Genomic DNA, 45747 nt, shown 5'->3' on the forward strand with positions numbered 1-45747 from the left:
GCAATGTCTTTGGTAAAGGGTAAACCCGTGGCTGTGCTGCCACGAAATACCCGCTGTGCTAACGTATAACTTTCATCTTGCGATAACCCTTGTGCTACATAATCGCGATAAATATCAACAAATTCAGCGCCATCAATCACTTTAGTGACCGCTTGAATACGATTCACTAGTTTCGACAAACGCCGTGGCGTTGATTTTAGCGTAATGATCTCAGTGAGCACCGCCAGCCCTTCTTGTGTCACCGTTGAACTGGGGGTGCCTTTACTCAAGCAGGTTAAATACGGCTGCGCTAAGCCATTTTGGGTTGTGCCTACGTGGATCCACCCTTCGTGTACTTCTAAAATATCCAGTTCCCGCTGTGAAAACTTCACATCTTGGTTAAGCTTAATATTATTGGCTCCCGCCGCCGCATCACTAACAATGCCATCACTGAGCATCACTTCAACATTGATGCCAGGCATACTAGCGTTCACTTGCTCTGATAAGATACGCACCGCATCGACGGCGGCGATATTTTTCGGATCGCTGGGTAAAATATTTGCATCGAGTAAATTTTTTAATGGCAATTCTAACATATTGGCCAGTTCTGCAAGCGAAGGTTCACCGGCATGAAACAAGTCTTTAGGGTGACCAAACAATTCCACCGACAAGTCGTGAAACTCCGGCGTGCCACGGTATTCAAGCATGCTTAGCACAGTTTTATACTCGCTACACATTTTCCCCATATACTGAGCAATTGGATTCAACTGACCTAATTGGTTAATAATATTGCGGTGCAAAGTAGAAAATGCTTGGCGTAACTCACTCGGATCAAAGCCTAAATTACGCTGTTGGTAATAGGCACTATCAACCGTTGGGTTGTGTTGACACTTTTGTCTAAAAAACTCCTCTTTCACTTGTTTATCCCAATTAATTGCATCCAAAATTCTTATTGGCGCTTGCAACGCAATTAATTGATCTGATAACTCACGTGTTTTAACGAGTAATGCCTTGTCTATCATGGTCTAAGCTCAGCTATAAATGAACCGTGAGCATAGAACAAAAAAGCCAAACTACAAAGAAAATTTAAAACTTGAATTTAACCTGATCGTTACGCATATTTAATGAGTAACATATTTAAAAACTTAAGGTTACATGATGAAAAACGAACTCGACAACAAACAAATTTTAGCAGCCTATGAACGCATCATTCAACGGGGTGAGCAAACCGATGAAGGTAAATTTTATCAAGGTATTACCGCTCTTTCTGACGTTGATGGCTACACGATATACCTTGAAGGCAGTGGCGCCACGCTTCGCTTTGGCTTTCACAATACTTACCATCTCGATTATGAACATGAAAAGCTCAGAGATGACTTTTTGAAAAAACTGCAGAACATTGCCAATGAAAGTTAATGTTTACACCCAAACCACGAAAACGCCGCACTAACCATTACGATAGCCACTTTATAGCTGCTGTGATTGCTGAACTTAAAGCACAGCCACACAAGGTAGCCATTATTCGCGCTAACTTGGCCTATTACCGCACACAAAACCATCTTAAACGCGGCTTTTTACTTGCTATTGAACGATTCGATTGGGTTTTTGCAGCCTGTCATGATGTTGATGAAATGTGTGCGCAAATTATGGCTGATGATTATATTGGTCAGCGGTTGCGCCGCTACCCTTTGTTGTATAAAGGGGTGCTAGCCGACAACTAACTACCAGCGAATAACCATTGAGTAAACGCCATTGCGCCACCTTGCTTTGCTTGATTTATAACCAAACCAACTAACACCATTAATTTCCTGCTTCGGTTACCTTTTGCACAATAAGTAACCAAACAGGCCTACTGAAAATACTATTAGAGCTCTAATAGTTACCACTCTAAACAATTAATTTGATTAAAATGAGCAGTAAATTGTCGACATAATTTTCACGTCATCATATAAACCAAGAAACCCACATAAGAAATTGATTTTAAATAGCTTTACCTCATATTTTAATTTATTTCTTACCACTACTGAAACGCAAGTTTTATTAATAATTCATCTACAGTTTGACATCTTAACATTTACTTAACTGTTGAATTGTTAGAGCTATTACCTTAAGCTTATGTTTATTGAACGGTCAATTAAGAATAAATATGCCTAAAGTTGGAATGGAACCTGTCAGGCGTCAACAGCTAATTGATGCCACTATTGAGTCGGTAGCAGAGCGCGGTTTGCAAGCTACAACAATTAGCAGTATCAGTAAAAATGCGGGGTTGTCGTCGGGGATTATCAGCCATTATTTCGGCGGTAAGCAGGGACTAATAGAAGCCACTGTAAGGTATTTATTGACCAACTTAAAAAAAGAGCTCATTCGCAAAGTAACGCCAAACACAAATGCCAATAATCGTCTAATGTTTATTATTGAAGCAAACTTTGCCTTGGTGCAACAACGCCATGATACAACGCGAACTTGGTTAAGCTTTTGGGCGCAATCAATGCATGACGCCGAATTACACCGATTACAAAATGTAAACAGTAAGCGCTTGCAAAGTAACTTAGCATTTTCTTTTAAGCAATTAATGCCTACTGAACAAGCAAAGCAAGCTGCCGAATTAAGTGCAGCGATGATTGACGGCCTGTGGTTACGAGCAGTGCTAAGTCAATCAGATGAAAATCAGTTTAAACACAGTGAAAAGCTAGCAAAAAGTTATGTTCATTCACTCATCAAGCAATTTGGAGCCTAGCGTGACAACACCTGTCTATCAAAATTTTATTAATGGCCAATTCCTAGCAAATAAATCTGGCCAAACTTTTGCTGTAAAAAACCCTGCAACCGACGAAGTGATTTACTCGGTAGAAGTAGCCGATGAATTTATTCAAAATGCCGCAATTGAAAGTGCAAAACAGGGGTTTGCCGTTTGGTCAGCAATGTCGCCCATCGAGCGCAGCCGTATTTTACTTAAAGCCGTAGCCCTATTACGTGAGCGTAACGATGAGCTGGCATTAGTTGAAGTGCTTGATACGGGTAAACCAATGCAAGAGGCTAATTGTGTTGATATTGAAACCGGTGCCGATGTGATTGAATTTTTTGCCGGGTTAGCCCCCGCGCAGGTAGGTCAACAACAAATGGTAGGCAGCGATTTTTACTATACCCGTAAAGAGCCTTTAGGCATTTGTGCCGGTATTGGCGCATGGAATTACCCACTGCAAATTGCTTGTTGGAAATCAGGCCCGGCGCTGGCTGCTGGTAACGCCTTTATTTTCAAACCCTCTGAAGAAACGCCGCTGGGCGCAATTAAGCTTGCTGAAATTCTAGCCGAGGCCGGAGTACCTGCCGGTGTGTTTAATGTAGTGCAAGGTGCAGGCGATGTAGGTCAATGGTTAACCCAACATGCAGAAATCGATAAGGTGTCGTTTACCGGCGAAGTCGGAACCGGTAAAAAAGTAGTTGCCAGTGCCGCGGGCACGTTAAAAGATGTCACTATGGAGCTTGGCGGTAAATCACCACTGATAGTGTTTGATGATGCCAACATTGAGCAAGCAGTTAGCGCTGCCATGTTAGGAAACTTTTACACCCAAGGCGAAATTTGCACTAACTGCACCCGTATTTACGTACATAAAAATGTGTATCAGCAGTTTATTGAGCAACTTAAAACGCGCACCGAGCAAAATATTATTGCCGGCGACCCACAAGACTTAAACGTTAATTTTGGTGCACTGATCTCTAAAAAGCATCAAGACTTAGTAATGAGCTATATCAATAAAGGCATTGCAGAAGGCGCCACGTTATTAACCGGCGGCAGCACACTGGCACCGGCATCGGCACCAAACGGCTACTTTGTTGCCCCCACAGTGTTTATTGATTGCAACGATGACATGACCATAGTCAAAGAAGAAATTTTTGGCCCGGTGATGAGCGTATTAGTGTTTGATGATGAAGACGATGTAATAGCTCGTGCCAATGGCACCGATTTAGGCTTAGCAGCGGGGGTATTCACCAGCGATATTAAACGTGCGCACCGTGTTATTCATCAGCTGCAAGCGGGAATTTGTTGGATCAATGCCTATGGTAACTCACCGGCAGAAATGCCTGTAGGCGGGTACAAGCAATCGGGTATTGGCCGCGAAAACGGCATCGAAACACTTGATACCTACACTCAAACTAAATCTGTTTATGTTGGTATGGCCGACATTGAAAGCCCATTTTAAGGAACCCTACCATGAGTAATAATTACGATTATATTATTGTTGGTGCGGGCTCTGCAGGCTGTGTACTGGCAAATCGGTTATCGGCCGATAGCAACAATAATGTGTTACTTTTAGAGACTGGCGGCAGCGATAAAAATATTTTTATTAAAATGCCGACTGCGCTATCAATCCCAATGAATACCGATAAGTTTGCTTGGCAGTTTCATACCCAGCCTGAGCCTTATTTAGACAATCGCGAAATGCATTGCCCGCGTGGCAAGGTATTAGGCGGCTCTTCGTCTATTAATGGCATGGTGTATGTACGTGGTCACGCCAAAGATTTCGACGAATGGCAACAACACGGCGCCAAAGGCTGGGATTACCAATCGTGCCTACCTTACTTTAAAAAAGCGGAGAGCTTCTATTTAGGTGGCAACAGCTATCGTGGCGATAACGGCCCCATAGGGGTCAACAACGGTAACGAAATGGCCAACCCGCTGTACGGCGCCTTTATAAAAGCCGGTGCCCAAGCAGGTTACGCCACCACCGATGATTACAATAGTGCACAGCAAGAAGGCTTTGGGCCAATGCATATGACCGTTAAAGACGGTGTACGCAGCTCAACTGCCCGTGAATACTTAGACCCGGTTAAGTCTCGCAGTAATTTAACGATTGTCACCAGTGCATTGGCGCAACGTGTGCTACTGGATGGCAAAACAGCCACCGGCGTCGAATACAAAGTCAATGGCACAGTTAAAACCGCGATGGCCGCCAAAGAAGTAATATTAAGCGCAGGCTCCATTGGTTCGCCACATTTATTACAACTGTCTGGCATTGGCGATAGCGATGTACTCACTAAAGCGGGTATCGAAGTCAAACATCACTTACCCGGAGTAGGACAAAACTTACAAGACCATCTGGAGTTTTATTTTCAGTATAAATGTAAGCAACCCATTACCCTGAACGGTAAGTTAGGCTTGATTTCAAAAGGCTTAATTGGGGCACGCTGGTTACTTACCCGTAAGGGGCTGGGCGCCACCAATCACTTTGAATCGTGTGCATTTATACGCTCTAAACCTGGCGTTGAATGGCCAGATTTACAGTATCACTTTTTACCTGCAGCAATGCGCTACGACGGCCGCAGTGCCTTTGCCGGCCATGGTTTTCAAGTTCACGTAGGCCACAATAAACCTAAAAGCCGTGGCAGTGTTACCGTTGCATCAGCGGACCCTGAGCAACCACCTAAAATTATTTTTAACTACTTACAGCATCAAGACGACATTGAAGGCTTTAGAGCATGTGTACGGCTCACCCGTGAAATTATCGAGCAAAGTGCCTTTGATGAATACCGCGGCGAAGAAATTCAGCCAGGTAAAGACATTCAAAGCGATGCCGAAATCGATGCCTTTGTGCGCCAAGCGGTTGAGAGTGCTTATCACCCATCGTGCTCGTGCAAAATGGGTGAAGATGACATGGCGGTGGTTAATTCTGACACTAAAGTGCACGGTATTGACGGGTTACGCGTGGTTGATTCGTCTATTTTCCCCACCATACCCAACGGTAATCTTAACAGCCCTACTATTATGGTGGCCGAAAAAGCCGCGGATATTATTTTAGCGAAGCCGCCATTAGCGCCGTTAGATGCCCCGGTTGCTATGACTGCTGAATGGCAAACCAGTCAACGTAATAGCAACATCTAAATTAAGCCCCTGCTCTTGGGATAGCCATTAACGGTTACCCAAGAGAAGACTTGCAGTGGCTCACAAGGTAAATAGGTTATCTTGTGTTAATGCAAGAAAAACAATAATCGGAGTATGTATGAATTATTTTTATTTATTTTGGGAGGGTGACAATGACTATTTGGCTTAGTGCTGGAATTATCTTTACCCTACTTGCTATCGCACTCATTTTATATAAATGGGGCACAGTGCGCGTTGTAGGCGTGACGCCGGTGCGCACTTTTACCTTTATTGCGATCTTATTTACCTCTGGCCTCGATGTTGGCCTCATTATGTTTCCGTTAACCGAATTTGCCGGTTATGCAGACATAAAAGCAAGCCCAGAATACGCATTTGCAAATCCACTGGCGATAGAGTTTGGCTATTGGGGATTTTTGATCTGGGGATTTTACTTTCTTACGTGCTTTTATTTCTGTGTAATAGAACCCAAAGTTAAATTTTTTGAAATTCCATGGGTTAAGTTCATCAATAACGTGGTGATCATCGGAACTTGTGCATTTACCGCTTATTTGTTACTGACAAATTTACCTTGGTATTTACCTGAGTTAGGCGATGGTGAAAGTGTTATCACTGAGTTTTACTTAATTGTTTTAGCCGCTATTTGTTTAGCCGTTTACTCAAGCACCGACATTAAATATGTACGTATCTTAAGTATTTCAACAACTTGGCTGTTTATCGCATTAATTGCCTTTATGTGGTTTGGTGCCTTTGCTGTGGGTGACAGTCAACTGTCTGCCTTTACGGATAACTTAACAGATATCGGTAGTTACTTTGCTAATATTCATCAGTTTGTACTACCACTTAATGATTATCACGAGTTTTATTTATTCTGGTGGTTTGCGTGGAGTATTATGATTGGTCAATTTACCTCGCGTTTTGTTGGTGGCTTGAGAACCTACCAAGTGCTTTGCGCTATGCTGGTGTTCCCGTCAATTCCAATCGCAATTTGGTTCAGTGTGCTTTATCAGTACCATGAAGCGGGGATCCCCACACAAGGGCTAAAAAACTTCGCGATGATATTTGTCGGCATTATATTTGTGATCAATTCACTGGACTCACTGATCCGCTTATACACAGATAACTTAAACTTAACCGTAAAGCGTTTCGGCAAAGCTAAATATATGACTATTAACATTGTCGCATTAGCGTTACTAACCCTATTGTTTAAGCTTGAATTTTTACAAATACAATGGGTCGGTGCATTAGTTATCGCCTTATTCTTTGTTTGCCTTGCTTATATTGGTTACAACAAATTAGGCACCGTGGGCGATATTGTCGGCTCACCAAAAGCAAACAAAATTGATTATAAAAAAATAGATACCGTACACTAGGAACAAACATGAATAACACACTTAAACAACTTGCAATCGCACTACCCTTGAGCTTTTTGTCAACCGCAACTATGGCAAATTGGTCGACCACTATCACTGCTGCTTCTGACTATACCTTTAATGGGGTAAGCCAAACAGATAATGATCCGGCGCTACAAGCTAGCCTTGATTACGCCTTTGATGATGGTGTTTACGCCGGTGTATGGGCATCTAACGTTGACTTTGGCGACGACACTGACTTTGAGCTAGATGCTTATGTAGGCCGCTACGTACAACTTAATGATCAGGTGAGCCTTGACTACGGTATTGCTTATTACACCTACCAAGGTAATAACAGCGACTTTAATTATGGCGAAGCGTATAGCAAATTTGGTTATGCCAGTGAGCTGGGGCAAACTGAGCTTAACTTTTGGTATAGCTGGGATTACTTTGGCACCGGTGCTGGGCATGTTATAACTGAAATTGCGCATACTTACACGTTAGCGCCGAACCATGCACTGCGTGCCAGTTTTGATATTTCAAACTCACTTGACGGTGACAAATGGGCGTGGGATAGCAACCAGAAAAAATCGTATCACCACTACCGTTTAGCGTATCAAACCAGTTATGCCGGATTTGGTATTGAAGTGGCCGCTGAAAACACCAGCCTAGACTACGACTACGCCGATGAGCGTATTGTACTGGCGGTTTCGCGCACCTTTAACTTGTAACTAGCGCATATAGTTACCGCTTAATTAAAGCCACCTTAAACCGGTGGCTTTTTATTGCTTAACAGACTACCCCGCCCACCCGATACGTTTAAAAATAATAGCAAACGCACTCAATCAGCAAACACTGATATCGCCACTAAAGCGCGCTAATCACATCACGTAAATAACAGGCTCTAGTTATGCTCTATGTGTTATTGCCACGTACTGAGTAGATTATTGAAACAGTTAAAATGAAGATGCTTTTATTGGCTAGCTATTATGGTTATTCAAAAACTATAATTATCAATATCACGCGTTATCGGCAATGCTTCAGCTACGCTCACAATAACTGCTGTTTATAATATTTTGCTTAACTAAATAGGCTAACAAAGGCGTTTAAACTACAAAAAAGCCACTTTAGCGAAACGGCCTTTGCATCATTTATGAACAACACAATGACTAATCGCCAATTTCCCACGCACTGGTGCCCGTTGACGATAAATGCCCCATGCTTTTATTCAGCACTTTATTACCCACATTAATGGACGTTTCTGGGCGGCTAACTAAATAGCCTTGTACTGAACTGACGCCAATGCGTTTTACCAGTTCAAATTGCGCCACTTCCTCAACCCCTTCGGCAACTATTTTAAGCCCTAACTTTTGCCCCAACTCACTTATTGAAAACAGAATGTCATTGTATTTTTGGCTTTTATGCGCTTGAGTAATAAACGAACGGTCTATCTTTATTACGTCGATTGGTAAATCTGCCAAGGTGCTTAATGAGCTAAAACCAGTACCAAAGTCATCAATCGCTATAGTGACCCCTTGCGCGCGTAGTTTTTCTAATTCTTTAATAATATTCGCGTTAGCCTTGATAAAAATCGACTCAGTGATCTCAAGCATTAACGAAGTTGGCGGTAAGCCAGTTTTTTTCAGACACTCCATCACCCAGTCGTAAATCGGCCGATGTTTTAACTGCACCCCAGATACATTGACCGATATTTTAACTTTACGCATACCAGCATTGTGCCATGCCGCCATTTGTCGACATGACTCCAGCATGATCCAATCACCCAACTCTAAAATTAAGTTCGATTCTTCAGCAATGGGAATAAATTCAATCGGTGATATCATCCCTTCCACGGGGTGCTCCCAACGTGCCAACGCTTCAAAATAGTCAATCATGCAATCTTCAACATGCACTATCGGCTGAAACGATAAGAAAATATCTTTATGAGCCACGGCTAACCTTAGCTCTTCGAGCAAGTAATGATAGCGGCGCATTTTCTTACCCATTTCAGGTGAGTACACTTTAAAGATACCTTTGCCATCATGTTTTGCTCTATACATAGCCACATCAGCAAGCTGTAATAATGCTTCTGGCGATGACGCACTTTCAGGGTAAGTGGCAATACCGATACTGGCACTGATTTTGATAATTTTATTACCTAGTATAAAGTCTTTTTCAAGCTCACTCAGTACATGGGTGGCAATATCGATCACTTGTTGCTCATCGCTCACGGTTTCGATAAAAATAGAAAATTCATCGCCCCCTAAACGCGATAAATTTTGCTCTAACTTATTCACAGCACTTATATTATTTAATTTATTATGGCGTAACACATTCGCTAAGCGCGTGGCTACTTGCACCAGTATTTCATCACCAAAACTGTGGCCAAAAGAGTCATTCACTTTTTTAAAGCCGTCTAAATCAATAAATAGCAAGGCACATTTTAAGTCTGCAGAGTTGACTAAATTTATTTGCCGGTCGATATGTTGAATAAATGCATGACGGTCTATCAGTAAAGTAAGTTTGTCTTGGCAAATACTAGTTTGCGTTTGCTTCACATAATTTTTCACATGGCTATTTAAAGTATTTATTGATTCACTCAAATTAGACAGGCTAGTGGGTTTATCTGTTTGTTTTTTTTCTAAGTTAAACGCTTCAAGCAGTGCATCAGTTTGTCGATTAAGCTGGGCAATTTTCACTGAAAAGTAATGCTTTTTACGCTCTCTTTTAATAAAAACCGTGGTGGCAAGTATAAGAATAATAAAGACAAATAAATTTCTTGGCGACGTGAGCGAGGTGAGCAGCAGCTCTTGAGCTTTAACAGTGATATATTCGCTTTGCGTGGTCTTAACTAATATATAACTAATATTTTGATGCTGTACAATATAATAACCGTTTAAAGCTAAATTGTACCAGGGCGCGATCGTAATCGAGGAGGTGTTTTTATCAAAACTATGTACGACGATATTTGGATTAAATAAATTTACACTATCTATTTGATTTTTAAGCCCAATATTAACACTAAAGCATAATGATATGACCATTAACACTATGATACTGATCGTTTTAAATTTATTCATTTAAGGTCCATTTTGCTGCTGTGTATCATAAAGCATAAATAAAATTAAGGTAATATTTTTGTTTTTAGTATCAAATGCTAATGTCGGTTAAAGAGCTTGAGTATAGCCGCCTAGTGTAAAATTCGCTAAAGCAAATTTTACACTAGTTTAACCTTTTAATACATTCCATCCACCAGCTCGATAATTTTCTCTTTTGCATCGATAAATTTATCGAGTCCACCACCGGTGCGATAGCTAGCTTGGGCTATTTTCTCATTTGTTTTAGCATCATTCACCCATATATTGGCATAAGCCATATATAGCGCCAAATCCCAGCGCCAATTAGCCACGTAATAGGCTATAGCCTGGCAATCTGTGGTATCAGCGCCGAGTAAATCCGTTTGGTATTCTTGATGCTTAACAACGTAATTGGCTGGAATAACCCGTGTTTGTACATTATGTTTAGCAAAACCGGTTTGCAGTGCCGTAATAACGCCTTCACGCACTTCTTTATGCTCTGCAATACAGACAATTTTAGGGGCACTGTTACCTTCAAAGCGGGTGATATCTTGTTTTGCCGCACACCCTGCAAGGGTTACTATTGCTGCCGCTGTTATAGTCAGCTTTAACGCTTTCATGATAAATCCTTTTAAGTTATTGGTTATGTTTATAGCTGCCACGCATAGCTTAGCTTAGTAAAAAAGGTACGTTGCTCACGCTCTAAGCTTCTTAAGCTATCGTCTTGATAGCCCTTATCAGAATAGCCTAAATAAAACAGTGTTTGCGCATTAATTTTATAAGAATAAACAAGTTGGCTACCATAGTCTTTATTTATTTGGCTCACTTGAAAATAATAAGCCGCTTCGTTACGGTCAATGTCTTCAAACTGCAAAATCAGCTTCAACATTGAACGCATATTAAATTTATAATAAAGCCTAAAATCAACTAAATTAGCGGTAAACACTCGCTCCCCTTGCGGGTTATCTAACTGACTATAGTTATGCGTAACATCCACTTGCCAGTGATCGTTAATATCCCACACCGCTTGGGTTTGTGTGTCAATCGCATCCCCTAATTGCTCATTGCTGTAGTCAATCCTTTTGGCGTACTCAATATAACTTGACAGCCTTAAATCTTTTGTCGGCTTAATAGCCGCAAATACAAAGCCGATATTTTGATTATAAAATTGACTATTATAATTTTCATAGCGATGCACTAAACCGACTTCTAATAAAGACTGTTTTTGGCCTTTAAAGCTTAAAAATCCTTGGTATTGTTGTTGCAGTAACTCCCCACTTTGTGCCCAGCTTTTATGCCAGTCAGCCTCGTATGACCACGAAGTAATTAAGTCAGCTTCATCACGGTACCAGGTTTGCCCGCCTCCCAAGCCCACTTTTTCATAATCGACTTTCGCTTGGTAGCCTAAGTCACTGCGATAATCTTCACCGATATTTTCATAGTCGGCAAAGAGTTTATAATCTCGCTTATCGCGGGTTAATTTAAGGGCATAGGCTTGTCCGGACTGGTTGGCGGCTAAGCCATAGTTTTCCATTAACAATGCAGAGTTTGCACTGTCGGCATGGGCCAATTGGTAACTGAGGGTGTCTGATTGATTGAACCAATAACTGCCATCTAGCGACAGCACAGAATTATGATAATCGTCACTTTCACGATGCGTCGTCGACACCCCTATTGTACCTTGCTGGCCGATATCATACTGATAGCGCCCTGCAGCCGCTTTGGTGGTTTGGTTTAAATTTGCAAAGCCAGAGCCCTGATTACTCGGCAGTAAAATGTTGCTATTGTCATCATCAGCTAACATTAAAGCGTAACTATGACTGCCCGTTTTGCCCGTTAGTTTAGCGCCTAGGGTCGGCTGTGCAATAGTGCGAGTATACAGCAATTCAAATAAGCTACTTTTAAAGTATGACGCGCCATCTAAAAAGAACGGGCGCTTTTCAGCGTAATAAATAGAGTAAGTGGTATTGACATCTAACGCTAATGAGTCGGTTTCCACCTGAGAAAAGTCGGGGTTGATGGTGGCATTGAGCACCATGTCTTTGCTGATTCCCCAGCGTAAATCCATGCCAAGCTCAGTGTCTACATCACCATTATGCCAATCACCCGGAAGCTGTGTTTTACTGTCGTTACGTAACGCAGTGAGCGTCGGCGTGAGTTGCAAGTTGTTGCTCGCGGCAATGTTTTCAAAGCCAACCAGTTTATCAAATTGGCATAAGCTGCATTTTATATCTCGGTCATAACCGGTACTCGACAACTGATATAACACATCGCGCTGGTAATTTCGCATCACCGAAAAGCCCCAGGTTAACTGCTGTTTATTTTGTGCAAAGCGCAGCGCCTTAAACGGAATGCGCATTTCTACCACATAGCCTTGTTCAGTAATTTGTCCGGCACTGTCCCAAATCGCGTTCCACGATAGATCTTGTTGCCAGCCATCGGTATCTGTCATGCGAATATCCCCCTGTGCACCCAGAGGGTTAACGTAAAACTCATAACCGCTGCGTTCATCGTTAAAGGTATCGATTATCAAGCCTACGCTATCATCTTGCCACAGCGTATCTCTGTCACGTAGTGCCGCACGAATTTGACTCGGATCGGGGTCGTAGGCAACAAATGCCACATATAAGTGAGTGCCATCTTCATAAATATAGGCATCGGTTTTTACCGGCGGCACGCCTTTTTCATTCGGTTCATCTTGATATTGCAATGCAATATAAGTGGCATCTTGCCAATGTGCTTCATCCATCACGCCATCAACGGTAATATTTTTATTAATGCGAGTTAATGAATAGTGCTGTTGCTCTGCGTAAGCATTGGAGTTAGTGACAAACACAAAAGTGAAACTTACCAGTGCCAAAAGCCAGTGTGTTGTTATTATTTTTAGGTACTGCATAAACATCCATATAGACTTATGTTACTCAAATTAGAGTAATTATTCCTTCAAGTGTAATTTATGTCAGTACGTTTGTTAATAGCTTGATAAGATATTTATGTAGTTAATTAACGAATGGCTGAACAATGTCAGGGGGGGATTGGGCTAGGTTTCTAAATATTTTAATTTATCAGCGACCCCATTCCACTGCGCAGCATCATCAGGAGCAGGCTTGACCTCGGTAATGCGCGGCCAAATAAGCGCAAGTTCGGCGTTAAGTTCTGTAAACTCTTGTTGTGATGCCGGGAGTTCATCTTCTTGAAAAATGGCATCAGCATCACATTCAGGGACACATAAACCGCAGTCAATGCAATCTATTGGGCTAATTGCTAAAAAATTCGGACCTTCAAAAAAAGCATCTGCTGGGCACACCGAGACACAATCGGTGAACTTACATTTAATACAATTTTCGGTGACAACAAAAGCCATAGTGGTTTAATACCTGAAGTTTTAATAATAACAGTCACGGATCATACCCATGCACAACGAAAACACAATATATAAGTGCCATAAGCATGCTATTTAACGTAATATAGCTGAGGTACACTTTACCCTATGCCACAACCCTTTTGTGAGCGGAACTAACTACCGCTAAGACACCTAAAAGAGATAAAATGATACGTTTAACCGAAATAAAGCTGCCGCTGGATCATCCCGATGGCGCCATTGAACATGCTATTCTCAATAAATTAAACATTAAGCCTGACCAACTTAATAGCTTTAATGTATTTAAACGCGGCTATGATGCGCGTAAAAAAAGCGCTATATTACTGATCTATACCTTAGATGTAGACGTGGCAAACGAAGCAGTTCTGCTGGCAAGCTTTGAAAAAGATCAGCATGTTAAGCTAGCGCCAGACACCGCTTATCAATTTGTGGCACAAGCACCCGCTAATTTGCAACAACGCCCCGTAGTGATTGGTTTTGGCCCATGTGGTTTATTTGCCGGCTTAGTGCTGGCGCAAATGGGCTTTAAACCGATTATTTTAGAGCGCGGCAAAGAAGTACGTGAACGCACTAAAGACACCTTTGGCTTTTGGCGTAAACGCACCCTTAATACGGAGTCAAACGTACAGTTTGGCGAAGGCGGTGCGGGCACCTTTTCAGACGGCAAACTCTATAGCCAAGTAAAAGATCCGAAACATTATGGCCGTAAAGTCATTACCGAGTTTGTGGCAGCCGGTGCTCCCGAAGAAATTTTATACGTGAGCAAACCACACATAGGCACCTTTAAACTGGTGACTATGGTGGAAAAAATGCGCGCTCGTATTATAGAGCTTGGCGGCGAAATTCGTTTTAGTACTCGCGTCGACGATATTCATTTACAAGACGGCCAAGTAACTGGCTTAACCCTCTCTAATGGCGAGCAGCTCAATACCCGTCATGTGGTGCTTGCTGTCGGTCACAGCGCCCGCGATACCTTTGATATGCTTTATAACAAAGGCATTTATATGGAAGCGAAACCCTTTTCAGTGGGCTTTAGAATCGAGCATAAGCAATCGATGATTGATGAATGCCGCTTTGGCGACAATGCCGGGAATCCAATTTTAGGCTCTGCCGACTATAAACTGGTTCACCATTGTGATAATGGCCGTACCGTGTACAGCTTTTGTATGTGTCCAGGTGGTACGGTAGTGGCGGCCACCTCTGAAGAAGGTCGAGTCGTTACCAATGGCATGAGCCAATATTCACGCAGCGAGCGCAATGCCAATAGCGCCATTGTAGTGGGTATTTCACCAGCCGAAGACTTTCCGGGTCACCCATTAGCGGGAATTGAGTTACAACGTCAGCTTGAAGAGCAAGCCTATACACTAGGTGGCAGTAATTATGATGCACCAGCACAGCTCATTGGCGACTTTTTAAAAGGTAAAACATCGGCCGCATTAGGTGATGTACAATCGTCATACACACCGGGTATTAAATTAACCGACTTAGCCAACGTACTGCCGAAGTATGCCATTGATGCAATTCGTGAGGCTATTCCAGCATTTAATAAACAAATTCGTGGTTTTTCGACTAACGATGGTTTACTCACTGGGGTAGAAACCCGTACCTCGTCGCCAGTCAGTATTAAACGCGATAAAACCCTACAAAGTATTAATACCAAAGGCCTTTACCCTGCTGGCGAAGGCGCAGGCTACGCCGGTGGTATTTTATCGGCCGGTATTGATGGCATTAAAGCTGCTGAAGCGGTGGCACTGTCAATGCTAGAAAACGCAAAGTAATAACTTGATTTCATCAAGTCATAAAAAAACCTGAGCAAGCTCAGGTTTTTTTATGGTTACCGAACGCTATCACGGTTATTTTTTCAGCGACAGTTTTGCGCCTTTTAAGCTTTTACGTATTTTTGCAATACGCGAACGGTTAACCGCTCTGGCTTCACCGGTTGCTTGGCCTGATGGCTTATTTGCACGAGTACGGCGTAAATGCGCCGGTTTTTTACCAATTTTATCAATCAATACTTCACGATTACTGACTTCGTAACCGGCTAAGTAAACACGCTTAATTTTTTGACCAATTAAGGTTTCAATTTCAAATAGCATGTTTTCTTCTTCGCGACTGACAAACGATATTGCTTGGCCTTCTTTACCGGCACGGCCAGTTCGGCCAATACGGTGTACATAATCTTCTGCAAGCCAAGGTAAGTCAATATTAATAACGCGGGGTAAACCGTCAATATCTATACCGCGCGCCGCCACTTCGGTAGCCACTAATACGCGCACTTTACCTTCTTTAAATTCACGTAAAGCACGACGACGATTACCTTGTGACTTATCGCCATGGCACACTGCAGCCGGAATACCATCTAGATTAAGTTCGGTGACTAGCTCATCGGCGGTTTCTTTCATGTTGACAAACACCAGCACTTGCTGCCAGTTTTTCTTACCAATCAGTTCCGATAGCAGCTCTTGTTTACGGCGCTCTTCTACTGGGTAAACCACATGCTGTACTGTGCTTGCGGTACTGTTAGTTTGATCAACACGAACAATTTCTGGCTGCTTTAATACTTTAGCAGCAAATTGTTTAATCGCCGGCGGGAATGTCGCCGAAAACAATAATATTTGACGCTCTTCAGCGCAGCTTTTTATGATGCTTTGCATTTCTTCAATAAAGCCCATATCAAGCATACGGTCAGCTTCATCAAGGACTAAATGCTTCACGCTGGCAAGGCTTAAATTACCTAAACGAATATGATCCAGTAAACGCCCTGGCGTTGCTACCACAACATCTACGCCTTCTTTAAGTGCATTAGCTTGCCCTGCGGTATTAACACCGCCAAATAAGCTCACTACTTTGAGCGGCGTATGCTTGGCAAAGTCTTTAAAATTATTAGCAATTTGCTCTGCAAGTTCACGCGTAGGCGCAAGCACTAAGGCATGCGGGGCATTAGTACTGCTAAGCGCTGCGTCAAATAATTTTTGAATGAGTGGTAAAGCAAACGCGGCGGTTTTGCCGGTACCAGTTTGGGCACTGGCTAAAACGTCTTTACCTTTACGAACAGCGGGTATTGCTGCGCGCTGAATGGGCGTAAGGGTGTGGTAATTAAGTTCGTCCAACGCCTGGATGATTTCAGGAGCGAAACTAAAAGATTTAAAATTCATGCTGTATAACCTGCGGCCACATTATCAAGGGTCGCAAATTATACAGCAAAATAGCTAAAACAGTTAGTTATAACTTAACATTTAAATAATGCGTTATTCTGCTTGGTAGCGTTTAAATATTAAAGAAGTATTAATACCGCCAAACGCAAAGTTATTACTCATCACATAATCGGTGCTCATTTCCCGTCCCTGTGCGGTAATGTAGTCAAGTTGGGCACATTCGGGGTCAAGCTCAGTGAGGTTTAGTGTCGGGGCAAACCAGTTATCGTTCATCATATTAATGCTCGCCCACGCTTCAATCGCGCCACACGCACCCAGCGTATGCCCCAAGTAACTCTTTAATGAACTAATGGGTTTCGCGCCTAATGCATTAAAGGTCGCATGCGACTCGGCTATATCACCGCGGTCGGTGGAAGTACCATGGGCATTAACGTAGCCAATCTGCTGCGCGCTTAAATTGGCATCTTGCAGTGCTTGCTCTATCGCTATTTGCATGGTTTTAGCGGTCGGTTGCGTTACATGCTCTCCATCACTATTACAGCCAAAGCCCACCACTTCAGCTAAAATGTGAGCACCGCGCGCTTTGGCATGTTCGTATTCTTCTAAGATCAGCGTGCCAGCCCCTTCGCCAATCACTAAGCCATCGCGGTTTTTATCAAACGGTTTGGGAGTCAGTTTGGGGCTGTCGTTTTTGGTGCTGGTAGCATATAAGGTATCAAACACCGCCGCTTCGGTAATACACAGCTCTTCTGCGCCCCCCGCGACCATCACTTTTTGTCGGCCAAATTTAATCGCTTCGTAGGCATAACCAATGCCTTGTGAACCCGAGGTACACGCCGAGCTAGTCGTAATCACCCGCCCTTTAATACCAAAAAACACCCCTACGTTCACCGGTGCGGTATGCGCCATCATTTGGATATAACTGGTTGCAGTCACCCCTGACATAGAGCCCGAGTCCATCATTTTCGCAAACGCCACCAGCGGCGGCGTCGAGCCAATCGATGAGCCATAAGACACCCCGGTTGAGCCATCGGTTAAGCTTGGATGATCCAGTAACGCAGCTTGCTGCAAGGCGCGCTCTGTGGCGCAGGTCGACATTAACGCCACCCGCCCCATTGAGCGTATTTGCTTGCGTTTATAATGACTTGGCCGCTGAAAATGAGTTACTGGCGCGGCTAAACGGGTATTAAGTTCTTGCGCTTTGTCCCATTCGGGCATGGTCGTAACTGCATTTTCGCCTTTAACTAACGCGTCTTTAAACTGCGTCCATTCATCGCCTAACGCGGTGATCACCGACATCCCTGTAACAACAACCCGTTTCATTACACCATACCGCCGTTTACTGAAATGACTTGGCGAGTAATGTACGCCGCGTCATCTGAAATTAAAAACGCCACTGTCCCTGCCACTTCGTTTACGCTGCCCATACGCTTTAGCGGGATCATTTTCAGCATCTCATCAACCGGTAACTCGTCGGTCATCGCGGTTTCAATTAACCCCGGTGCCACGCAGTTCACGGTGATTTTTCGCTTAGCCAACTCCAGCGACAACGCTTTAGTAGCACCAATAATGCCCGCTTTCGCCGCACTGTAATTTACTTGGCCGCGATTACCAGCAATGCCCGACACCGATGACATAGTAACAATACGACCCCCTTTACGGTTTTGTACCATCGGCATTACCGTAGGGTGCACCACGTTGTAAAAACCATCAAGTCCGGTGCGGATCACACTGTCCCAGTCTTCCCCTTGCATCGCTGGAAATGCCATATCCTGGGTAATACCAGCGTTACACACCACACCGTAATACGCGCCATGGGCGGCAATATCTTGCTCAATGCTTGCTTTGGCGGCGGCTCTGTCGCACACATCAAACTGCAATAAACTGGTTTTTTGACCTAGTGCCTGTATTTCCTCACAGGTAGCTTGTGCATTTGCTACACCGCTGCGGCAATGCACTGCAATATCGTAGCCTTGTGAGGCGAGTTTTAGTGCAATGGCTTTGCCAATGCCACGGCTGGAGCCGGTTATTAATATACGTTTATTCATTGGTTTTCTCTTATAAATTGCAGCGGGTTTTCTGGCTGAAAAACATTAATTTTTGCCTCGCACAGCAGTGCGTCATTTGCTTCGATGCGGCAATCAAAAACACTTAACCCCGACTCTTCTTGATACAGCTTGTGCACTTTAATCGCTAAGGTATGATCTTTTTTAAACACACTGTGATGAGTTTGGTATTTGCGGCTGCCAATTAAAAAGCCGATTTTAGTGGCTTGTTGCTTGTCTTTGGCAAGTGCACCAGCATACGCCGCAATAGACTGCGCCATATATTCAATACCTATGTAGCTGGGTACCCCCGCAATAGCCGCATTATAAAAAGGGCTGTGCTCGGTAATCGTCACGGCGCAACTCGCGCTATCAGCGTTATAGTCGGTTAAGCTATCAATTAAGATCATCGGTGCATCGTGCGCAAGCACTTGCTCTATCGTGTAATTATTCATTGTGAATGCCTAAAATTAAGCTGGCATTATTACCACCAAATGCAAACGAATTTGATAAGCAATAACGTAGCTTAGGTTTAAATGCTTGTTTAATTATTTTTATATCAGCCACGTTAGACGCTGTTGTTAGGCTGTTGTACGGCAGTGCATGCTGCCCTTGCCCCTTTAATAGCAGCCAACACAATGCCGCTTCTATCGCCCCTGCAGCCCCGAGGGTGTGCCCGGTTAAATGCTTACTTGAGCTCAGCGGCGTATTGTTGCCAAACACACGGTTAATTGCAAGCGCCTCCATGGCGTCATTTTTAGGTGTTGCGGTGCCATGGGCGTTAATATAATCAATGTCGTGAGCGGCCAACTGCGCTTGTTGTAACGCGTTTTGCATCGCTATTTGTGCCCCTAAACCATTCGGATCGGGGGCCGAAATATGGTGTGCGTCTGAGCTTTCACCGCCACCACATAACGCAATCGCATTGTCGGTAACGGCGCTTTCACCTTGGGTCATCACAAACAGCGCCGCCCCCTCACCAATATTTATACCATCTCGGTTGCTAGAAAACGGCTGACATAACCCGTCACTTAACGATGCCAGGGCATCAAAACCATTAATCGTCAGTTGGCACAAAGTATCAACCCCACCACAGATCACCACATCTGCCATATCGGCTTTTAATAGCGCTCGCGCACTCAGTAGTGCTTTAGCACTGGAGGTACACGCGGTGGAAATACTGTAGCACGGCCCTTGTGCCCCTAGTTGCTGTGCTATGTACTGCGCCGGAGTTGCAAGCTCTTGCTGATAATAGTCAAAGTCTGTTGGCCACTGTGAAGTGTGTTCAAACACCGCGCGGGCGCGCTCACCATCTTGAATGCCCGAGGTGCTGGTGCCTAACACCACCGCAATGCGCGACTTATCTATATGAGCCAGTTGCGCAAGGGTGGCCTGTAATTGTGCTAAACACAGTTCAATAAAGGTGTTAATGCGCTTTGCTTCATCTAGCGCCACCTCATTTACCATGCCAACATACAGTGGACGCTGCTGCGCACTCAGCGTTGTATTACGCTGTAATAATGGCGTGTCAGTGTGGTAGTTATTTAAACTTGCGAGTGTTGCTTGCTGTCCAACGCCCATCGCGCTGACCACGCCTACGTCATTTAGCCAATATGTCACTGCGTCACCTTTTTAAACGTTATTTTATAGTCGCGAATGTTATTTTCAAGCGTGGTGGTATCACCCTGATAACGGATACGGTATAAGGTACTTCCCGCGTGTGTTATCAGCCGCTGGCTGCCCGTTTGCACCACTTTGGCGCCGGTTAATTGCTGTGTTAAATATTCAACCGGCCAATGCACCAATGCGATATCGGCAAGTACAAAGGTGGCATCAAGCGCAACACCGGGCAGCATTTTGGTGCTTTTCATTGCCTGATACGCGGCTTTTTCAAGTTCAATAATTGGCAAGCCCTGACTGGTCATGATCAACAGCTTCAGCGTGCCTGCGTTATCGACTGCCAGTTGCGATAATAACGTATGCTGCTGTTGCTGATTAGTCACATACATCACTTGCTGCCATGTTTGCCCCTTCATGCTGGGCGCCATCGTATCTAAATTTAACATCACCTTAGGGGCTATTTCTAGCGCGGCGTTGCTGCGATAGTAACTGCTACAGGCTGTCAGCAATATGCAAGGCAGTAAGAGTAATAACCGCCAAGCCATTAACTGCGACATAATTGCGCCAATACCGCTAATCGACGCTCGCTTTGCGCCACGTACGGATTGTCGGTATCCCAAGCATAACCGGCTAAAATTGCGCTGATCATGGCGGTGACTTGCTCATTTTGCTGAGGATAAAATATCACATCTTGAAAGCGGCCATCGTACCAACCACTAACAAAGGTTCTAAAACAGTCAACCCCGGCTTGGAGCGGCTGTGCATAGCGTTGTTGAAAATCAACCGGCTCATTACGCAAGTATTCATCCACTAACGGCGCAATTAAACTCGCTGATTTAAGGGCGATGGTGACCCCGGAGGAAAATACCGGATCTAAAAATTCTCCAGCATTGCCCAATAAGGCAAAGTGCGGCCCGTATAAGGTACTGACATTGGCCGAATAACCACTGATGCTGCGCGCCGGTCCAATTAGCTCACGCTGTGCTAATAGCCGTTTTAAATTAGCATCTTGCTCTAAAAAGCAATTTAATATTTCACTTGGCTCTGCGTCTTTATGTGCGCTAAAGCGTGCAGCTTGCGCCACCACGCCAATGCTTGCAGTGCCATCACTAAACGGAATAAGCCAGTACCACACATCTTGGTGCTCGGGGTGTACGGTGATCAGTATTTTATCGCGATCAAAGCTTGCATCTGTAATGTTATCGCGAAAATGACTAAAGTACGCACTGCGCAGCGGAAAATTGGATGGCGACTCTAGGTCTAATAGTTTCGGTAATACGCGGCCAAAGCCGCTAGCATCCAGTACAAAACGCCCTTTCACCGTGTAGGCGTGCTGCTGCGCATCCTCAACCAGCAATGTAGCGCCATCGTCCTCGTCGGTATAACTTTTTACACTATGCTGATAACGGATTTCGGCCCCTTGACGCTGTGCATTATCGGCCAGTAACTTATCAAACTGCGCTCTTTTAACTTGGTAAGTAGTGCCCGGCCCTGCTGAAAACTTTTTGGTAAAATCAATGGCGGTGTCGTATCCGGCGCGATGAAATGCAGCGCCGTTTTTAAATTGAAAGCCCAGTGTGGCCGCGTCTTGGTGCAGTGCCTCAACAAGGTTTGCTTCGGCCAGATACGCCATACATTGCGGTAGTAAACTCTCTCCAATAGAAAAGCGTGGAAACCGCTGCTGCTCAAGCACTAATACGCGCCAGCCTTTTTGTACTAATAAACTACTTGCCAGTGCGCCAGAAGGGCCCGCACCAATCACAACCACATCGTACTGCTCAAAGTTGCTCACGTTTTCATTCCTTTTCAACCCGTAATACCGTTAACGGCGATAATATATACACCGCTAAAATACCTACCATCACAGTAAGCCCAAAACTAAAAATTGCTGGCGTGCTTGATGCGCTTAACATGCCAAACACCCACATAGACGACGCAGCCGACAAACTAATCGCCAATACATTACTAGGTTGTAATTTGTTTATTTGATAAAACACCAAGTAATCAATTGCTAATGCAATCACTAATAACGCGCCAAGCAAATTAAACAAAGATAAACTGCCCTGAATGCTATTACACAGCCACAGCATGCTGGCCACCACCCCTGCCAAACTAACAACTTGTAATGCCGCTACTTTCGCCCCAAAGCGCCAACTAAACAACAGCCAGCTAATGGATGCCGCCACCGCGAGAGTGAGCAGTAAATAATGCCGATAGTCGCTTAGTAAGGTACTGATTTGTAGCGCTTTGTTATATAAAAACACCTCGGGGTAATTAACTAACTCTGCTGATAATGCAGCGCTGTCAATGCCTGACACCGACATCCAGCTGATGGCTTGATCAGCTGTTACCACCATTTGCGATAACAATAGCGGCTTAAACGCACTGTTCACTAAGTTGTCGTAGCTTAGCGTTTGTGCGCCAGTGGTGACAATGTTTTGCCCGGTAATTTGCTCGCTCAGTGCAAATAGCCCGTCTTCTTTAGCCTGTTGAAACAGTGCTAAATTTTGCTGTTGCTGGGCGACACTCGGCAACCAACGGGTAATTGCATTATGGCTAAATTCGGGATTTTGCGCACTTAACGCCGCGAGTAACCGCTGCTGTTTTTGTAATAGCTGCTCGGCGTTATCAGCAAATAGCACAATAATATGGCTTTGCCATTGACCGAGCAGCGTTAAATGTTTTTTCTCGTTGGCCATTAACTGCTTTGAGCTTGCATTAAGCAGTCGAATATCATCGTTAAATGTCACGGGTTTCAACACATACAGAGCTGTTAACAGCACAGCTAAAATAATAAACAGCGGCTTTTTCAGCGTATTAAAGCGCACTAACTGCTGGGTTACCTTGGCACTGACAGCAAGACTGGCCGGTGATAAGCACAGCGCTGTTTGCCAATTGGGCAAAATTAACAACGTAAATAACCAAGCACTCACTAATCCGGCAATTACGAATACGGCCACTTGCGCTAGTAAGCTTAAGGGGGCGCCCAGTAACGTGCTATACCCTAATAGCGTGGTGGTGAGTGATAATAGTAACGCAGCTTTAACGCCGTTACTGTAACCTGGTTGCGGTGTACTTTGTGTGTGCTGCGCCGCTAAATCGGTCATGCCATGAAACGCATAGTCGATTGCAATGCCGATTAAGGTTACCGCAAACACTAAAGTGAGCAAATGCACGCTATGAAACACCGACAACAGTGCTATTGCACCACCCATCAATGCGCTCAGTACGGTAAAGCTGGCTAATAACACACTGTTTAAGCGCCTAAAAACCCAAAACACCATAACAACCAAAGCCAATAAGCTAATGCCACCAAACAGGCTCATTTCGTATTGTGCTTGTTGGCTATTTTCTGCGGTATGAAACAGTACTCCGGAATAGCGAATAACGGTATTTGGGTAGCGTTTTTCGAGGCTAGCGATTTTATTTTTTATGTTGTTGGCAAGGCTAACGGCCTGATTAATGCCCAGCTGTGAGGTGCCCAAGGTGGCAAATATTAACGTATAGTCAATACCATCATAGCGACGCGTTAGTCTATTTTGTTGCAGCGAAACAACTTGGCTTTGCAGTAAATTATCGCGAATAAACGCGGCTAAACTCAAGCTGTTATCTGCCGCTAGAGTACTGCTTACAAATGGGTCGCCCAGTTGATTAAGCTGCGTTAAGTAAGCGTGCTCAAAACGGCGTTTATTTTGCAGTTGCTGTTTATACGACTCACTCAATAAGGCGTATTTATAGGGCGCAAAAGTGGCGGCTAAACTGGTTACGCTCGGCCAATTAAAGGTACTGTGGATCTGTTGCTGTGCAAGCCAAGCAGTTAACGCGTCGTGCGCAGCTTCTTTGTGCTTACCAGCAAATGAAAACATTACGTTATCGGCATTTTTTGCAAAAAATAGCTGCTCAGCACGCGCCATTTTTGCCTGCGACGGCGGCAATAAACTTAACATATCGGCGCTAAATAGTGGCTTATTAAGCCACAGCACAGCGCCTAACAGCATGGTTAAGCTACTAAACCAGATGATCAGCATACCAAAGCGTTTATTCACTCTACTCTTCCCTTAGTTAATTAACTTAGCGGCTATAACACAGGCGTTTCGGGATAACTAAACTCAATGGTGGTTTTACTGCCAGAGTGCTCGTAAAGGGTAATACTGCTCACCACTTGCTGGCTTTGACACAACTTAAAATAGCTAAACAACTGTTGTAATAGCGTGTCTTTTGGCGTGAGTAATAGACATTCCTGCTGCGCCTCAATGTTAAACCGTGCTGCCAGCGCGTTCATATCAACGCGCAATAAATCGGTTAATAAACCCACAAATTGCTCACTGCCGGGTTGCGGCCTAAGTTCACCTTGACTGTTTTCAATCAACACTTGGCCGTTCTCTACCACTAAGGTGTTTTGTACCGGCGTTTGTACTTGCCAAATCAGCTTTTCCTGGTGCAGTGAAAATACACCCGTGGAAACAAACGGCTCAGCAAAGCCGGCAAACTGTTTAAATTGCTTGAACTCACCTTCAATGGCGCTCGCATTCACGCCACTGACGATTAAAATTGATACACAGATCAGTAGGTATTTAAACAGTGCCATAATTTATTGCCCTTTTTCATCGTTACTGGCCGCTAAAAATGGCGTCAGCTTATGATACAAAACCTTTGGTGACACAAATTGCATTTCTTTACTGCTAAGATCCACTGCCACTTGGGTGGTGCTGGCTTTAGTGATCCGTTGCCCCGTGGCGGCATCGGTGATCACATAATCAATTTTTAAGCGGTTTTCATATTCTTTTAAATACGCAGCGACGTTAATTTTTTGCGTAAACACCGCCGATGCCACATATTTAATTTGCATATCAACAATCGGCCACGCATAGCCTGACTCGTTCATTTGCAAATAGTCGTAGTCGATTAAACGCAGTAACTCACAGCGTGCCACCTCTAAGTAGCGCGGATAATTGCCATGCCACACCACGTTCATCGGATCGCAGTCATGAAACGGAATTTCTATTTCTACCGCGTGGCTTAGTATTGCGCCTTTACTATTCATATAATGCCCAGCGTTTTGCTTGTATGTAACTAATGGTTTGGCGTAATACCGCTTCCATTGGTCTGTCTTCGGTGAGGTTTTCAAAATAGCCACTAATGTCGCCATACATAGCTTGCATATCGCTAGATAGGCTCGACAACGCCAGCTCCCCTTGTTGGATGCGTAAGCGCAGTGCCTGAATAGTGGCCAGTAACGTGCTGGCAAGTACTTGCTCAGTTAACTGTAATATACGTAAACAGTCGCGCGACGCAATCGTCCCCATACTCACTTTATCTTGATTATGGCACTCGGTAGAGCGCGAAAACACACTGGCGGGCATCGTCAGCTTTAAGGCTTCGGCGGTATACGCACTGGCACCAATTTGCACCGCTTTAAACCCGTGGTTGATATAACGGCGCTCATCGCAGCTGTCTGACAAGTTAGCCGGTAAACCATTATTGTATTTAGTATCGACTAACGAGGCAATTTGCCTGTCGGCCAAGTCGGCTAAATTCGCCACCGCGGTTTTCATGCTGTCCATGGCCATCGCAATATGGCCGCCATAAAAATGGCCACCGTGCAATACATGCTCGCCTTGACCATCAATAATAGGATTGTCGTTGGCTGAGTTTAATTCGTTTTCAATCATCTGCCTAAAAAACGGTAAGCTGTCTTGCAGTACGCCAATCACATGGGGCGCACAGCGAATTGAGTAACGGTCTTGAAGTCGGTCGGCATTACGTGGGTGGTCATGATGATTTAAGTCGTCTCTGATCCAACGCGCCACCTGCTGCTGCCCGGGGTGCGGTTTCACCGAAAATAGTATTTCGTCAAAGTGATGGCTATTGCCCTTTAATGCCAAGCTTGCTAGTGCCGTGATGCGGCTTGCTAATTTAGCTAAGTAGTGCGCTCTATCAAACGCAAGGCAGGCTAAGGCGGTCATCACCGCCGTGCCATTCATCACCGCTAGCCCTTCTTTGGGGCGTAATGTGAGTGGTGTTAACCCCACCTCACGCATCACCTCAGCGCTATTACGCACCGCGTCTTTATAATACACGTCGCGCTCACCCACCATCGCACCAGCAACGTAAGACAGCGGCGTTAAATCGCCACTGGCACCCACTGAGCCCTCTTGTGGAATAACCGGCACTATGTCGTGATTTAAATAGTCTTGTAATAAATGCAGCATTTCCCAGCTAATGCCCGAATAGCCCTGTGCTAATGAGGTAAGCCGTGTGGCTAAAATTGCCCGCCCTTGCACTTTATTAAACACATCACCTAAACCACAGCCATGAAAACGGGTTAAGTGCAGCGGCAATTCATCCACTAAGTTAAGCGGTACCGCCACGGTGACTGAATCGCCATAGCCGGTAGTCACCCCATAAATCACGCCATCTTCTTTTAATAGCGTGTCTAAAAACTGCAGGGCGCTGTTGATTTTGTTGCTAAAGGTGTCGCTGCCACTGATTTTTACCGCGGCGTGATTATGCGCCACTGCAACAATATCTTCTATCGTTAAGCGCTGCTCGCCAAACAGCTGTGTTTTTTTATTCGACACCCTACTTCTCCTTTGAATGATCGCGCTCAACAAGCTGATCATGTTGCCAAAAATCGTAAAAATTAAACCATTGATCAGGGTATAGCGCCGCGTAATAGCTTAACCGCTGGGCGTAATCTGTAATCACCTGCGTTAACCTGTTTTGCCGCGCTGCGCGTGGCATTTTTAAGCTGTTGCTGTAGTGCTCAAAAATCACTTGATATTTATTGCGCTGTTTATCTTTTAAGCAAAACAAAAAATACACTGGACAATCAAGCAATGCCGCTAAAATAAATGGCCCCTGTGAAAACGCAGCATCACGGCCTAAAAAAGGCACTGCAACAGAGCGCGATGCGGTGGTGGTGCTGGTACGGTCGCCAACAATAACCACGATCTCGCCCTGCTCTACTTTCTCTTTGAGTAATATCGCCAGATCAGGGCCCATATCGGTGACCTGAATTAAATTAACCGCCACATCGGGGTTTATTTTTTTCAGCATGGTATTAAATTCAACCGCATGATGGGTAAACACCAGCACATTGATGGCAGGCCCATTGCGATGCTGGCTAAGCGCACGGCACACTTCTAAATTGCCCAAGTGCGAGCCAATAAAAATAGCCCCTTGGCGCTGCTGATAAAGTGCGTTAAATAACGACTGATTGGTGTATTGAATATCGTTTTGGCTGATACGGCCAAGCCAGGCATCAATTTTATCTAGTGCGCTGTCGGCAAAGCTACAAAAGTGCTGAAGCTGGCGTTTAACGGTGACTGTATCGTCAGTATTGTTATAGTTATCGACCTGCTGTAAAAATTGCTTAGACGCGTCACGCGCCACTTTACCGCTAATAAAGAGGTAACAAACGACCGGAAACAAAATAACCCACAGTCCTTTACGGCCCACTAATTTATAGCTAAACAGCAAAATTTGGATCCCTAAATAGTTACCCCGCTCTTGCATTTTAGACCAATGTTTAACGCCCATAGCGCCTCTTTATTTTATGCCAAAGCAATAACGGTGAGCGTAATAACATGCCAAAAAACAGCCGAGTATGTAACCACGAAATACGCACGTTGTCGTGCAGTGGCTGAAAATGTGATAACCCGTTGGCAGGGTAAATAACCGGGCTGGGTAAAAATATAAATGGCACATTACGCCAATACAGGCGCACCAATATTTCTGGATCAAAGTCCATTCGTTTACCCAGTTTCACTTCGTTAATGAGCTTTACGCTGGCCGCCAGCGGATACACCCTAAAGCCACACATAGAATCGACAATGTCGAAACTCAAGGTTTCAATCCACACCCACACATGGGTTAAATAGCGTGCTAGGTAACGGTGTTTTGGTACCGAATCATCATAAATTGGGCAGCAACTAATTAATGCCTGTGGGTTCGCATTAGATAACGCAAGCAGTTGCGCCACATCGGCTAGGTTATGCTGGCCATCGGCATCCACTTGTATCGCATGGCTAAAGCCAAGTTGATGGGCATGACACAAACCGGTTTGCACCGCGCCGCCTTTACCTTGGTTGTGTTGATGAGTCACCAAGGTAAGCAATGAATGGCGGCTCGCTAACGTGGCAAATACCGCTTTAGCGTCGTCATTACTGGCATCATCAACCATAATAATCGGTAATTGATAGGCTGCTAACTGCGTCAGCACCTCATCCAAGGCCGCAGTATGATTATAATTGGGAATAACAATACAAAACTGATTCATTTACTCTGCGCTTACAAACACCACCCGCCCCGACGCATGCTGCCCCTTGGCTGAATGATAAGAAAAGAGGTATTTATCCTGTGACTTTTGCTCCACCACCAAGCGAATGGTAATACCTGGGGTGATCACCACCTGAAACTTCAGCACTTCAACGTTTTTTACCGGCCGCGAAAGTTTAAATTGCTGGCAGATAGTACTGATGGCCCAATCTAGTTGCACCACCCCCGCTAAAATAGGGCCGTCTTTAAAGTGACCATTAAAATAATCTAAATCGTGCGGCACCAATAAATCTAATTGATAGCCTTGCTCAGTGCGCTCGCAGTTTAATAACTGCGGCTGCGTTTTAATCAACTTTGACAAACAGCTGCTCCAGTGCTTTTAAATTCAACTTTGCTTGAGTGTTGTAAGGCAGCTGCTTGATAAAGCGCCACTTTTTAGGCGTGCAGATACGTTCAAAACGCGTTAATGCATGCGCTTTTAATAACTTATTAGTGGCCAGCTTGCCAGCATCTTGTAAATATTCTTCACCCTGTGGACTAAGCACTATCACCGCGCCCACCACCATACGCTCACCCGGTAAGGCAATCACTTTCGCCTCTGTTACCCAGTCACTGCTAGCTAAATGTTGCTCTAGCTCATCTAGGCTTAAGCGCTTTTCTTCAAGCTTAATAATGCGATCGCAGCGACCTAATAATTCAAACTGGCCACTGGCATGCACATCGCCTCTGTCATCCAGAGCAAAGTTTTTATCATTGACCAGCGGTGAATTTAACATTAAGCGGCCATCGGCCTGTGCCCGTACCCGCACACCTGAAAACGGCTGCCACAAGCTAACCTTAGCTAAGTTAGTCACTTGTCGATAAGCAATGCCACCAGTTTCTGTGCTACCAAACACTTGGGTAATTGGCTTATTAAGTTGCTTAAATAATGTCACCGCATCGTCATTGCTAAGCGGGCCGCCAGATGAAAAAACCCATTGTAAATGCGACTTTTCATCGACCAGCACGTTATCAGCGCGCAAACGTTTCAGCTGCGCTGGGCTGGAGATTAACACCGCTTGCTGCGAATTTTTTAACTTCGCGGCAATATGCTCAGGGTAATGCAGTAAATCGGTATCAACAATATGTCCGGTACTTAACGGCCATAACAACCTAAATAGCAAACCATAAATATGCTGATGCGACACGCTGGCAATAAACACTGGCATACACTTGAGCGCGTAACTGCTGGATAGAATACTCAGCTCTTTATTAATAGTTTGCCATGACTTAACAATCGGTTTTGCTTTACCCGACGACCCTGAGGTGTAAAACACCACGGTGCCCTCTTTTGGCCAAACAAGTTGTGATAGAGGAAAAAAGCCGCGCTGCTCTGGCAAATTTTCAATGTCTATTAAGTCAATCCCTAAGGGCGCAACTAACTCGGAGTCGCCTAAAAAATAAGGCGTTTGTTGTAATAATGCTTTGAGTGTTTCTGGTTGCCCGTTCGGCGGTAATATTACCGTGCAGCCGCGCAATGTGAGTGCCATTAGGCTGACGGCAAATTTATAGGTGTTAGTGCTGTATAACACCACCGAGGAGGGCACCGACGCGGGTGAGAATTTAGCTAATAGCCGATTAACATCACTGACAAACTGGCGTTGGCTAATGGGGGTGTTTTCATGGTGAAAACACACACTCACGCTGTTACTTTGAAATACTTTATTTTGAAAGGTACTAAACACGCGCTTTCCTTCTTACTGTTAGCCTTACTAACCACTCTAAGACAAACACCACACCCATAGCGATATAGGCAACCACGCCATTGTAAAACGCCCAAATGGCTAAACTGCTAAACAAACTGGTATACAAGGCGATGCTGCCATTAATAATAAAAAAGCCGCACCACAACTGGGTAACTTTTTTTGTATACTGCACACCTTGGCTATCAAGGTCTGGCTCAGTAATACGGGCAAAGGTTTCAATGATTGAAGGGCCTTTATACAATGAGTAGCTAAACACCACTAACATGACGCTGTTAATTATCACCGGATAAAAGCGTAAGCCCAATTCACTGTCGAACATCAAAGCCAACACAATCGCCAATGCAGCCAACACAGTCGCGGGCTTTAACCACGGCATGTTGGCAAACAATGCTTTACTTAACCACAGCCGCAGCGCCAGCAACAACAGGATAACGAGGGTTACCCATTGGCTGTTAAATTGCGTGAGGCCTACATACACAATGATCGGGTAGCAGGCCAAACACAGCATAATCACTGTGGTTAACAAAGCTTTAAGCATGTTGTTAGTTAACTAGCTTAGCTATTTCGTTAACCACGTCTTGCACCGTACGTACTTGTTTAAAGGCATCCGGGTCAATTTTTTTACCGGTGATCTCTCTTAGCTTTACCACTAAATCAACAGCATCAATACTGTCTAAGTCCAAATCTTCATATAAATTGGCATCGAGACTTATATCGGTCGCGTCAATTTCAAAATCATTTTCTAAAATGCCGTGTAATACATCATAAATTTCAGCAGCGGTTTTCATTAGGTTTCCTACTTTATTGTAAATTACGAACGTGCGTGTTGAATAAATTCAGCTAATGAGTTCACAGAAGCAAAGTGTGCTTTGGTTTGCTCTGAATTGGCATCAATTTTTACATCAAACTGTTTTTTAATGGCTAAACCCAGCTCCAGCGCATCAATACTATCAAGCCCTAAGCCGTCTACGAATAATGCTTCATCGTCTTGAATATCACTTGGCGTCATATCTTCAAGGTCGAGGCTTGAAATAATGAGTTGTTTAATTTGTTGTTTTAATTCATTCATAAGTTGCTCAGTTCTTCTGTAAAATAATGTTGTAAACGTTGTGTCAATTGACGCGACTGTATTGCAGCAACATCGCTGCTAAAGCTCAACGGGCTATCAAACTGCTTATTTGCCAGCTGCAAGGTAAAATGCGCCTGATAAGGGGCCACTTTATACCAAGGCGTGCCCTTAGTGAGGGTGTTGGGTTTCATTTTTATCAGCACAGTGCTAATAGGCGCATGACAGCGCAGTGCAATGTTAGCAGCGCCGCGCTTAAACTTAACCGCTTGATGGGGTGTGCTTCGCGTGCCCTCTGGAAACACCAGTAAGTTATTACCTTGCTTTAAACTACGCTGACAATCACGTAATAAGCCTGCGGGGTCTTCATTGCTAATATACCCGGTATTTTTAATGACCCCGCGCATAAATGGGTTATTAAATAAATGCGCTTTCACTACGCAGTCAGCATTTTTAATCACCGAGATCAGCACCACCACATCAATTAACGAAGGGTGGTTGGCAAGCACTAAGCGCCCCGATAAGTTGGCAAGTTGCTGTTTATGTTGCAGATGAAAACGGATCACCCCGCTGTAATGCATTAAGGCCACAAAAAACTTAAAACAGTAATGCACTGTGGCGCGTGCTCTGGCTTTACGAGTATCTTCGTCGGGGGCAACTAAGTTTTGCAATGGGAACACTAAAAACGTCAACAGTAATCCGCCCATACCAAACACGGTAAAACACATCCCGGTTGCAAGCACACGCCAGCACAGGCCCATTATTCGTATACTGTGTTTAATCATGGTAGGTCAGTTGCCAGTGATTGAGTAGTGCAGCGTGGGTTAATAAGCAGCTGCTTTTATTATGCAGTGCCCTAGCGCATTGTAAACTCAGTGGTAAATCACTGGCTTGCGCTACCGGCGTTAACACTTTTGCTAAACTAAAGTGCGGCTCATCACCTGCAGGTAAGCGTACCCGCAACGCCATTGCGTGGGTTAGCTGTTGCTCATCAGCAAACTGACTATAGATATCGGGTAACACTTCGTCGCTGTGCACCACCAGCATCATTGTTTCATTGCCATCACACAAACGCGCACAGGCATCAATAAGTGCATAAATAAAACTCTCAGCACCGGCGGCAATGGCATTCATTGCACTGTTATTGTTATTAATAATACTAAACAGTCCAGCGGCGGCGTTATGTACGCTCAAACCAAAACCGGTTGGCGACAGCGCTTCCTTATTTACAATATCAATCAGTAAGTTGGCTGTTTTATGGAAATCGCCATGGCGAGATGAAAATACTGCGGCTAACTTATCATTTGAGTGTTGCGGTGTGACTTGGTACGCGCTGTGTAACACCATTTTAGTAAAATGGGTCATGCGGCGGCGTTGCATCGGAGCAAGCCACTTTAACGTTATTGGGGAAGTATCGTACCAACACGCGCCTTCTATTTGTCGCTGGTCTGGCTGTATCCATGTAGCGAGTTGTTCAACAACAAATTTCACAAGTAAATAATTTTAGTTAATGATTGAGAGCGTGAATTTTACCGATTTTAGCATCAAAAGTAAAATAATCATTAAATAAAGCCAGCACCGAGCTTATATTCAGTGCTGGCTAATAAAACTATGAAATTAAAGTAATTTCTTGCTCAGAAAAACAACAAGCATGGCCGCCAACAAGGTGTTTTTCAGCCAAGCTGTTGATCAGTGTTGCACCTTGTTGTTGTTGCTCAGCATTGAGCGGAACATAAGGCAGCCTAAACACAGGTTTAACCGCTTTTGTCATGATTAGCGCCGTATTAATGGCGATGGGATTTGGCTCGCAAAACAGCCAGTTCATTAATGGCTGTAACGAAGAGTTTAACGCCGTGTTTGGCGTATCCATTAACTCACGAAACAACCCCGGAATAAGGTTAGAGGTCACCGAAATAACGCCATGGGCATTGTGAGTATGGCGTGCATCGTGGCTTTCATCGTCATTGCCAGACCAACAAGCAATACCGTGTTGCTCGTAATAAGCAATGCGTTCATTACCGCCACATTCTTTTACGCCAATAAAATTTTCATGCTGGGCAAGCGGCGTTATGATATCAGGCGTTAAGTCTTGTCCGGTACGCCCTGCTACGTTGTAGATAAATGCGGGGCCAATATCCAAGACACGTTTAAAGTGCTCTTTAACACCGGCAATAGAGGTACGGCCATAGTACGGGTTTATTTGTAAAGCCGCGTGCATACCGCTGGCAAAACCATATTTAGTTGCTTTGATTGCTTCGCGGGTATTATTACTGCCGGTGTTACCCACTATCAGCAATTTATCACCATATTTATTTACACTGTGAGCAATCAGCATTAAATGCTCTTCCCAGTTCATTAACTGGCCTTCGCCGGTGGTGCCGCCCACCACAATGCCATCTACGCCCGCGGCTATTTGCAACTCAACAAGGTGATCGTAGGTTGCAAGGTCAATTTGACCATTGGTTAAATAAGGCGTTTTAATCGCGGTAATAAGACTTGCTTGTTTAATTTTCTCGATGCTGTGCATATAAAATCAGTGGTTATGAAACTTTTGCTATTTGTATCATATCTAGGGGTACTTTTGCAGCCGTAAACGCATATTTAACTAAAATGAAGGGCAAAAAATGGCCCAAAACACGCCGTAATTATTTAATCATAAATGTCTTGTAAATTTAGCCTTGATAATACAAAATAAATAACTGTATAAATAAACAGTATCTTTATTTCATTACCAAGCGAGCCCTTATGCGTTTATCTCAGTACTTAACCACACACTTTTATAACACCGATGAACTGTGTCAGGCATTAAATATAGAGGCCGATACGTTACATACCTGGCAACAGCGCAGCATTTTTCCTAAACCCAGTTATTGTATTAAAAGCCAGTTGAGCTGCAGCTCGTATTCTGGCTTGTATGAATGTGAAGAATACGACGACTACTACCCGCGCGGCTGTGTTAACTGGGGGCAAGGTCTGCTAAAACAAAAAATAGACTCCTCTAGTCACGCATTCAATTATTTTGCTCAACACTATAGCGCGTGCTTAACGAAACTGGCACAGCAAGGCTTTGAATTTAATGAAGAGTTATTTGGCTGCGAAATAGACGAGCATTTACAACAAGTGTGGCAACAGTTTTTATGCAGTAAATATGGAGTACTCACGCAAAATGGCTTACTAGAAGAAATTGTCGCGGTAGATATAGGCCGCTTAGTGGTAGACGAGATCACCGAGCTACGCAGCAAAGCTAGCTTAAATCAGGAGGAGCGTGCCAAGTTGCATCCGGCACTAAAATTACTTAACAAAGCACTGAGCCACGGCGCCGATCATGAAAAGCAAGCCACGTTAAGAGTGCGCTACATTGACGCGTTAGTCACTAAATATGATTTATCAATAAAGTGAGCACCTTAACCTTGCCAATTAGGTAGGTTAGCAGCTTAACTAACACAGCTGTTAACTCCCCTTATTTAGCGGCCAAAGTCACTGTTTATACACACCAAATTTTGCCTAAAGACCCGGTTTAGGCACATCGTGCTTGCTAACATCTTGAGCGTCAACAACGTCATCTGCCCATGCCTTATCATCTGCGTCGGCATCGAGCCCTTGCCCATTACGAGTGTCATTGGGGGTGTAAACCAGCTCAGTATATAAGGCGAAGTGGTCAGAGCCAATTGCAGGCAGTCGCTCGATATTGCGTACGGTAAAGTGCGAGCTATGGAACAGGTGATCTAAAGGCCAACGTAAAAACCAATAATTACAATGAAAGGTGTTAAACATGCCCCGCCCTACCCTTGGGTCTAACAGGCCACTTAATTTTCTAAATAAGCGCGTGGTTGCCGACCACGCCACATCATTTAGATCACCGGTTACAATTAATGGCTGATCGCTTTGTGCGACACTGCGTGCCACCATCACTAATTCGGCATCTCGCTCAGCAGATTCGGGGTTTTCTGTAGGACTTGGCGGCGCAGGGTGTAAAAAATGCAGCCTAACTTTATCCCCGCTCAGCAAGGTTATTTGCGCATGCATTGAGGGGATGTCGTCCTCAACTAGAAACGAAATAGTTTCATCACTCAGTGGCAAGCGTGAGTAAACGTGCATACCGTACAGGTTATCTAACGGGCATTTTATGCTGTAAGGCATGTCAGGCTCTAATACATCAAGCTGCTCTTGCCACCACAGATCAGACTCTAAGGTCACTAATATATCGGGTTTATAACGGTTAACTAAAGTAATTAGCTTGTCGGCTTGACGGTTCGGGGTTAAAACATTGGCGGTAATAATACTGATCTGTCGCTCGGTATTCGTATCAGTCGCTGTTTTTACCTCTGTTTGCCACAGTTTCGTGTAGGGTAAAATCCACCATAAATGCCATACTAAGCAAATAAGTGCAACCGCTATCAGACCCCAGCTAGTGAGCTTAGCTAAATCAAGATAGAGTAACTGCGCCAAGAATAACCAGCTTGAGAGTACGGCTAACTGTAAACGTGGAAAGTCCATGCCTCGGATCAGCCAATGCGGGTGGCGCGACAACGGAAGTAGTGTCAATAAAGCAATCACAGCGGTTGCTATGAAAAATATGAACGTCATCTATTACAATCCCTTAATTATTATTAGTTCGCTTTACAGCCATTAACACTGATATGCATAGTGTATTACGAGTCTACCTCTTTAGCGCACTTGTTAGCAGCTTAATCAACCAAAGTTTTACTTTTCAATAACTCAAAGTCTTCAGTTAATCGTAACTCGTGCTGCGCATGGCGCAAGGCAATTTTTACATGGCGATTGGCGCTGCTTTTAAAGTCATTATTAATGGTCGCTAATGATTGGTGCACTTTGACTAATCTTAACATCACTTCAATGCTGCCGGCACCGTCTCTGGCAATAGCCTTAAACGCATCATCAAATAAATCGTCTAATAAAAGTTCAGCAACTGTGACCCGGTTAAACTCAACTTCCGGCTGTTGTTCTATGTTAGCGCTATTCCCCCAGTGAATAAATAGTCTAGCCAACGAGCCAATGATACCAATAGCCGTCCCCGGATCATTCACAGCTGGCGATAAGGCACGGCTGGCTATCTCAGATAGCACCACTAAAGCAAAACGAGGGTCTTCATCAAAGGTACGCTTATCACCGATAATAAATGCATTCATGATCTCATCAATAGGCACATCATCGTTGTTAGCCGTGTCGTCACATTGTACATACGCTAACGGCTCTGCAGCCAACACTAACCTGCCAACCATTGCTGTAATGTGAACGGTTAGCTGGTACTGCTCAGCAATGGCCTGTAATTTACTCATATCAATACGTTGTAAATACCCCACGCTGTCGGCATATATAGCGCGGCCGGTCACTTTAGCTGGCTGTTTTGCGCCACCAAGTCGAGGACACTCACAGTTTCGTGTTAATGCTTTTTCAGCAACGGTTTCAACTTTAGCGATGGTATTACCTAGTGTACCGAGTCGGGCTATATTGTCGACCCAGCGAACAAAACCTAAGATCACAATAATAAACACGGCAAGGGTCTGTAAAAAAATGACGAACCGACCTGTTTGGTGATAAAAGCCGTTCATCAATGCCACTAAGCCGATAATACTGAAAATAAACGCCCCAATGAAAATAGACAAGGCATATTGAGAAACATCATCACTAATCACAATCGCGAATGCTCGCGGGGTTGCCATACTGCTCACCGATGAATAAGCACTCAACATTGAGCCGACCGCAAATACCGCCATTACCAACATACTGGCTGAAATAATCGCCAATAAGGTTTCTAGCGACTCGTTACTGACGTTCATTACTGCTGCGTTGGGATAAAAATAATCGCCTCCGATGGCGATAAATGCCGCACCAATCGACATTAAGCAACTAATTAACGGTTTTACCCAAAGCCGCTCACGTAATCGACTAATAAAAAAACTAATTCGTTCGTTCATTATATTATCCCTAAAGTGCGTGCAGCTAGCAGTGCGGCGAGCTAATAATTAGTCTATAAACAGCCACTCTACATGTTTCTTTCAATACACAGTACATCAGCTGGCTTGTTTACCCTTTGCAAGCGGGTAGCCGTTTATAATACGCGTGCGCTTCACTTGCCATCAGGACGTATACCAATTTAATACATTATAGCTGGAGTTAAAAAAATAGCCTTAGCACTCTTATAGTTAGCTTCACTTTACTGTAGCTAATAGCCAACTCATACGTTATAAGGTGGTTCATTTAATACACAGCGATTACAGACCTCGTTAAGAGGGTGCATCTGACAGCGAGGGATTAGCAGTCGCTGTATATTGCTGTATAAACACTTCCAATTGCGCAGCCGGCAATGGCTTGGCATAAAAATAGCCTTGCAGTTCATCACAACTATGCTTATTAAGTAGCTTTGCTTGCACTAAAGTTTCAACCCCTTCTGCAATGACTTTTAAGCCTAATTGGTGCCCCATTGCGATAATCGCGCGGGTAATCGCCGCGTCTTTTTGGTCCGTGTCTAATTCACGAATAAATGATTTATCTATTTTTAATTTATCAATGGGCAGTCTCTTTAGGTAGTTCAAACTCGAATAGCCAGTGCCAAAATCATCGATAGCAATGCTGATCCCTAATTGCTTAAGGTGCTGTAATTTATCGACTACTTGCTCTACATTTTCCAGTAACAACGATTCGGTCAGCTCTAACTCAAACCACTTAGGGGCTAATTGTGCTTGTTTTAAGCTGGCTTCTAATTGTTCAACAAAGCCAGGGCGTTGAAATTGCAATGATGATAAATTTACCGCCATAATCACGTTTGCAATGCCCCGTTGTTGTAATGAGCGGTTATAGCTGGCAGCCTGTTCAATTACCCACTGCCCTAATTCGACAATTAATCCCATTTCTTCTGCTATGGGAATAAATTCATCCGGCCCAATAAAGCCCAGTTCGGGGTGTTGCCACCGTAATAACGCTTCTAGGCCAATGAAACGTCCGCTGTCTGCCGCAACTTGTGGTTGATAGTAAAGTTCAAACTCCTGATTAGCGATTGCTTGTTTAAGCATGGCCCTAAGGCTGAGTCGGTTATTGAGTGTTTTTTCCATATCAGAGCTATACCACTGCACATTATTACGGCCCAACTGTTTTGCCCTGTACATCGCTAAATCAGCCCGTTTTACCAAGTCCATCGGCTCACTCAACTGCGTATCTGAAATACTAATACCAATACTTGCGGATAACTGTAACTCTTTTCCTGCCACTTCAAGTGGCGCAGAAATAGCGCTGAGCACGCGCTCAGCTAACACATTTAACTGTTGTCGGTCATTAACATCTGGCACCAATAACACAAATTCATCGCCCCCCATTCTGGCTAACGTATCCCCAGAGCGAATCTCAAGCGCAATGCGCGCACTTATTTTGCAAATAACCTCATCACCTATCAAATGCCCAAGGCTATCATTTATTAATTTAAAGCCATCTAAATCGATAAATAAAATTGCCACCCGCTCTTTATGACGCGAACTTATCATCACACTTTGCGATAGCCGATCGTGTAATAAACCACGATTAGGTAAACCGGTTAATAAATCGTGCGAGGCGTTAAAAGCCAGCTCTTCATGGTAGTTTTTTTGCTCGGTAATATCAGTTTGAATACCTATATAATGGGTAATGACGCCATCATCATTGGGCACCGGCGATAAAAATAGGCTATTCCAAAAGCCACTGCCATCTTTACGGTAGTTTTTTAGTACCACGCTAACTTCTTGCTTCGACGCGATGGCACTGCGAATTTGGCTAATGGCAACCTCGTCGCGTTCTTTTCCTTGTAAAAAGCGACAGTTTTTTCCTGCAATTTCAGCCTGAGTATATCCGGTTAGTTTTTCAAAACCATGATTAACATAACTAACGGGCATATCTGGCTTAGTAATATCGGTGATCACCACGCCATTTGAACTGGCATCAACCGCGCGTTTAAACAACCTAAGTTGCTTTTCGGTTTGTAAGCGCTGAGTAATATCTTTCGCAATACCAATCACACCGACCACTTTGCCATCAATCCATGTCGGAATAATGGTGATTTGTAACTCATACTGAGCGCCGCCATGACTGGTAACACTCACCTCGAAGCTTTCAGAGTTGCCCGCTAAGGCACTATAAAAGTAGGCGGTGACTTGAGGGAGTTGCTCTTTAACCACCACAGCGCCAAAATGCATCTGTTGTAATTCATCTAAGGGCCGCTTTAATAATTCACAACCTGGGGTATTCATCGAGCTAAAATAACCTTGCCGATCTAACACATACACAGGGTCGGGATTAAACTGATACAAGGAACGAAAACGTTGCTCACTTTCTGACACTAAGCGTTTTTGCTCTGCCCGCTCTATGGCATTGGCCGCAAAACGACAGCAGCTGTGCAGTAACGCCAACTCTTCAGGGTTTGGTGCTCTGGCGTCTTTACAATAAAGCGCAAAGGTGCCCAGTACATGGTTCTCTTTCAATACCATAGGCAATGACCAACAGGCTGCCACTTGTTCGGCGAGTACCGCCTCTCGATAATCTTGCCAATTTGGATCCTTGGCAATATCCTCGGTTATCACTAAGGTATTTTTAAACGCCGCTTTACCACAGCTGCCGATATTATCGGCAATTTCTATTGTGGTTAATGCTAGACGATATTGCTGACTCAATGAAGGAGCTGATGCTATTTGCAGCTGTTGATCAACTTTGAGCATCACACAAGCTTTAATCGCTGGATTTTGCGCTTCTGCCATTAAGCAAATTTGCTGAAGTATTTCATCAAGTGAAGCCTCAACCGAAATCAACTGTAAAGTATGTTGCTGCGCTTGTTGATAGCGCTCCGCTTTTACCATTTCACTGATGTCTCTGGCCACAGCGTACATAGTTTGCATACTTGGCACAAATTGCGCAGACCACATTAAATGCACTACATCACCATTTTTGCGCACATAACGGTTTCTGAAATATTGGCTATGTTGCCCCTGAGTTACTCGCTTTGCTTCTTGCTCGGTTCGTTGTCGGTCGTCTGGGTAAACAAAATCGATAAACAGCCGCCCTTCTAACTCTACGGCTGCATAACCTAGCACAGTGCGACTCGATTGGCTTACTTCAACAAATTTTCCTTGTGTATCAATAATACACAATAAGTCGGCGGAGTTTTCCATAAACTGGAGGTGGTGTGTTTGCAATTTTTTTTGTAATTCAACGCTAGTGCGAAGTTTTTTGTTGGCAGCGATTAAACGTGTTTTTTGTATATATATGTGACGTTGGTAATGATGAGACAGCAAAGCTAATAAACAGGCTATCCATCCAGCAACCAGGATAACTTGCGACACTTGGCGCACATAATTAGGGCCAATATTCATGTCTCGGTACAAGTGTAATTGCCAGTTTATATCACTTTGTGAGTTAACAGCATACTCCCCTAAGGAGAAATATTGTCGCTCAGGTTCAAGTTGGCTCAGTAACAGCTGTGGATTATTTTCATACGCTAAAGTAATGGCATACCCTGTCGGCACAATGATAGGAATACTTGATTGCATAACTTGTTGAAAGTTTATTCCTGCAACAATAGCCGTTAAGCCAAGTGCATTGGGCTGGCGTAACTGCATTTTTATAAAAGTATGATCAACTTTATCATTGTAATAAAAACCAGCGTGTGGGGTATTCGCTTTTTTGCTTTGCACGGCGCCGGTGATTTCCTCAGCAACCACATAATTATCGTACCACTTTTTAATAGCAGGCGATTGAGCCGCAGAATAATGCACCTGCGCTGCACTATTTAAAATACCGATATACTCAAGGTAGCTAAAATCCCGTAGATAGGTGGTTAAATCTAGGCTCATTTGTTGTGGTTGATAGCTAAAACTGTTGGCTGAAAGACGCTCGGCTAACCGTTGCATCAAGCTTTTTTGTGTCTGTAACGTGTGCTCTGTTTGTTGTTGGATTTTTAACACGGTTTCTTTAACAACCTTTTGATTCGCCGCTGCTAATTGATGTGTATAATTAAGCCAAACAAATAACGTCGCCACAGTTAATAGTAGCCCAAGCCAAACCCCTAAACTACGACTACACCCTTTAAGTTTAAAACGCAGTGTGTGCGGTACCGTTAAGCCGGCTACGGCGGTAAAAAACAGAAATATAGCCGTATTAAGCGATGCATCAGGACTACTACTAAAGCTTAGCGTACCTCCAGAGCCACTACGGGTTAACAGCAATAACATATAAATAGCCAGTGCCACAAAACTGTACACACTGAGTTTTCCCCAAGCCAAGCGCTTGCTGTTATATCGTGCTATTAAACCTATCATCACACTCAGCCAACTAAGCTGTTGTAGCCATGGCATGTTAAAATTGGCGATGACATTAATTGATAACAACGGCGAGCTTAAACACAGTATGACAGCCATCATGGCCACGCTGATTGTCAAAATCACAGCCTGTCTACGGCTAATTGCAAGCAACGAAAATGCACTGCAAGCAAGTAATACGGTACTGCTCAGTGGTAAAGTTACGCTGGAAACAGCATTGCTGAATGACGTGAGCTTAGTTACCCCAACAAACACACTGCCCATCAATATAAATGCTAAGCTACTTAAAAACAGGCTGTAACGAAGCATTCCACTAAGGTTTATTTTTGCTTTGGTTTCCATAAACTTCCTAACAACGCATAAATAAAAATTAATAGCGGGCTTAAATCTGTAGAAATCCAATTTTTACGCTGCTGTAAGTGTCGCTATTTTTGAGATTCTTTGCAGTGTACTCACTCAAAATAGGGCTGACCATTAGTCCTTTTTCGTATAATTGCCATTTGTTATATAGCGAGCGAGTCATTTTAGCTAAAAAGTAGTTTGCTATCAAAATTCAATCCATTAGCTCAGCACTAATACAGCGAGAGGCGAGTATTCGAGCTCGGTCTATTTTAAGCTGGTTGGTGTGTCAGGCGCGGGTATTGAGGCTTATAGCGATACACTGTTAATAGCTATACGCATAATGATTGTGGCAGTATGTTACAGCATTTCCCCGATTTTGAAAGCCGCTGACAGCAGTCATAGCGTATTAAGTCGCTATACTTTAAGGCAAATGGTGAAGCGAGTCTCATTGCCTATTCGCTGGTGTCAAGGTACTTAAAATAGGCATGCCATCACTCCGTGCTGTAGAGCGAAAAACTAAGCATCTACTGACTCTGCTATCCCTTTTCTGATTTTGCTGACAACTCATGCAGTGCATCTGAAATGCGTTGTGCTTTGGGAACGTCTCCCTTACCTGCGGGCCAACCCTCTCGTTGCTTGCTTCGGTCGCCATCAGTGGCTTCTGTTTGATCATGAAACAAGTGAACTTGGGTTGGGTATGGCATATCAATTCCTTCCTCATCAAGGCGCTTATATACTGCTTGTAGCACCTCTCCGAACACGTGAATATGTGTCGCGCGATCTGAATCGGTCCACCAACGCAAGCGTATTATGTTAGCAAAGTCACCGAGTTCAATTGGAATCGTTTCGGGAGCGGGCTCGCTGTACACCCCTTCCACACTGGCACACGCCTGCTGCATTAACTCCCTTGCTGTTGCCCAGTCATCGTTACAGCCAATGCCAATATCATATTGTGAGCGACGTTCTTTAAATGCAGTATTAACCACAACGCTGTTGGTGTAAATATCGGCATTGGGGATCACCACGCGGCGCCCATCATAGGTTTTTATTAGCGTTGCTCGAGTTTCAATTTTTTCTACCGTGCCCTCGTGACCACTTGAAATAATTTGATCGCCAACTTGAAATGGTTGGCGTAACAGAATAAGAATACCCGCAAGCATATTTTGTAAAATATCTTTAAAGGCAAAGCCAATTGCTACTGAGCTTACACCTAAGCCGGCAATAAGATCGCCAGGGGTTAACGTGGGCGAAATAATAGTGGCGCTGAGCATCAACCCGGCAATAACAATCGTCCAGCGCGTGAGTGCGCCCCCCACTTCACCTAAGCTTGGGCGATCGCTTTTTTCCGCACTTTTGCGTATTAAACTACCAATAAAGCGGGCAACAAACCAAAAAATAACAAACACCACAATACCAACCACAATACTTGGCAATAGCTTAAAAAGGCCATCAAGCCAGGCATCTAGTCGGTTGAGTATTAGCTCTGGATTTGCATCAATTTTATTCATCACACTGCTCCTTATTATAAACTTAGTAAACTTGAAAAATCGATTACCGTATTTCGTGATGATCAAACCTATAAAAAGTATAGATAACCTTAACCTGCGTTTATTAAAGTAGATTAATGGCATCAAGCTGCGCGTAATCTATGGCGATAAGCGCTCAGCAACACAGTGAATGGATAGTGCTATTTTTTTCACTCACTAGAACGCTTGCCTTGCTCAGCAAAGTGTCCAAGGTTGTCATTCAGTGTATATAATATTAGCCTGAATTACGGATCCCGCTTTATTATTTAGTGGCTGCTTTAGCTTGCCTAGCAAGAAGGCAAAGGTATTAGCTATACGTTCACAGTAAACTCTTGCAAGCGTAAAACGGACTCAATAAGCTAGCGTTTTGCTAAAAATGAAATAAACTCAAAATTTTTTGGGGTTTTGCTGATTTAAGCAGCAACCAGCTAGCATTTATTCAAATTAGGTTAAGTATTTGTAGCTATACTAGATAAAAATTTAACAATGGTTGGAGTAACCTATGAACATCAAAACAACATTACTAAGCAGTGCCGTGTTATTAGCCCTAGCCGGTTGCGGCTCATCGAGTGATGACAATTCTTCTCCCACTGAACCACAAAAATCAACATTTAGCCTAGGCGTATCAGATGCCCCTGTTAATGGCTTAAAAGCTGTTAATGTTGTATTTAATGCTATTACCCTTAAAGCGCAGGGCGGTGAAGAGTTTAGTTTTGAAACACGCAGCGAAAACGACAACACCATGGCTCAAATGGTTAACTTACTGGATTACACCGGTAGTGATATATTTGCATTACTAGATGATCAAGCAGTTCCCGCAGGTGAATATTCATGGTTGCGTGCTGATGTTATTAACGGCGATAGCAACAATCTAACCCTTACTTCCCATGTGGTATACGAAGATGACAGCATTGCGCCACTTATTGTCAAACGCAAAGGTAATGATGGTGTTGGCGAAATTCAACTTGACGGCTTTACACTCAATCAAACGGCTAACGAGTTTGTACTTGAATTTGACCTTAAAAAATCATTAGTTGATCCGCAAAACAGTAACGAAATATTTTTAAAACCACGTGGCGTGCGTTTAGAAAACTTAGCACAATCGCAAAATATTAGCGGTACAATCAGTGACAGCCTATATGCAAATTGTGAAACAGATAATGTTGATTTAGCACCAGAAATTGGTGACTTTGGTCATGCTGTTTATCTTTATGCTGCTGATGTCGCAGAGCCAACTGATATCTATCAAATAAACCAGCAAACTGCCACAGATTCACCTTTGGCAACCGCCAATGTAGTACTTGACGAAAGTGATAACCAATACAAATTTGAAGTGGCCTTTATTGCACCAGGTGATTACCAACTAGCTTATACCTGTGCAGCGCACATAGACGATGCCGAAATACAAGACGTTGAGTTTAATCTACAGCAAATAAAAACTATCAGTGTTGCTGATGGAGCCGATCTGAGTGTTAACTTTACTGTAAGCCCATAACAAACCCCCTCGCTTTAGAGCTTGCGATCACTGCCCTGATGAAAATCAAGGCTGTGATCGCCCTTATAGTATGACAAACATACTACTAACCCACTAATTAAGATTTAAAGGTTTATTATGCATAAAAAATTACTCGTTGCTTGTATGCTCGCTGCTGTAAGTCATTCAGCCTTGGCTGAAAACGAAAAGGCCGTTAATACCCAGACTCCGGCTGACATTAAACAGCTCAAAAATACCGCTAAACAAGCTAAACGAAATGGCGAGAATAAGCATGAAAAATTAGCAGCAAAGGCAAACAAAAAACTGCAGCAAAAAGAAAAAGATATCAACGAGTCTAAAAATAGCCGGCAATTAGACGCTAAAAAGCCCAAAAACAAATTAACAGGGCTTGAAAAGCAACAAGCTAAAAAAGCCGAGCAGCTACAAAATGAAGCGACTAAAGGCTCACAACAAGGTAAAGCCGCCAGAGAAGAAAACAGTAAAAAATGGTGGAAGTTTTGGGGTGAA

General features: G+C 43.9%; 41 protein-coding genes. 11 read left to right on the forward strand and 30 right to left on the reverse strand.

Going from position 1 to position 45747, the window contains the following annotated elements:
• Nucleotides 1-1001: flavohemoglobin expression-modulating QEGLA motif protein (locus tag ABYB02_RS01935; RefSeq protein WP_372760520.1), on the reverse strand; the 1001-nt coding region annotated here is incomplete at its 3' end.
• Between the two features lie 136 nt (nucleotides 1002-1137).
• Between ABYB02_RS01935 and ABYB02_RS01940 the strand changes: the two genes are divergently transcribed.
• The 7 genes from ABYB02_RS01940 to ABYB02_RS01970 all read left to right on the forward strand — a co-directional run bounded on the left by ABYB02_RS01940 (nucleotide 1138) and on the right by ABYB02_RS01970 (nucleotide 7940).
• Nucleotides 1138-1395 carry a DUF3081 domain-containing protein gene (locus ABYB02_RS01940; RefSeq protein ID WP_372760598.1) on the forward strand — a complete coding sequence of 86 codons (258 nt, stop codon included), beginning with the start codon at nucleotides 1138-1140 and terminating at the stop codon, nucleotides 1393-1395.
• A complete protein-coding gene (locus ABYB02_RS01945) occupies nucleotides 1395-1700 on the forward strand; it encodes a hypothetical protein (protein WP_372760522.1) in 306 nt (101 codons plus the stop codon). The genes ABYB02_RS01940 and ABYB02_RS01945 overlap by 1 nt, the downstream gene beginning before the upstream one ends.
• Nucleotides 1701-2140: 440 nt before the next feature.
• Nucleotides 2141-2716, forward strand: a complete 576-nt coding sequence (betI, locus tag ABYB02_RS01950; protein WP_372760600.1) for a transcriptional regulator BetI — start codon at nucleotides 2141-2143, stop codon at nucleotides 2714-2716.
• Nucleotide 2717: 1 nt separating this feature from the next.
• A complete protein-coding gene (gene betB, locus ABYB02_RS01955; RefSeq protein ID WP_372760524.1) occupies nucleotides 2718-4181 on the forward strand; it encodes a betaine-aldehyde dehydrogenase in 1464 nt (487 codons plus the stop codon).
• An 11-nt stretch (nucleotides 4182-4192) separates the two neighbouring features.
• Nucleotides 4193-5860: a choline dehydrogenase gene (gene betA / locus ABYB02_RS01960; RefSeq protein ID WP_372760526.1), complete on the forward strand. Its 1668-nt coding sequence runs from the start codon at nucleotides 4193-4195 to the stop codon at nucleotides 5858-5860.
• Nucleotides 5861-6012: 152 nt separating this feature from the next.
• On the forward strand, nucleotides 6013-7230 hold the full coding sequence (locus ABYB02_RS01965; RefSeq protein ID WP_372760528.1) for a BCCT family transporter: 1218 nt from the start codon (nucleotides 6013-6015) through the stop codon (nucleotides 7228-7230).
• An 8-nt stretch (nucleotides 7231-7238) separates the two neighbouring features.
• Complete coding sequence (locus ABYB02_RS01970; protein ID WP_372760530.1) at nucleotides 7239-7940, forward strand: TorF family putative porin; 702 nt, start codon at nucleotides 7239-7241, stop codon at nucleotides 7938-7940.
• A gap of 438 nt (nucleotides 7941-8378) precedes the next feature.
• On the opposite strand, the gene ABYB02_RS01975 is transcribed toward ABYB02_RS01970, so the two are convergent.
• From ABYB02_RS01975 to fdxA, 4 genes are all read right to left on the reverse strand, one after another.
• Complete coding sequence (locus ABYB02_RS01975; RefSeq protein WP_372760532.1) at nucleotides 8379-10289, reverse strand: putative bifunctional diguanylate cyclase/phosphodiesterase; 1911 nt, start codon at nucleotides 10287-10289, stop codon at nucleotides 8379-8381.
• Between the two features lie 155 nt (nucleotides 10290-10444).
• Nucleotides 10445-10906 carry an Sbal_3080 family lipoprotein gene (locus ABYB02_RS01980; protein WP_372760534.1) on the reverse strand — a complete coding sequence of 154 codons (462 nt, stop codon included), beginning with the start codon at nucleotides 10904-10906 and terminating at the stop codon, nucleotides 10445-10447.
• Between the two features lie 29 nt (nucleotides 10907-10935).
• Entirely contained in the window at nucleotides 10936-13182 is a 2247-nt protein-coding gene (locus ABYB02_RS01985; protein ID WP_372760536.1) for a DUF5916 domain-containing protein, read from the reverse strand.
• 144 nt (nucleotides 13183-13326) lie between these two features.
• A complete protein-coding gene (fdxA, locus tag ABYB02_RS01990) occupies nucleotides 13327-13650 on the reverse strand; it encodes a ferredoxin FdxA (RefSeq protein ID WP_372760538.1) in 324 nt (107 codons plus the stop codon).
• Nucleotides 13651-13835: 185 nt separating this feature from the next.
• On the opposite strand from fdxA, the gene ABYB02_RS01995 reads away from it, so the two are divergent.
• On the forward strand, nucleotides 13836-15446 hold the full coding sequence (locus ABYB02_RS01995; protein WP_372760540.1) for an NAD(P)/FAD-dependent oxidoreductase: 1611 nt from the start codon (nucleotides 13836-13838) through the stop codon (nucleotides 15444-15446).
• A gap of 75 nt (nucleotides 15447-15521) precedes the next feature.
• On the opposite strand, the gene ABYB02_RS02000 is transcribed toward ABYB02_RS01995, so the two are convergent.
• The 21 genes from ABYB02_RS02000 to dapA form a co-directional block, all read right to left on the reverse strand.
• Nucleotides 15522-16823: a DEAD/DEAH box helicase gene (locus ABYB02_RS02000; RefSeq protein ID WP_372760542.1), complete on the reverse strand. Its 1302-nt coding sequence runs from the start codon at nucleotides 16821-16823 to the stop codon at nucleotides 15522-15524.
• Between the two features lie 93 nt (nucleotides 16824-16916).
• Nucleotides 16917-18146: a beta-ketoacyl-ACP synthase gene (locus ABYB02_RS02005; RefSeq protein ID WP_372760544.1), complete on the reverse strand. Its 1230-nt coding sequence runs from the start codon at nucleotides 18144-18146 to the stop codon at nucleotides 16917-16919.
• Entirely contained in the window at nucleotides 18146-18871 is a 726-nt protein-coding gene (gene fabG, locus ABYB02_RS02010) for a 3-oxoacyl-ACP reductase FabG (RefSeq protein WP_372760546.1), read from the reverse strand. The genes ABYB02_RS02005 and fabG overlap by 1 nt, the downstream gene beginning before the upstream one ends.
• Nucleotides 18868-19323 carry a 3-hydroxylacyl-ACP dehydratase gene (locus ABYB02_RS02015; RefSeq protein WP_372760548.1) on the reverse strand — a complete coding sequence of 152 codons (456 nt, stop codon included), beginning with the start codon at nucleotides 19321-19323 and terminating at the stop codon, nucleotides 18868-18870. The genes fabG and ABYB02_RS02015 overlap by 4 nt, the downstream gene beginning before the upstream one ends.
• A complete protein-coding gene (locus tag ABYB02_RS02020; RefSeq protein WP_372760550.1) occupies nucleotides 19316-20488 on the reverse strand; it encodes a beta-ketoacyl-ACP synthase in 1173 nt (390 codons plus the stop codon). The genes ABYB02_RS02015 and ABYB02_RS02020 overlap by 8 nt, the downstream gene beginning before the upstream one ends.
• Complete coding sequence (locus ABYB02_RS02025; protein WP_372760552.1) at nucleotides 20485-21045, reverse strand: DUF3261 domain-containing protein; 561 nt, start codon at nucleotides 21043-21045, stop codon at nucleotides 20485-20487. The genes ABYB02_RS02020 and ABYB02_RS02025 overlap by 4 nt, the downstream gene beginning before the upstream one ends.
• A complete protein-coding gene (locus ABYB02_RS02030; RefSeq protein ID WP_372760554.1) occupies nucleotides 21033-22280 on the reverse strand; it encodes an NAD(P)/FAD-dependent oxidoreductase in 1248 nt (415 codons plus the stop codon). The genes ABYB02_RS02025 and ABYB02_RS02030 overlap by 13 nt, the downstream gene beginning before the upstream one ends.
• A 4-nt stretch (nucleotides 22281-22284) precedes the next feature.
• The gene (locus tag ABYB02_RS02035; protein WP_372760556.1) at nucleotides 22285-24534 is read right to left on the reverse strand and encodes a transporter; all 2250 of its coding nucleotides are present in this window, start codon (nucleotides 24532-24534) and stop codon (nucleotides 22285-22287) included.
• A gap of 32 nt (nucleotides 24535-24566) precedes the next feature.
• Nucleotides 24567-25076: an outer membrane lipoprotein carrier protein LolA gene (locus ABYB02_RS02040; protein WP_372760558.1), complete on the reverse strand. Its 510-nt coding sequence runs from the start codon at nucleotides 25074-25076 to the stop codon at nucleotides 24567-24569.
• A 3-nt stretch (nucleotides 25077-25079) separates the two neighbouring features.
• Entirely contained in the window at nucleotides 25080-25532 is a 453-nt protein-coding gene (locus tag ABYB02_RS02045) for an acyl-CoA thioesterase (protein ID WP_372760560.1), read from the reverse strand.
• Nucleotides 25525-27069: a histidine ammonia-lyase gene (hutH, locus tag ABYB02_RS02050; protein ID WP_372760562.1), complete on the reverse strand. Its 1545-nt coding sequence runs from the start codon at nucleotides 27067-27069 to the stop codon at nucleotides 25525-25527. Before hutH ends, ABYB02_RS02045 begins: the two co-directional genes overlap by 8 nt.
• Before the next feature lies 1 nt (nucleotide 27070).
• Entirely contained in the window at nucleotides 27071-28030 is a 960-nt protein-coding gene (locus ABYB02_RS02055) for an acyltransferase (protein ID WP_372760564.1), read from the reverse strand.
• Nucleotides 28020-28769, reverse strand: a complete 750-nt coding sequence (locus ABYB02_RS02060) for a glycosyltransferase family 2 protein (RefSeq protein ID WP_372760566.1) — start codon at nucleotides 28767-28769, stop codon at nucleotides 28020-28022. Before ABYB02_RS02060 ends, ABYB02_RS02055 begins: the two co-directional genes overlap by 11 nt.
• The gene (locus ABYB02_RS02065) at nucleotides 28770-29129 is read right to left on the reverse strand and encodes a thioester dehydrase (protein WP_372760568.1); all 360 of its coding nucleotides are present in this window, start codon (nucleotides 29127-29129) and stop codon (nucleotides 28770-28772) included.
• Nucleotides 29113-30492, reverse strand: coding sequence for an AMP-binding protein (locus ABYB02_RS02070; protein WP_372760570.1), 1380 nt, complete (start codon nucleotides 30490-30492; stop codon nucleotides 29113-29115). Before ABYB02_RS02070 ends, ABYB02_RS02065 begins: the two co-directional genes overlap by 17 nt.
• Entirely contained in the window at nucleotides 30485-31051 is a 567-nt protein-coding gene (locus tag ABYB02_RS02075; protein WP_372760572.1) for a hypothetical protein, read from the reverse strand. The genes ABYB02_RS02070 and ABYB02_RS02075 overlap by 8 nt, the downstream gene beginning before the upstream one ends.
• Nucleotides 31052-31055: 4 nt before the next feature.
• On the reverse strand, nucleotides 31056-31301 hold the full coding sequence (locus tag ABYB02_RS02080) for an acyl carrier protein (protein ID WP_372760574.1): 246 nt from the start codon (nucleotides 31299-31301) through the stop codon (nucleotides 31056-31058).
• A gap of 23 nt (nucleotides 31302-31324) precedes the next feature.
• Nucleotides 31325-31582 (reverse strand): phosphopantetheine-binding protein, encoded by a 258-nt coding sequence (locus ABYB02_RS02085; protein WP_372760576.1) that lies wholly within the window; start codon nucleotides 31580-31582, stop codon nucleotides 31325-31327.
• Nucleotides 31579-32364, reverse strand: a complete 786-nt coding sequence (locus ABYB02_RS02090; protein WP_372760578.1) for a lysophospholipid acyltransferase family protein — start codon at nucleotides 32362-32364, stop codon at nucleotides 31579-31581. Before ABYB02_RS02090 ends, ABYB02_RS02085 begins: the two co-directional genes overlap by 4 nt.
• On the reverse strand, nucleotides 32357-33070 hold the full coding sequence (locus ABYB02_RS02095; protein WP_372760580.1) for a beta-ketoacyl synthase chain length factor: 714 nt from the start codon (nucleotides 33068-33070) through the stop codon (nucleotides 32357-32359). The genes ABYB02_RS02090 and ABYB02_RS02095 overlap by 8 nt, the downstream gene beginning before the upstream one ends.
• A 118-nt stretch (nucleotides 33071-33188) precedes the next feature.
• On the reverse strand, nucleotides 33189-34106 hold the full coding sequence (gene dapA / locus ABYB02_RS02100; protein ID WP_372760582.1) for a 4-hydroxy-tetrahydrodipicolinate synthase: 918 nt from the start codon (nucleotides 34104-34106) through the stop codon (nucleotides 33189-33191).
• Nucleotides 34107-34324: 218 nt separating this feature from the next.
• Here dapA and ABYB02_RS02105 point away from each other — a divergent pair, with 218 nt between their 5' ends.
• Nucleotides 34325-34978, forward strand: coding sequence for a DUF6058 family natural product biosynthesis protein (locus ABYB02_RS02105; RefSeq protein ID WP_372760584.1), 654 nt, complete (start codon nucleotides 34325-34327; stop codon nucleotides 34976-34978).
• 105 nt (nucleotides 34979-35083) lie between these two features.
• Here ABYB02_RS02105 and ABYB02_RS02110 read toward each other — a convergent pair whose 3' ends face one another.
• The 4 genes from ABYB02_RS02110 to ABYB02_RS02125 all read right to left on the reverse strand — a co-directional run bounded on the left by ABYB02_RS02110 (nucleotide 35084) and on the right by ABYB02_RS02125 (nucleotide 43727).
• Nucleotides 35084-36166 carry an endonuclease/exonuclease/phosphatase family protein gene (locus ABYB02_RS02110; protein WP_372760586.1) on the reverse strand — a complete coding sequence of 361 codons (1083 nt, stop codon included), beginning with the start codon at nucleotides 36164-36166 and terminating at the stop codon, nucleotides 35084-35086.
• Nucleotides 36167-36267: 101 nt separating this feature from the next.
• Nucleotides 36268-37518: a DUF2254 domain-containing protein gene (locus ABYB02_RS02115; RefSeq protein WP_372760588.1), complete on the reverse strand. Its 1251-nt coding sequence runs from the start codon at nucleotides 37516-37518 to the stop codon at nucleotides 36268-36270.
• A gap of 309 nt (nucleotides 37519-37827) precedes the next feature.
• Nucleotides 37828-42219, reverse strand: a complete 4392-nt coding sequence (locus ABYB02_RS02120) for an EAL domain-containing protein (protein WP_372760590.1) — start codon at nucleotides 42217-42219, stop codon at nucleotides 37828-37830.
• Between the two features lie 536 nt (nucleotides 42220-42755).
• Nucleotides 42756-43727 (reverse strand): mechanosensitive ion channel family protein, encoded by a 972-nt coding sequence (locus ABYB02_RS02125; protein WP_372760592.1) that lies wholly within the window; start codon nucleotides 43725-43727, stop codon nucleotides 42756-42758.
• A gap of 520 nt (nucleotides 43728-44247) precedes the next feature.
• On the opposite strand from ABYB02_RS02125, the gene ABYB02_RS02130 reads away from it, so the two are divergent.
• Both ABYB02_RS02130 and ABYB02_RS02135 read left to right on the forward strand, forming a co-directional pair.
• Entirely contained in the window at nucleotides 44248-45240 is a 993-nt protein-coding gene (locus ABYB02_RS02130) for a DUF4382 domain-containing protein (RefSeq protein ID WP_372760594.1), read from the forward strand.
• A gap of 117 nt (nucleotides 45241-45357) precedes the next feature.
• Nucleotides 45358-45747: hypothetical protein (locus tag ABYB02_RS02135; RefSeq protein WP_372760596.1), on the forward strand; the 390-nt coding region annotated here is incomplete at its 3' end.

It is taken from the genome of Pseudoalteromonas sp. (assembly GCF_041613455.1).
In the GTDB taxonomy this organism is placed as follows: domain Bacteria; phylum Pseudomonadota; class Gammaproteobacteria; order Enterobacterales; family Alteromonadaceae; genus Pseudoalteromonas.

Coding starts and splice junctions, on each gene's coding strand:
- ABYB02_RS01940 (WP_372760598.1), top strand. CDS start 1,138: ATGAAAAACGAACTCGACAACAAACAAATTTTAGCAGCCTATGAACGC.
- ABYB02_RS01945 (WP_372760522.1), top strand. CDS start 1,395: ATGTTTACACCCAAACCACGAAAACGCCGCACTAACCATTACGATAGC.
- betI (WP_372760600.1), top strand. CDS start 2,141: ATGGAACCTGTCAGGCGTCAACAGCTAATTGATGCCACTATTGAGTCG.
- betA (WP_372760526.1), top strand. CDS start 4,193: ATGAGTAATAATTACGATTATATTATTGTTGGTGCGGGCTCTGCAGGC.
- ABYB02_RS01965 (WP_372760528.1), top strand. CDS start 6,013: ATGACTATTTGGCTTAGTGCTGGAATTATCTTTACCCTACTTGCTATC.
- ABYB02_RS01970 (WP_372760530.1), top strand. CDS start 7,239: ATGAATAACACACTTAAACAACTTGCAATCGCACTACCCTTGAGCTTT.
- ABYB02_RS01975 (WP_372760532.1), bottom strand. CDS start 10,289: ATGAATAAATTTAAAACGATCAGTATCATAGTGTTAATGGTCATATCA.
- ABYB02_RS01980 (WP_372760534.1), bottom strand. CDS start 10,906: ATGAAAGCGTTAAAGCTGACTATAACAGCGGCAGCAATAGTAACCCTT.
- ABYB02_RS01985 (WP_372760536.1), bottom strand. CDS start 13,182: ATGCAGTACCTAAAAATAATAACAACACACTGGCTTTTGGCACTGGTA.
- fdxA (WP_372760538.1), bottom strand. CDS start 13,650: ATGGCTTTTGTTGTCACCGAAAATTGTATTAAATGTAAGTTCACCGAT.
- ABYB02_RS01995 (WP_372760540.1), top strand. CDS start 13,836: ATGATACGTTTAACCGAAATAAAGCTGCCGCTGGATCATCCCGATGGC.
- ABYB02_RS02000 (WP_372760542.1), bottom strand. CDS start 16,823: ATGAATTTTAAATCTTTTAGTTTCGCTCCTGAAATCATCCAGGCGTTG.
- ABYB02_RS02005 (WP_372760544.1), bottom strand. CDS start 18,146: ATGAAACGGGTTGTTGTTACAGGGATGTCGGTGATCACCGCGTTAGGC.
- fabG (WP_372760546.1), bottom strand. CDS start 18,871: ATGAATAAACGTATATTAATAACCGGCTCCAGCCGTGGCATTGGCAAA.
- ABYB02_RS02015 (WP_372760548.1), bottom strand. CDS start 19,323: ATGAATAATTACACGATAGAGCAAGTGCTTGCGCACGATGCACCGATG.
- ABYB02_RS02025 (WP_372760552.1), bottom strand. CDS start 21,045: ATGTCGCAGTTAATGGCTTGGCGGTTATTACTCTTACTGCCTTGCATA.
- ABYB02_RS02040 (WP_372760558.1), bottom strand. CDS start 25,076: ATGGCACTGTTTAAATACCTACTGATCTGTGTATCAATTTTAATCGTC.
- ABYB02_RS02045 (WP_372760560.1), bottom strand. CDS start 25,532: ATGAATAGTAAAGGCGCAATACTAAGCCACGCGGTAGAAATAGAAATT.
- ABYB02_RS02055 (WP_372760564.1), bottom strand. CDS start 28,030: ATGGGCGTTAAACATTGGTCTAAAATGCAAGAGCGGGGTAACTATTTA.
- ABYB02_RS02060 (WP_372760566.1), bottom strand. CDS start 28,769: ATGAATCAGTTTTGTATTGTTATTCCCAATTATAATCATACTGCGGCC.
- ABYB02_RS02075 (WP_372760572.1), bottom strand. CDS start 31,051: ATGCTTAAAGCTTTGTTAACCACAGTGATTATGCTGTGTTTGGCCTGC.
- ABYB02_RS02080 (WP_372760574.1), bottom strand. CDS start 31,301: ATGAAAACCGCTGCTGAAATTTATGATGTATTACACGGCATTTTAGAA.
- ABYB02_RS02085 (WP_372760576.1), bottom strand. CDS start 31,582: ATGAATGAATTAAAACAACAAATTAAACAACTCATTATTTCAAGCCTC.
- ABYB02_RS02090 (WP_372760578.1), bottom strand. CDS start 32,364: ATGATTAAACACAGTATACGAATAATGGGCCTGTGCTGGCGTGTGCTT.
- dapA (WP_372760582.1), bottom strand. CDS start 34,106: ATGCACAGCATCGAGAAAATTAAACAAGCAAGTCTTATTACCGCGATT.
- ABYB02_RS02105 (WP_372760584.1), top strand. CDS start 34,325: ATGCGTTTATCTCAGTACTTAACCACACACTTTTATAACACCGATGAA.
- ABYB02_RS02110 (WP_372760586.1), bottom strand. CDS start 36,166: ATGACGTTCATATTTTTCATAGCAACCGCTGTGATTGCTTTATTGACA.
- ABYB02_RS02115 (WP_372760588.1), bottom strand. CDS start 37,518: ATGAACGAACGAATTAGTTTTTTTATTAGTCGATTACGTGAGCGGCTT.
- ABYB02_RS02120 (WP_372760590.1), bottom strand. CDS start 42,219: ATGGAAACCAAAGCAAAAATAAACCTTAGTGGAATGCTTCGTTACAGC.
- ABYB02_RS02125 (WP_372760592.1), bottom strand. CDS start 43,727: ATGAATAAAATTGATGCAAATCCAGAGCTAATACTCAACCGACTAGAT.
- ABYB02_RS02130 (WP_372760594.1), top strand. CDS start 44,248: ATGAACATCAAAACAACATTACTAAGCAGTGCCGTGTTATTAGCCCTA.